Source organism: Acidovorax sp. GW823-FHT05D11 (assembly GCF_058795695.1).
In genome coordinates this window covers 57672-113062 of sequence record NZ_CM179502.1, presented here as the reverse complement: position 1 = coordinate 113062, position 55391 = coordinate 57672, and the positions used below count along the sequence as shown (strand labels likewise).

Below are 55391 nucleotides of genomic sequence, written 5' to 3'. Positions count from 1 at the left end.
GTGCTGGCCCATGCCCTGCCCCGCCTGGCGCGCGGCGAGCCCGTGGGCCAGGTGGCGGCGGCCAGCGGCTACGCGAGCGAAAGCGCGTTCTCCGCGATGTTCAAGGCGGCGATGGGGCAGCCGCCCAGCGGGTTCATTGGCAAAAACATGGCCTAGCGCACGGCCGGAAAGCGCCAACAGCTATTAAATTTGTAGCAAACGGATGTCGCTGGATGGGACCATGCCCCTCAGCCCGGCGCGACCCGCTGCTGCACCAGGTCCATCGCAAAGCGGCCGTGGCCCACGGACCAGTCGGAATAGTCGTTCTCGTGCAGGAAGATGAACACATCGGCCGGCGCCACGCCCGCCAGGGTGTGCAGGTTGTGCGCGATGGCGGCGTACAGCGCGCGCTTCATCGCATCGCTGCGCCCGCGCCGCAGCGTGATCTCGAGCACCACCACGCGGTCGGAGCGGGCCACGCCGTTGAAGGTGCGGCTGCAGGCGAACTCCCCGGGCGCGTAGCCGGCCACCAGGTTGAACAGCTCGTCCGGCGGCATGCCGATACTGTCCACCAGCGCCTGGTGGACGCCTTGCACGATGGCCGTGCGCGTGGCGGCGGGGGTGTCTTGCGGAACATGGGTGCGGATGAAAGGCATGGCGGTGTTCTCGTATGTTCCCTGAAGTCAATTAAATAGGTAGAAGCGGGCAGCGCAGCCCTCAGGCGATCCACGCACTGCCGCCGATGGCATGGGCCATTGTTGCTATCGTTCTACCGCCTGCAAAGCGATGATTTCTCCGCAGCCTTGTGCACTAAACTCACAAAGATGAGCCCCCGCCTGCCCCCACTGGGCGCCCTGCGCGCCTTCGAGGCCGCCGCCCGCCTGGGCCGCATGACCGCGGCGGCTGACGAACTGTCGGTCACGCCCGGCGCCATCAGCCGGCAGGTGCGCCAGCTCGAGCAGCACCTGGGCGTGCCCCTGTTCGACGGCAGCAAGGCCCGCCCCACGCTCACCCCGGCGGCGCGCGTGCTGCAGCCCGTGCTGACCACCGCGTTCGCGCACATCGCCGAGGCCGTGCGCGAGATCGGCGACGGCAGCCGAGGCCCGCTGGACGTGGCCTGCTTCAGCACCTTCACCGTGAAATGGCTGATCCCCCGGCTGTTCGACTTCCAGGCGCGGCACCCGGGCATCGAGGTGCGCCTGCGCACCACCGCCGCCGACGCAGGCGCCGCCCCCGCGCGCTGCGACGTGTCCATCACCGCCGAGGAGCCCGGCGCGGCGCGGGACACCCCGGCCTGTACGCGGCTGTTCCCCGAGCACCTGGGCCCGGTGCTGAGCCCCGCGCTGGCCGGGCGCATGGCCCTGCGCCAGCCCGCCGACATGGCCGCTCCCGCCCTGCAGCCCCTGATGCTCCACACGCGCACGCGGCGCAACGCCTGGGCCATGTGGGCGGCCGCCACGGGAGCGCCGGTGCCTGCCGCCCCACCCGCGGGCCCCGAGTTCGAACACTACTACTTCACCCTGGAGGCCGCCGTGCGCGGCCTGGGCGTGGCGGTGGCCCCCTGGCACCTCGTGCTGGACGACGTGCGGGCCGGCCGGCTGGTGGCGCCGCTGGGCTTCGCGGCCTCGGGCTACGACTACGTGCTGCGCCGCCGCGCCGGCGCCCACCCCCGGATCGATGTGTTCTGCGCCTGGCTGCAGGCGCAGGCCGAGGCCACCGCAATGCCCCCGGGCCCGCAGGCGCCCTGAGATCGCCCTACGATGGGCATTCCTTGCCTTCGCCGCCCCGCCGCCATGCCCGACTCCGCCATCCACAGCTACCAACCCCGCCAGGGCCACGGCCTGCCGCACGACCCGTTCAATGCCATCGTCGGCCCCCGCCCCATCGGCTGGATCTCCACGCAGAGCGCGGCCGGAGCCACCAACCTCGCGCCCTACAGCTTCTTCAACGCGTTCAACTACGTGCCCCCCATCGTGGGCTTCGCGAGCATCGGCTTCAAGGACACGGTGCGCAACGTGCAGGAGACCGGCGAGTTCGTGTGGAACTTGGCCACGCGCGACCTGGCCGAGGCCATGAACCAGAGCTGCGCCAACGCGCCGCCCGAGGTCAGCGAGTTCACGCTCGCCGGCCTCACGCCCCGGCCGTCCACGCAGGTGCGCCCACCCCGCGTGGCCGAAAGCCCCGTCACCTTCGAATGCCGCAGCACGCAGATCCTGCAGCTGCAGGGCGCAGACGGCGTGCAGGTGCCCACCTGGCTGGTGCTGGGCGAGGTGGTGGCCGTGCACATCGACCAGCGGCTGCTCAAGGACGGCGTGTACGACACCGCCAACGCCGGCCACATCCTGCGCGCGGGGGGCCCGGCCGACTACTTCACGGTGGGGCCGGAGCAGTTGTTCAAGATGTACCGGCCACGGTAGGCCGCGCCCCCTGCGCTACGGCGGCTCCAGCGGCAGGGCCACGCTCACCTCGAACCACGGGATGGCGCCCCAGCCGCCGCGGCGCGTGACCAGCGTTTCGCCCGAGTGCATGGACACGCGGTAGGCCAAGCCCTGCGGCCCCGGCAGGCTGCCCGCGCCCTCGCGCCCCCGGTGGCGGCTGCGGGGCTCCCAGCCACAGCACACGAAGTGCAGCCGCGCCATGCCGGTGTGGCGTGCCAGGTAGCGCTCCACGGCCGCCGCCTGCGCGCCCGGTACCCGATAGGTCGCGGTCAGCGCGCGCAGCTGGTGCAGATGGCCTTCGGCACAGCCGGTCCATTCAAGCCCCGGCGGCTTGTGCCGCTGCACGGCCAGGAAGTCAGCGCACGAGGCCGTCTGGCCGAACGCGGCGGGCGCGAGGAGGAGGAAGAGGAAGAGAAGGCTCAGACACGGCACCGCGACGGGCGCGCAGCCCCGGGGCCACCACCACTCCATGCGCCGCGCCCCTGGCTGGCATGCAGGCGGCGGCAGGTGGCGCTGCGCCATGGCCTGTTACCGCGACAAGGGCGCGCACAGGCCTGCGGCCGGGTCCCGTGCCCATTGTTCTGCCCAGGCCCACACCTGCTGCACGCCATCCGCCCCGGCGGCGCGGCGCTGCAGGCCATGGTCCGCGTCGGGCAGGCTGCGCGCGCAATAGGGCTCGGTGCGCAAGGCGGCGAGTTCGGCAAACCGTTCGTATGCGGCGGGGGGCACCAGGGCATCCTCGCCGCCCCACACCTGCACCACGGGCCAGGGGCTTTGCACCAGCGGCAGGGTCAGCGGCCAGCTCCACAGGTCGCGCCAGTAACCCAGGCTGCGGCCCTGCGCCACGGCGGTGTCGGGCCGGCTCCCGGCCACCACGCGGGCCAGTTCCTCCCAGTCTTCCTGCGCACCCAGGCGCTGCGCCTGCAGCCTGCCGGCCTCCTGCGGGTCCAGCCCGCTGGCCGACAGCAGCACCAGGCCCGCCAGCTGCGGCACCTCGGGGGCGAGGGCGGGCAAGAGTTCGGCCCCTTCGGAGATGCCCACCAGCAGCTGCGGCAGCGCGGGCGCGCCGTCGCGCGCGCGCTGCCGCGCATCCGCGACCAGGGCCGCACGCGCGTGGGCCAGCCAGGTGGAGAGGCGGTCCTGCTGCACAAATTCGCGCGCGCAGTCGCCGGGGGCCGTGCGCGCCTGCGGGTCCACGCCGGGCTTGTGCAGCACCAGCACCTGCGCGTGCAGCAGGCCGGCGAAATAGCGGTCGGCAATCGGGCCCATGCCCGCGCAGCCGGAGCCGGGGATGACGATCACGCGGTAGCGCAGCGGTGCCGTGCGCTCGCTGCGCGCGAGGGCCTGGAGCGTCGCGCCATCGGCGCCCGGCAGGGGCCGCGGTGCAAACGGCTCCGACGGCGGCGGGGCCTGGGTCGGCGCCGCCGGGGCCTGCGGAGGCGCCTGGGGCGCGTCCGCGGACGCTTCGGGCCCGTACACATTCACCAGCGATCCGGACACGGCCGCCGCATAGAACGGCGGTGGCGACGCGGCGCAGCCGCCGAGCACCACGGCCCCGGCCGTGGCCACGAAAAAGGCCAGCGCAGGGCTGGCCAGGGACCGCCCAGGTGCGGCACAAGAAAAAAAGCGTTGGACGTTGAGCACAGCCGAAGTCTGGCACGACTGCGGCGACCCGGAACGCTGCGCCTGCCACTGGCGCGCCGCCAGGCGCCTGAGGCCGCAAAATGCTAGCAAATCAATAGCATATCGCGCTTATCCATCAACCGGAACGGGGCAATCCAGTCAAAACCGGCACGCCCCGGTCCAGGGATGCCCTTACTTCAGGATGAGGACCTGCTCGGGCTGCTGGGGCTGCGGCACGGGCATGGGCTGGCCGCCCTGCTGGTACACCGGCGGCGGGCGCACGCCGCGCGCCAGGTGGGCGTCGGTGTAGCCCAGCTGCATGGCCATCTGCTGGTACACGTCCTGCGCGAGCGACAGCGAGGTCTCGCGGATCACCTTGGCGCGGTTGGGCGGGGCGATGTCGCCACGGATCGACAGGATCTTGGTGTCGTTGCCTTCGCCCTGGGCGGAGAACGCGGCCTTGATCTCGTAGGTCTTGGTGTTGATGAGCGAGAAGTCGGCCAGGAGCTGCAGGCCGTACTGGCGCGTGGCGCTGGTGGTGCCCTGCAGGGGCGAGAGCGCATCGGTGAAGTCGATGCTGGAGACCACGCCGAACAGCACGTAGTCGGCGCCGTTGAACTCGCCCTTCTTGATCCGGCTGATCACGTCGTTGACCTGGGGCTGCACCTGGGGCGTGGCCATCTTGCCACCCTGCACCTGGTTGAGCACCTGCTCTGCCTTGGAGGGCTGGGGCTTGCCCGCGTCGAAGCCCTTGCCCTGGATCAGACGGAAGTAGGTGCCCTGCAGGATGGCACCCTTGATGTCGTTGGTGTAGCCGCCGAGCTCGCGCTGCTCGATGTAGCTGTAGCGGCCGGCCACGTAGGTGCCGCTGGCCTGCTCGGACGCCTGCATGTGGTGGCTGCCCGAGTGCGAGCCGCCCCCGCCGTAGGGCCCGGCGCTGTAGCCGCCGCTGTGGCTGCCGCCCGCGCTCATCTGGCTGCTGCGCTGGTAGGTGCCGGCCAGGAAATATTCGGACACGCGCTGGGCGTAGGCCAGGTCCGTCACGGCGATCTTGGGCGCGGCGCCCGGCTGCTGCGCCTGGGCGGCGGTGCCCCACGCCATGGTGGTGGCGGCGATCACGGCCAGGGCCGTGTGGAGGGTGATTCTGCGTTGCATGGTGTGCTCCTTGTGAGCTGACGGAAATTCATGAATGGGTCGAGCGATGCGGGCCGGAGCACCTTCATCCTTCGAAACTGGCGCGGCCCAGGCCAGCCGCCGCCGTGCAAGGGCCGCCCCGCCGCACTGGCGGCGTCCCCCTTCCCGCGCGCAGCGCGAGAGAAAGGGGGAAGCGGCGCAGCCGCTCAGGGGGTTGCCTACTTCTTATCGCTTGCTTGTCTTGCGGATCTCTTTTTCATCCTGCCACTCGATCGTGCCTTCCTGCACATCGAACAGCTTGAGCGTGAACTTGTAGTAAACGTCCTTGGTCGCGTTGTTCTGCTTGACGATGCTGGTGAGCTCGCCTTCCATGCTGTACTTGGCGGCCGTCATCTGGCCGACCTTGGCGGTGGTGCCCTGCTTGTACAGGCCGCTCTGGTTCTGGCGCTGCAGCTCGTCCACACCGGCCTGCATCTCGTTGATGGAGCGCACGAAGCGCACCTTGCCCGACTTGACCAGCGCCGTCTGGATCGAGTTCATCACGTTGGTGGTGTCGATGTACTCGCTGGTCTTGTTCTTGACGGTGGAGATCGTCACCGTGGGACGGCCCTGGAAGATGCCGGTTTCGAGCAGGCCGCCGGTCATCTTCTCGGCGATCATCTGCAGGTCGGTGGAGCCGAATTCGTTGGTCACCAGCTCGACGGCCTTGGCGTCGCCGTAGTTGACCTGGCGGTCAAAACGCACGGTGGGCGAGGACAGGTTCTGGCAGGCCGAGAGGGCCAGGGTGCTGGCCGCGAAGGCCAGGATGAGCGTGGTGCGCTGAATGGTGTTGCGTTGCATGTTGTTTTCTCCGGTCGGCACTGTGGTGTTCAGCGCGGTTCTACGTTCATTTCCAGGCGCAGGTCGACGGCGGCGCTGGTCGGCGCCACGCTCTTGACGGTTTGCTGGCCCAGGCCGAGCACGCTCATCTGCTTCCACGATTCGCCGTCGCCCACCTGGTTGCCCACGTTGTCCAGCCACTTGAAGCGATAGAACACGGTGCGGTCGGTGCGGCCCATGTTGGCCATGTCGGCCTGCACGACGAGGATGTCGTTCTTGCGCACGATGCGCATCTCGCGCACGGCGATGCTGTTGGCCTCGCCGCGCAGCGCCACCTTGGAGGCCACGGCCAGCGGCGTGGCCGGGTCGTGCAGCTGGGCGCGGGCCGCGGTGGCCAGGGTCAGGGTGAGGGCCGCGCACGCGATGGCGGGTGCGGCGGCGGCAAGGGCAAAACGGGTTCTCATGCCAGAGGCTCCTTGGAAATGGGACATGTGCGGTTTCAGTTCTTGGCGGCGGGCGCGGGCGTGGCCGAGGTGGACTTGACCACCGACTTGGGCACCGAGCGCGTCCGGCTGGTGGTGGTGGTGGTCGTGCGCACGGTGGTGGCAGGCTCTGCCGCGGCGGGCTGCGGCGCGGCGGCCACGGTGGGCAACTGGCCCAGCATGGCCACATCGCCGGTCAGCACGCTGTTGTCGTACATGCGCAGGGGCACCAGGGCGTACTGGCCGTCGATCTTGATGGGCTGGGGCAGCTGGCGGCCGTTCACGCTCACCACATGCTCGCCCGGTGGCAGGTAGCCACGGGCCACGTACACGCGGCCGGGCAGCATGCGCCACATGCGGTCGTCCGCCTGCTCGGTGGCCACCGAGGCCGCCGCGCCGATGATGCCGCCAATCAGGCCGCCACGCTTTTGCAGTTCGTTCTGCAGCACGCCCTTGGCCACGGCGCGGGTGAAGCCGCGCAGCACCATGCCGGGCATTTCGTCCTTGAGCGCACGGCGCGCCATCACGTTCACGTCCACCACCTTTTCGAGCTTGAGGTCGGTGCCCGCGGCGGAGATGGTGGTCAGCAGCGCGTCCTTGGACGGCTCGATCACGGGGTAGGAAATACTGGCCGTGACCATGCCCCGGCCCGTGGGCACCGGAAGCGTGAAGGCCTTGGGCTTGCGCGCGGGGGCGTCACCGGCTTCCACGATGAAGAGCACGTCGGTCATGCGCTGGCGGCGTTTCCAGGTGAAGCCGGTGCGGGTGTCCAGGCCGCGCAGGCCTTCTTCGAGCACGCCGGTTTCGGGCTTGAGCTCGATGGCCTTGCGGTAGCCGGGCGCGGCCAGGCCGGGCTCGTTGAGCATTTCGTACAGGAAGCCGGCGAGGTAGTGCGAAAGGGCGTTCTGGTAGCCGTTCTTGAGGGCCAGCACCTCGGGGTCGTTGAGCGTCTCGACGGGGTAGCCGTTGAGTTCCTTGCCCCCCGAGGTGGCGCCCTTGGACTTGGCTTCTTCTTCCGCCGCCAGGGTTTCCTTGGCACGGAACTCGGCAATGATGGCCTCGCGCTCGTGGGTGCGCTTGATGTCCACGCGGGCGTTCTCGAAGTCGCCCACGGCCATGCGGTTGAGCGCCAGGCGCGTGGTCACCCACACCTTTTCATAGTCCTGGCCTTCATAGACCTTCAGGCGTTCGCTGATCAGCGCGGCGCCCACGGTGCCCATGAGCTTGCTGGGGTTGGTCTTGGCGGTTTCTTCCCATTCCTTGACCTTGATGTCGGCCAGCAGGAAGGCGTTGGTGCTGTCGGGGTAGCGGCGGTCCATGCGCAGCAGCTCGCCGCGTTCCATGTTGAACAGGAGCGCGGTCTTTTCTTCCTCGGTCTTGGCGGTGCTCTCGAGCTGGGCGATGGCCGCGGGAATGCCGCCGCTGCGCCCGGCGTTCTGCATGTCGGTCGCCAGCTTGTCATGGCTCTGCATGGTGGCGCAGCCCGTGAGGGCGGCGCTCAGGGCCAGCACCCACAGAAGGCGCGGGCGGAAACGGGATGGGTGGGCGGTCATGGATGCTCCTTGCAGATCGGTCGGTTGCGCACCAGAAAACCCCGGCACTGCCCACGCGCAAGGCCGCGCCACGCCAGGCGCGCACCGGTCAGGGAGATGCGCCGCGACGGCGGAAAGCGCCTGCAGGATGGGAGATCCGGACAAGGAAGGTGCTGGCTGCGCGTGCGCCCCCTCCCGGCGCTTTCACGTGCTGCTGGCAGCCCCCTCTGGCTGTGAGTTTCTTGGTAGTTTTGTATGGGGTTGTAGCCAGGGACGCAATGTAGCAAAAGCTTGTATCTTTTCTGTAACCGCGCCGAACGGCTCAAATCGCCATGGAACAGTGGCATCTCATGCCTCCACGCGGTTGAGCGGCATGCGGTAGAGCCACACCACGCGGCCCCCCGGCGCGCGCAGCTGCACGCTGGGCAGCACGCCGGGGATCGCGAATTCCAGGCTCACCAGCCACGCGCCGGGCGCCAGCTCGGCCTGGGCCTTGGCGGCGGCGCGGGCCATGCTCTCGGGCCGCTGGAACAGGTACACCATGCGGTAGGGGCTCCAATCCTCGGCCCACATGTCGGCGCGCCGCACCCGGGCCCAGGGGCACCGCAGGGCGCACAGCAGGCGCAGGGGCCAGCTCCATTCGATGCCCTCCAGTTGCGCGGCCGGGTAGGCATGGCGCAGTGCCTTCAGGCCATCGCCCACGCCGCTGCCCGCATCCAGCACCCGCGCCCCCAGCGGCAGCGGGGCCTGCGAGGCCAGGGACTGCAGCGCATGGTGGGGCGTGGGAAACAGCGGCGCATCGCGCCAGGCGTTGAGCGGGTAGACCAGCAGCAGCAACGCCAGCGGCACCAGCCACGCCCAGGTGGGCAGGCTGGCCGCGCCCAGCAGCGCCAGCGACAGCGGAAAGCCCGCCGCGATCAGCCCGCGCCGCCACCAGCTGCCGCCCAGCACGCTGGCCGCCGTCCCGATCAGGCAGGCGGCCAGCAAGGCCGCCACCGGTGGGACCGCGCGCTGCAGGGCCACAAAAATGAGCCACGCGCACGCCCACGCCAGCAACGCGGGCAGGGGCCAGGGCATGCGCAGGGCCAGCATGGGTTCGTGCTCAGCGGCCAAAAATGCCGCGCAGCAGGTTGACGGGGTTGACCACGTTGCCCGCATCCGTGCCACCCTCGCCCGCTGGCTGCTGGCCTGCCGGCGCGCCGCCCATGCCGCTGGAATAGGCGCCGCCCGAGGGTGCGCCGGGTGCCGTGCCCATGCTGCCGCCGCGCCGCCCCTGCATCTCTTCGCCCAGCATGGCCATGGTGTGCGACTTGACGCGCACGCGCACGGCCCACTCGGGCTCCCAGGCTGCCTTGGGGTCGGCCGGGCGCGGGGGGTGCACGATGTGGCTTTCGCCGCCGTAGGCCATCATGCGCAGCATGGGCGTGGCATCGCGCCCGCCGCCCGCGAAGATGCCCTGCGGGATGGCGCACTGCGTGGTTTCGGGCGAGAGCAGCACACGCTCCTTGAGCCAGCGGTCGATGGTGGCGGGCGACAGGTAGTCGAACAGGCCCATGCCCGTGTCGGGCGTCTCGGCGCTGGACCACATCACGAGGTCGTCCCCGTTCTGCGACATGGCGTGCAGGTAGTAGGCGCGCGCATTGCGCACAGGCTGCCAGCTGGTGCCCATGCTGTCCTGTGGCTTGCCGGTGGTGCGCAGGTCGATGGCGGGCATCAGGTCTTGCGCCGCGCCCAGCGTGAACTTCATCGACGCGGGCACACCGTCGCCGCGCACCTGGTGCTCGCCCACCAGCGAGGCGTCACGCGACAGGCTCACCTGGTTGCGTTCATTGGGGTACAGCGCGTAGGCCGGGCCCACGCGCGGCCCCCGGTCGGGCACGGCGCGGCCGGCGAAGGCCTGGGCATAGTCGGTCGGCTTGGCGCGCGCCAGGTCGATCACGCGCGGCTGGCCCGCGCGCACCGCGCTCCCGCAGCCCCAGTACAGCAGGATGCGGCCCTTGGGCTGGTGCTGCTGGTATTCCTGGGGCACCTCGCCCGGCTCGGTCTGGGTGGGCTGTGCGCGCGGGGGGACCAGCGGCAGGGATTCGCCCATGCGCATGCCCGCCGGAATGGCCTGGCTGGCCTCGACGCCGGGGCGCAGGGTGTTGTGCAAGGCGATGTCGATGACACGCGGCGGCATGATGGACATGGCGCGGGCGTTGCCGTAGGCCGTGTTGCCACCGCCCGCCCTGCCCTGCGCGCCGCCGCCCATGAGGCCGCCGAGCATGCCGCCCCCGCCGGGCAGGCTGTCCATCTCGGGCATGCCAGCCATGGTGCCGGTGGACACGTCCATCCACAGCTGGACCTTGGGGGGTTTGGTGTTTTGGGCCTGGGCGCCCAGGCTGGCGATGCACAGGCCAACGGCCAGGCAGGCGGGGGTCAGGACGAAGCGCAAAGGGGTCATGGGGGTCTGCTCCAGGAGATGCATGGATCACCCGGCAAACCATCGTGGGCCGCAGGGCGGCTGTATCGCCGCCCTGTGAAGAGGCCTTGCGGTCAACCCGGGTGTGTTGAACGCAGCGCAGTGTAGGCCCCGCACAGACGCATTTTGCCTGCGCAAGTTACGTGTGGAAACCGCTTGTGTGCGCTATTTCACACATCCCCGGCACAAGAAGGCTAGGCCTGACCCCGCAGGCGGTCGATCAGCCCGTTCAAGGCCTCCAGCGAGCCGAACTGGATCGCCAGCTCGCCCATGTCCTCCACCCGGCCGTGGCGCTTGACGCGTTTTTTCACGCGCACCTCGACCTCGGCCATGAGCAGGTCCGAGAGTTCTTCCTCCACGCGCTTCAAGTCGCGCGACTTTTCCTTCTGGGGCTTTTGCGGCACCAGGCTGAACTCGGCGCCGATCTTCTTGACCAGCGCCTCGGCCTCGCGCACCGACAGTTTCTTGGCCGCGATCTGGTTGCCCGCCGTGATCTGCGCGGCGCGGTCCAGCGACAGCAGCGCGCGCGCATGGCCCATGTCGATGTCGCCGGCCATCAGCATGGTCTGCACGGGCTCGGCCAGGTTCAACAGGCGCAGCAGGTTGCTGGCGGCGCTGCGCGAGCGACCCACGGCCTGCGCGGCCAGCTCGTGCGTGAGGCCGAATTCCTTGACCAGGCGCTGCAGGCCATGGGCTTCTTCCAGCGGGTTGAGGTCCTCGCGCTGGATGTTCTCGATGAGCGCCATGGCGGCCGCCGACTCGTCGGGCACGTCGCGCACCAGCACCGGCACCTCGGCCAGGCCCGCCAGGCGCGAGGCCCGAAAGCGCCGCTCGCCCGCGATGATTTCGTACTTGCCCGCGTTGTCTCCGCTCGCAAGACGCCGCACCAGGATGGGCTGCATGATGCCCTGGGCCTTGATGGATTCGGCCAGCTCATACAGCGCGCCTTCGTCCATGCGCGTGCGGGGCTGGTACACGCCGGGCACCAGTTCGGACAGCGGCAGGCTGCTGGGCAGCCCGGCTTCGGCCGCCTGGGCCTGTTCCACTTTTTCTTCGACCTTGGGGCCCAGCAGGGCTTCGAGGCCGCGTCCCAGGCCCTTGGGTTTTTTGGTGACCATGAAATGCTTCTCGCGAAAAGGAAGGGGGGAAAGATTCTTCAGCGGTCGATGATGACCAGCGTGCCATGGCTGCCCGGTGCCACCGCGTGGGGCACTCCAGCGGGCACGATGAACACCTCACCCGCGTTCACCTCGGTGACCTGCCCCTGCAGGGCGAGGCGCATGCAGCCGTCGAGCACCAGCAGCGCCTCGTCAAAGTCGTGCGACTCGTCGGAGTAGGCGGCGTCGTCCATGCGCAGCACCTTGACGTTGGCGCCGGCGGCCTGGCCCACGACCGTGGAGCTCCAGGCGCGGGGAAGTTGGTCGGCGATGGCGGGCAGGTTGATTTTGGTCATGGATCGGATCACTGAGAAATTCGGTAGCTGACGGCTACACGGCGCACCACGCGCCACAAGGCCCAGCGGCTCATGCCGGGTTGGCCAGCTGCAGCAGCCAGCCATGCCCCTCATCCCAATCGCCCAGGCCCGATTCGGCATTGATGTGGCCGCGCTCGCCGTAGTCGATGAAGTGCGCGCCCCAGGCCTGCGCCAAACCTTCGGCGCGCTCCAGGCTGCAATACGGATCGTTGCGGCTGCCCACCAGCACGGCCGGGAACGGCAGGGGTTTGCGTGCAATGGGCGCCCAGCCGTGGATCTGCGCGGCCAGGTCGGGGCGTTCCACATCGCCCGGCGCCACCAGCAGCGCGCCCACCACGCGGTGCGCGTTGGCCGAATGCGCAGCCCACCACGCGGTAAGGATGCAGCCCAGGCTGTGCGCCACCAGCACCACGGGGCCATCGGCATCGACCACGGTGTCCTCCAGCCGCGCCGACCAGTCGCCGCGCAGCGGGCGCATCCAGTCGTGCTGCTCCACGCGGTGGTAGCCGTGGCGGGCCTCCCACAGGCTTTGCCAATGATCAGGGCCGGAGTTCTGCCAGCCGGGCAGCAGCAGGAGGTTGGAAGCCTTCATTACTATCAATTCAATAGCTATCAGCGCTTGTCCATCAAGCGTTAGGGGCCATTTTTGCCATGGAAGATGCTGCCGCCGGCATGGTGTGCACGCGCTCGACCATCTCCTGCGCAAACTCCACAAAGGCCTGGCTGCCCTTGGCGGCCGGGTCGAACACCACACCAGGCAGGCCATAGCTGGGCGCCTCGGCCAGGCGCACGTTGCGCGGGATCACGCTGTTGAACACCTTGTCGCCGAAATGGCCCTTGAGCTGGTCGCTCACCTGCTGCTGCAGGGTGATGCGCGGGTCGAACATCACCCGCAGCAGGCCGATGATCTGCAGGTCGGCATTGAGGTTGGCGTGCACCTGCTTGATGGTGTTGACCAGGTCGGTCAGGCCTTCGAGCGCGAAGTATTCGCACTGCATGGGCACGATCACGCCGTGGGCGCTGCACAGGCCGTTGAGCGTGAGCATGGACAGCGACGGCGGGCAGTCGATGAGCACGAAGTCGTAGTCGCCATCGGCCTCTGCCAACGCGGCCTTCAGGCGCTTTTCGCGGTGCTCCAGCGCCACCAGTTCCACCTCGGCGCCCGCCAGCTCGCGGTTGGCGCCCAGCACCCAGTAGCCACATTTTTCCGACAGCACGGCGGCCTCTTTGACCGAGGCGGATTCGAGCAGCACGTCGTACACCGTGAGGTCCAGGCTGCGCTTGTCCACGCCCGAGCCCATGGTGGCATTGCCCTGCGGGTCCAGGTCCACCATCAGCACGCGCTGGCCGATCTTGGCCAGCCCGGCAGCAAGGTTCACGGTGGTGGTGGTCTTGCCAACACCACCCTTCTGATTGGCAACGCAGAAAATTTTGGCCATGTGGGTGTTGCAGTCCGTGTTGTTGTCGTTGTTTTACTTGGAGATGGCCAGCTTGATGCCAAAGCCGATCAGAAAGACACCCGCCACTTTTTCCAGCACGCGGCCGATGCGCGGGTTGGCGCGCATGCGCGCGGCCAGGTGGTGCGTGAGCAGCACGGCGACCAGCCCGTAGAGGAACGTCAGCACCGCCACGGTGGCCGCCATCACGCCGAAGGTCAGAAAACCCTGGTGGCGCGCGGGATCGACGAACAGCGGGAAGAACGCCATGTAGAACACGATGGCCTTGGGGTTGAGCAGGGTGATGAGCCCGGCCTGCTTGAAATAGTGGCGCGGCTGGATGTTGAGGATGGGTTGTGCCTCCGGCTTGGCCGTGAGCATCTTGAAGCCCAGCCAGGCCAGGTAGGCGGCCCCCAGCCACTGCACCGCATGGAACGCCGTGGGGTACGTGGCCAGCAAGGCCGCCACCCCGGCCACCGCCGCCCACATCAGCACCTGGTCGCCCGCGATCACGCCCATGGTGGCGGCCATGCCGCCGCGCACGCCGCCCTTGCTGGTGGAGGTGATGAGCGCCAGATTCCCGGGGCCCGGAATGAGCAGGAACAACACGATGGCGGCGACAAAGGCGCCGTAGTCTGCGATGCCGAACATGATCTCTCCCGGTGTGCTGGATCTGGAGGGGGTGCCGCGACATGCGGCGCACCCACGATGAGCAGCCGAGTTTAAGCGACCACCCCGCCCTGCTCCCTCATCCGCATGCCAGCGGCTGGCAAACCCGTCCCAAAAAACCTCAGGCGGGCTTCAACCAGATGATGCAGCGCTCGGCCTCCAGGCCCGGGACGGTCAGTGGTTCCACGTGAAACACCGACGCACCGGCGGGCAGGGCTGCGATCTCGTCCTCTGGGTGCTTGCCCTTCATGGCCAGCCACACGCCGTGGGGCGCGGCCAGCGCACCCTGCGACCAGGTCACGAAGTCGGGCAGCGAAGCAAACGCACGGCAGCTGATGATGTCGAACGGCGTCGTCAATGTCTCCACGCGCGCATGCACCCCATGCAGGTTGCGCAGCTTCAAGGACACCGCCGCTTGCTGGATGAATGCCGCCTTCTTGCCCACCGTGTCCACGCAGCTCACATCCACCGCCGGGCAGCAGATGGCGAACACCACACCGGGCAGCCCGCCGCCCGAGCCGACATCCAGCAGGCGCACCGAGCCCGCTGCCGGGGCCTGTTGCTCCAGGGTGGCGACGTGCCGGCGCAGCGGTGCCACCGCCGCCAGGCTGTCGAGCAAATGGTGCGTCATCATCTCCTGCGGGTCGCGCACCGAGGTCAGGTTGTAGACCTTGTTCCACTTCTGCAGCAGGGCCAGAAATTCCATCAGTTGGCTGACCTGGTCATCGCCCAGGCCCAGGCCCAGGGCATCTGCACCCGCCTGCAACTGGCTGCGCAATGCGTCGTTGTGGGGTACGGTCATCGTCATGCCGCCACTTCGCCTTCAGCCTTGGACGGGGCGACGGCAAATTCCTTGAAGCCACCCTTCTTCAGATGCACCATCAACAGCGAGATCGCCGCCGGCGTGATGCCCGTGATGCGCGATGCGTGGCCCAGGGTCTCGGGCCGGTGGCGGCTGAGCACCTGGCGCGCCTCGATGCTCAGGGCCGTGACCTGCATGTAGTCCAGGTCGGGCGGCAGGCGCAGTTTCTCGAAGTGCGCGGCGCGTTCCACCTCGCCCTTCTGGCGGTCGATGTAGCCCGAATACTTGGCCGCAATCTCCACCTGCTCCACCACGGGCTCGCTCAAGGTCCCCAGTGTTTCACGTGAAACCTCGCTGGAGGCGTACTTGCCGCCGTCCATGGACACCAGGCTGGCGTAGTTCACATCCGGGCGGCGCAACAGCTCGAACAGGTTGTATTCGTGCTCGATGCTCTTGCCCAGCACGCGCTCCGACTCGGCCGCGGGCAGGTTGCGCGGGTTCACCCAGGTGGCTTTCAGACGCTCTGTTTCACGTGAAACCGCATCGCGCTTGCGGCTGAACGCATCCCAGCGCGCGTCGTCCACCAGGCCCATGCGGCGCCCTGCTTCGGTCAGGCGCATGTCGGCGTTGTCCTCGCGCAGCTGCAGACGGAACTCGGCCCGGCTGGTGAACATGCGGTAGGGCTCGGTCACGCCCTTGGTGATGAGGTCGTCCACCAGCACGCCCAGGTAGGCCTCGTCGCGGCCGGGCAGCCAGGCGGCTTCGCCCCGGCACTGCAGCGCGGCATTGATGCCGGCGAACAGGCCCTGCGCCGCCGCCTCTTCGTAGCCCGTGGTGCCGTTGATCTGCCCGGCGAAGAACAGGCCCTGGATCTGCCGCGTCTCGAAGCTGCTCTTGAGCGAGCGCGGGTCGAAGTAGTCGTATTCGATGGCGTAGCCAGGGCGCAGGATGTGCGCGTTCTCCAGGCCGGGCATGCTGCGCACCAGGTCGTACTGGATGTCGAACGGCAGGCTGGTGCTGATGCCGTTGGGGTAGTACTCGTGTGTGGTCAGGCCTTCGGGTTCCAGGAAAATCTGGTGGCTGTCCTTGTCGGCAAAGCGGTTGATCTTGTCCTCCACGCTCGGGCAGTAGCGCGGGCCCACGCCCTCGATCTTGCCGGTGAACATGGGGCTGCGGTCGAAGCCGCTGCGGATGATCTCGTGCGTGCGCTCGTTGGTGTGGGTGATCCAGCAGGGCACCTGCTGGGGATGCATCTGCGCGTTGCCCATGAAGCTGAACACGGGCACGGTGCCCTCGTTCACGCCGCCGAGCATGCCGTCGCCGGGCTGCTCGGTGCACTTCGAAAAATCGATGCTGCGCCCGTCGATGCGTGGTGGCGTGCCGGTCTTCAGGCGCCCCTGGGGCAGCTTCAGCTCCTTGAGGCGCGCCGACAGCGACACCGCAGGCGGGTCCCCGGCCCGGCCGGCCGCGTAGTTGTTCAGCCCCACATGGATCTTGCCGTCCAGGAACGTCCCGGCCGTGAGCACCACCGTCCGGCTGCGAAAGCGGATGCCCACCTGCGTGACGGCGCCCACCACCCGGTCGCCCTCCACCATCAGATCGTCCACCGCCTGCTGGAACAGCCACAGATTGGGCTGGTTCTCCAGCATGCGGCGGATGGCGGCCTTGTAGAGGATGCGGTCGGCCTGGGCGCGCGTGGCACGCACGGCGGGGCCCTTGCTGCTGTTGAGAATGCGGAACTGGATGCCGCCCTCGTCCGTGGCCAGCGCCATGGCGCCGCCCAGCGCGTCCACCTCCTTCACCAGGTGGCCCTTGCCGATGCCGCCGATGCTGGGGTTGCAGCTCATCTGCCCCAGCGTCTCGATGTTGTGCGTGAGCAGCAGCGTCTTGCTGCCCATGCGCGCGGCGGCCAGCGCGGCCTCGGTGCCCGCATGGCCACCGCCGACAACGATCACATCAAATTCCTGGGGATACAACATGGGGGACACTCCGGGGCCTGGCGGGCCCGATAATCAAAACACCCGGTAGCACAGGGGGCACCCTACCCAAGGCGCCGCACACCGGCCCTGCTGGTGGTGGGCGCGCCCGGCGCCCCAGCAGGCAACCCGCGATTTTCCCACTTTGCGCAGGCCGTGTCTGTTTCCAACCCCCTCACCCTCTTCCTAACCCAGGTGCTCGGCCCACCACCGACAGCCGTAGAGACATGGTGGACCAGCGCTCAGTGCCTGCACCTGCAACGCGGCCAGCCATTGCTGCGGGCAGGCGAACACTGGCGGCACCTGTGGTGGGTGGAGCGCGGCGCCCTGCGGCTGTTTTACCTGGACCGCGACGGGGCCGAATCCAACAAGAACTTCTTTCTGGACGGCGCCCTGTGCTGGCCCATCACCCCCACACTGCGCCAGCAGCCGGTGATGTTTCACGTGGAACCATTGGAAGACAGCGTGGTGTGGGCGCTGCCCTTGCCCACCGATTCCAGCCGCCCCCTGCCCGGCGCGGGCTGGGCACCGTGGGCCGCGCTGGAGCACCGGGTGCTCTGCGCCCTGCTCGACGGCAAGATGCAGCGCGAGCAGGAATTTCTGCAGCTCAGCGCCCGCCAGCGCTACGCCCGTTTGCTGGAGCAGCATCCGCAATGGGCCGAGCGCATCGCCCTCAAGCACCTGGCGTCGTACCTGGGCGTGACCGATGTCTCGCTGTCGCGCCTGCGCAGCGAGATGGGGCTTAGAGCGGCTAACAAAACTCAGCGTAGCGGCCCTGGCTAGGCGTTCCGTCGCAGGCAGTACAAGCGGTACGACAAGACGGAACAACGACGCCAGGGGAGTTTTGTGAGCCGCTCTTATCAAAGGATAAGGCACTGGGGGCGGCTTACCGGCAGAGTGCGGGCACCACCCCCACCAGCCCGCCCATGACCACCGCCCAGCACCCCAGCAACGCGCCGCCCCCGCTCTCCCTGATCCCCCACGCCCTCGCCGTGGTGTGGCTCGGCCTCATGGCAGGGTTCTTCGGCACCTACAGCGCCAACGTCAACCTGGCCCTGCTGCAGATGGACGGCGCCATCTACGCCACCGTGCAATCGGCCTTCAACCGCAACGTGCGGCACGCGCTGTTCTTTGTGCTGTTCTTTGGCCCGCCGCTGTGGTGCGCGCTGGCCCTGGCCACGGCCTGGCGTGAACACCGCGCGCCATGGTGGCGCCTGCTGGCCGGGGTGGGCGTGGCCTACCTGCTGGGCATCGTGTTCTTCACCCAGCAGGTCAACCTGCCGCTCAACCACACCACCGAAGCCTGGAACCCCCAGGCCCTGCCCGCCGGCTGGGCCCAGGTGCGCGACCGGTGGAACGCCGCCAACCTGTGGCGCGCGCTGCTCAGCCTGGGTTGTTTCATGGCGGCGCTGGGGTCGCTGGTGGGGCGGCTTGCGGGTCGCCGCACGTAGCCGCGCTGGCGCAGCGCCACGCACCGGCCTCCCGGCTTGCAGGAATCCTGCCACGCGCCTGTGCTCCAATCGCAGGCACCATGCCCCACACACCTTCCCTCCTGATCTTCGCCGGCAGCACGCGCCAGCAATCCTTCAACCGCAAACTGGCCCACGCCACCGCCGCCATCGCACGCGACGCGGGCGCCACGGTCACGCTGCTGGAGCTGTCGGACTTCGACATCCCGCTGTACAACGCCGACCTCGAAGCCCAGGGCACACCGGCGGACGTGATCCGGCTCAAGGAGATCCTGTGGCAGCACCCCGCCTGGGTCATCTGCTCGCCCGAGTACAACGGCAGCTACACCGCCCTGCTCAAGAACACCATCGACTGGGCCTCCAGCCCCGCCAAGGGCCACCCGGACTGGCAAGACGGCGGCAAGAGTTTTCGCGGCAAGGTGGTGGGCATGCTCAGCGCCTCGCCCGGCGCCCTGGGCGGCCTGCGCTCGCAAAGCCACCTGGCGCCCCTGCTCATCAACGCCGAATGCTGGCTGGCACCCAAGGCGTTTGCGCTGGGCTCGGCCGGCAGCGCATTCGACGACGGCGGCGCTCTCATCCAGCAAGCCCACCGCGACCGCGTGCGCGCCGTGGTCGACCAGGTGCTGTGGGCATCCAGCTGCCTGCACGGCGATGCTGCCGCTGGCCAGTGAACGCCAAAATTTGAATCAAATTGGCCTCTAGCGCTTTATTCATAAGCGCTAGCAGCTATATAAATAATAGCATCCACCCATGAACTGCCGCCCCGGCTGCGGCGCCTGCTGCACCGCCCCCTCCATCAGCTCGCCCATCCCGGGCATGCCCCAGGGCAAACCGGCGGGGGTGCGGTGCATTCAGCTGGGGGACGGTGCGCGCTGCCTCATTTTTGGGCAACCCGAGCGGCCGGCGGTGTGCGGGGGGCTGATGCCGTCGGCCGAGATGTGTGGCACCAGCACGGAGCAGGCCATGGGTTTCCTGGCGCGGCTGGAGCGGCTGACGGAGCCCGGGAGCGTGGGCGAACCGGCGGGGTGACCGGCGGTCCTCCCGATGGGTCCGCGCCCGCTACTTCATCGAGTGCAGCCCGACCTTGTTGCCCTCGGTGTCCATGAAGTGGGCAAAGAAGCCGAAGTCATTGCCAATCTCCGTCTTGGACACCACCACCGCCCCGCCCGCTGGCTCCACGCGCGCCAGCAGGGGGGCCAGGTCCTCGCCGCCATTGAGGTACACCATCGTCCCGTTCTGCGAGGGTACGCTGCTCTCCGCCTGCACGAGGGCACCGCCCACGGCGGCGGGGTCGGAGGACAACATCCCCATTTTGGTCGGGCCCATTTCCATGGGCGCGATGGTGATGCCCAGCACCGTCTCGTAGAAAGTCCTGGCGCGGGTGAAGTCGGTCACGGGGATCTCGAACCAGTTCAATGCATGGGCCATGCTGCGCTCCTTGGGTTGCGGGATGAAAACCCGCACTGTGAACCATCGCGCAGCCCGACGCAATGACGGCCCGGCCAGGGCGCCGCAGGCCTTTCCGCGGGCCGTCCCTTCCCCGTCACGGGCCCCGCGCGGGGGTTGCCTGCGCACGCCCGGTTGCGTACAACACGGTCATTCCCGCAGCCTTCGGTTCTGCTCAAAAATGCCTCCAGCGCTTTACCGACAAGCGCCAATAGCTATCAAAATAAAAGCAACCAAGGCCGCCCTGTCACACCACCGCTGCCTCCAACGTCTGTGCAGGACCACGGAACAGTCTTCCCACACGCTCCTGCCTGCCGCACGCCACCCGACACCGCCATGACCACGAACCCCGCACCCACCGCCACCGACCCCTTCACCACCCTGCGCCCCCGCCTGTTCGGCATTGCCTACCGCATGCTGGGCGTGCGCGCCGATGCCGAGGACGTACTGCAGGACGCCTGGCTGCGCTGGAGCCGCCAGGATGTGGCCGTGCTGCAATCGGCCGAGGCCTGGCTGGTGACGGTGGTCACGCGGCTGGCCATCGACCGGCTGCGCGCGCTGAAGGCCGAGCGCGAGGCCTACGTGGGCTGGTGGCTGCCCGAGCCGCTGGTGGAGCTGCACCACCACCACGGCGACGCACCGCACCACCACGACACCCCCGAGGCGGCCGCCGAGCTGGCGGGCGAGCTGTCGGTGGCATTCATGTACGTGCTGGAGCGCCTGGGGCCGGAGGAGCGCGCGGCCTTTTTGCTGCGCCAGGTGTTCGACTACGACTACCCCGAGATCGCCGCGCAGCTGGGCAAGAGCGAGGCCAGCTGCCGCCAGATGGTGCACCGCGCCAGCGAGCGCGTGCAGCAGGCGCGCACCCGGTTCGAGGTGCCGCAGGCCGTGCACCACCAGCTGCTGCAGCGCTTCATGCGGGCCGCCCAAAGCGGCGACCGCAACGCCATCGAGGCGCTGCTCAGCGAAGACGCGCAGCTGATTGGCGACGGCGGCGGCAAGGTGCCATCCTTTCCCAAGCCGCTGGTGGGGCCGTTCCGCATCGCCAACCTGTACTGGGCGCAGTTCCGCCGCCTGGGCGCGCTGGTGGTCTACCGCATGGCGCTCCTCAACGGCGAACCCGGCCTGCTGCGCTACGTGGACGGCCGCATCGAATCGGCGCAGGCGTTCGTGACGGACGGCGAGCGCATCGTGGCCATCTATGCCGTGCGCAACCCGGACAAGTTGGCGGGCATCCCGGACACGCTGGGGTGACGTGCTGAGGTTTTTTCGGGGCACCGTGTCACAGCGGCAGACCCGGCCACGTCTAACCAGTATGAAAGGCAGCAGCAGCAGCAACACCACCGCAGCCTTCATGCCCAACGTTTTCAACCCCAGGCCATTGCCACTTACACCCAAGGATCTGCCATGCCATCGACCACCCAGCACACCGCCCGCCTGCCCTATCACAAGCTGTCTTCCAAGGCCTTCATGGGCCTGGTGAGCCTGTCGGAAACCCTCAAGAAGGGACCACTGGGCGCGCGCCTGGCCGAACTCGTCTTCCTGCGCGTCTCACAGATCAACGGCTGCGCGTACTGCATGGACATGCACTGGACCTACCTGGTCAAGGACGGCATGGAGCCGCGCCACCTGAACGCCGTGGCCGGCTGGCGCGAGGCGCCGTTCTTCGGCGAGCGTGAACGCGCCGCCCTGCGCTGGGCCGAGATCATCACCGCCACGCCCCACAGCGATGCGAGCGACGAGGAATTCGCGAAGCTGCAGGCGGTGTTCAACGAGACCGAAATCTCCGAACTGGGCTTTGCGATCGCCGTGATCAACGCCTGGAACCTGGTGAACGCCGGGATGCGCGCCCCGATCCCGGAAGCGGGCTGAAGCGTCCTCCCACGCGCCGCAGGGGCGGGCCTGGCGCGCGGGAGAGGGTTTCGGCCCCCACAACCCCTCTCCCGTGCGCAACTGCGGATTGACGCCGCAGTCCCGGTCGCTCAAACTCAAGTGTTTCCATGGGTAACTGGTGTCGCAAAGATGCCTTACCGGCGTTCCCGTGCGCTTCCACCCGCTTTTGAGACCACCGCCATGAACTTCCTGCACCGAACCGCGATGGCCCTGATGGCGAGCCTCGTCGGCGCCACCTGCGCCGCGCAGGCTCCCGCTGCGTCCATCACCACGACACGCCAGAGCGAGCGCATCACCTGGACCGCCAACGCACCCCACGGCGCGGGCAAGTTGCGGCTGGCACGCCCCGACGGCACCGTCACCGACATGGCGTTCCCACGCGCCCCGATCGTGCTCGAGCCCCAGCGGGCGGGCCTGGCCGACGGACGCTATTTCTATGAGCTGAGCCTGGATCCCCCGCTCGTCATGGACCCCGCGCTGGCCCAGGCCACCCTGCACCAGCGCATCGTTTCCGGCTCCTTTGTCGTGGCCCAGGGCCAGCTGGTGGTCGGCGGCGCCGAGTCCAGCGCGCCCGTACCGCGCCCCAAGTCGGCGGCCACCACGTTCTCCACCAAGGACCAGTTGCTTGCCGACGACCTGATCGTGCAGGGCAGCGTGTGCGCGGGCCTCGACTGCGTCAACAACGAGAACTTCGGTTTTGACACGGTGCGGCTCAAGGGAGCCAATCCCATCATCCATTTCCAGGACACGAGCAATAGCCCGTTTCCCACCAACGACTGGCGGATCAAGGCCAACGACACCGCCTCGGGCGGCGCCTCCTACCTCGCCATCGAGGATGCGACCTCCGGCAACCAGGTCTTCACCGTCAGCGCCGGGGCCCCCACCAACAGCCTCTACGTCAGCTCCGGCGGCGACCTGGGCCTGCGCACCGCCACGCCGGTGCTGGACGTGCACGCCCTGACGGGCGACACGCCCGGGGTCCGCCTGGAACAGACCTCGGCGGGCGGCTTCACGGCGCAGACCTGGGACATCGCTTCCAACGAGGCCAACTTCTTCGTGCGCGACCTCACAGGCGGCTCGCGCCTGCCGTTGCGCATCCGCCCTGGAGCGCCCACCAGCAGCCTGGACATTGCCGCATCGGGCAACGTCGGCCTGGGCACCGCATCGCCGTCCGCCGCGCTGCATGTGCTGCGCAACGACGGCACCGCCCAGGTCCTGGTGCAGGAGACCAACAGCACAGCCGCCCCGCGCACCCTGCTGAACCTGGCCAACAACGGCCCCGCCACGCTGCGCTTCACCACGGCACCGGCCACCGGCTGGGACATGACCTCCGGCACGGCCCTCACCCTGGCCACGCAGGGCGCGGGCACACCGCAGTTCACGCTGGCCGCCAACGGCAACCTGGCCATCACCGGCACGCTGAGCACCGGCTCCAGCCGCACGCTCAAGACGGGCATCGAACCCGTCAACGGCACCACCCTGCTGGAAAAAGTGCTGAGCCTGCCGCTCTACCACTGGCGCTACAAGTCCAGCCCCGCGCAGGAGCGCCACGTCGGCCCCATGGCCGAGGACTTCCGCAAGATCTTCCAGCTCGGGCAGGACGACAGGAGCCTGGCCCCCGGCGACCTCGCGGGCGTGACCCTGGGCGCCGTGCAGGCGCTGGCCCGCAAGGTGACCGAACGCGAAGCCGACATCGCCGCGATCAGGGCCCGCATCTCCCTGCTGGAAGCGCAGATGGCGGCCCCCGCCAAGCCCGCGCGCTAAGAGGGTGCCAGCCATGCCACACCACCCCAACGCCTTCCTGGACAGGCCGCAGCCGCGCGCCACGGCCTTGCTGATGATGGCCACCGCGCTCGCAGCGTTGCTGCTGTGCCAGAGCGTGCAGGCACAACCACTAGGCGACGCCGCGATCACGTCCCGCCTGCAGGCCCAGCGGCTGGAATGGACCCCCGCCGCGCCCCATGGCCGCGCCGTGCTGCGCATCGCGCGCGACGGCGGCATGCCCCAGGACTTCGTGCTGCGCAGCCCGCTGGTGTTCTCGCTGCAGGACACCCCCCTGCCCGACGGGCACTACACCTACGAGCTGACGCTCGCCCCCACCACCAGCGCCGTGCGGCACGACGACGCCACGGCGGCCCTGGTCCCGTCCGCACCCTCGGGCGCCGGCGGCGCCATGCTCAGCGGCAGCGTGTCCGTGGCGGGCGGCGCTTTCGTGTTGCCACCGCAGGTGCCGCCCCGGGGCGAGGTCGGCGCGGCAGACAGCGGCAGCGACAGCGCCACTACGCCTTCCACCCGCTCCACCCTGGCCAGCGCAAGCACGCGCATGGTGGCCAAGGACCAGCTGGTCAGCGACGACCACATCATCCAGGGCAGCGTCTGCGCGGGATTTGACTGCGCCATCAACGAGGGCTTTGGCGACGACACCCTGCGGCTGAAGGAAAACAACCTGCGCATCGGGTTTCAGGACACCCGCGTTGCACCGTTTCCCAGCAATGACTGGACGCTGGTCACCAATGACAGTGCCAGCGGTGGGGCCAGCTTCATGGGCATCGAGGATGTCACGGGTGCCAAGTTCCCCGTGCGCTGGCTGGCCGGAGCGCCGGCCAACAGCCTGTACGTGAGCCCGCAGGGTCGCGTGGGGATACGCACGGCCGTGCCCGTGCTGGACCTGCATGTGGTGTCCACCGACACGCCGGGGTTGCGGCAGGAGCAGAGCAACGTCAGCGGCTTCACGGCCCAGACCTGGGACATTGCCGGCAACGAGGCCAATTTCTTCGTGCGCGACGTCACGGGCGGCTCGCGCCTGCCCCTGCGCATCCGCCCCGGGGCTCCACACTCCAGCCTCGACATCGCCGGCAATGGCAACGTCGGCATGGGGACTCCGCGTCCCATGGCATCCCTGACCCTGCGGCGCGCCGACGGCTCCGGCAGCCTGCTGGTCGACAACACGGCGGGCGCTGCCTTGGCCCCGCGCGTGCAGATGGAACTGCAGAACAACGGCGCCATCGCCGCGCGCCTTGCGCACGGCACCGGCACGGCATACTGGACCCAGCATGCCACCGCCACCGCCGTGGGCCTGGCCCCCAGCGGCAGCGGCAGCAACGCGCTGTCGGTGCAGTCGAATGGCGGCCTGATGGTGGCCGGCACGCTCAGCCAGGGCTCCAGCCGCACGCTCAAGCACGACATCACCGCTGCACCGGTTCACGCGATCCTGGGCGAGGTGGCGCAACTGCCGCTGTATGCGTGGCGCTACCTGAGCGACCTCAACGCCAGCCTGCACCTGGGCCCCATGGCCGAAGACGTGCACCACCGCTTCAAGGTGGGCGAAAGCCCCCGTACGCTCGCGCCCAGCGATGTCGCCGGCCTCGCGGCCGCCACGGTCCAGGCCCTGCACCAGAAGCTGGCCGCCAAGGATGAGGAACTCATGGCCCTGGCGGAACGCCTTTCGGCCCTGGAGCAGCAGCTTGCGCGCAAGCGCGGAGGCGCGCGATGATGGCCCGTGCAGCGCGGGCTGCAGCCACCTGGTGCCGGCACCTCCTCGCGGGAGCGGGCGCCGCCGGCCTGCTGCTGTGGGGTGCAGCAGCAGGCGCCCAGAGCATCAACGTCACACCTTCCACCATTCCCGTGCCGGTGCAGGGCGTGCCCTACAGCGTGACCTTCGTGGGCAGCAATGGTGTGGCGCCGTACCAGTTCCTGGTCAGCACCGGCATGCTGCCCGCCGGCCTGAGCCTGTCGGCCGGGGGCGCCCTCACGGGCACCCCCACCACCGCAGCGGCGTACAGCTTCACCATCACGGTGTCCGACTTCCTGGGCCGCGAGCTGGACCTGACAGGCACGGGCGCCGTGACCAGTGCGCTGGTCATCACCCCGCCACCCATGCTGGTGCCTGGCACGCCGTACAGCGGGCAGATCACGGTGGCGGGTGGAACCGGCCCCTACACGTTCGCGGTGAGTTCCGGCAGCCTGCCGCCCGGCATGTCCCTGAGCGCCAGCGGCGTGCTGAGCGGAACCCCCACCACCCCCGGCAGCTATTCGCTGGTGGTCGTGGTCACGGATTCCAACGGCCTGTCGTCGACGCTCACGTTGAACATCACCGTGGCCGGAGCGGCCCAGATTCCCGTGGATGCCCCCTGGGCGCTGGCCATCGCGGCGCTGGGACTCGGTTGGCTGGGGCGGCGCCAGATCCGGCGGCAGCAACACCTGCGCTGACGATGCTGCACGGAAAAAGGCCCCGCATGCGGGGCCTTTGCCTTCCTGAAGGGAAAACGCGCACGCAAAGCGATCCATGGGGGCCGTGTGTAGCCTGCCTGACAGTCCCGCGCCCCGCATCGTTCTACATTGGGGTCTCCCACCATCCCCAACGCGGAGACAAGCCCATGCTCAACATCCCTTCCCTGCAAGACAGCGTCAGCCCCGAAGAATGGCAGCTGCGCTGCGACCTGGCGGCCTGCTACCGGCTCGTGGCGCTGTACGGCTGGAGCGACCTGGTCTTCACGCACATCAGCGCCAAGCTGCCCGAGTCGGTGTCCGGTCCGGAGCACCACTTCCTCATCAACCCCTACGGCCTCATGTTCGACGAGATCACCGCGTCGAGCCTCATCAAGGTGGACATGCAGTGCAACAAGCTGCACGACTCGCCCTTTCCCGTGAACCCGGCGGGCTTCGTGATCCACAGCGCCGTGCACGAGGCCCGGCCCGAGGCGGGGTGCGTGCTGCACACCCACACGCGCGCCGGCGTGGCCGTGAGCGCGCAACAGGGCGGCGTGCTGCCCATCAGCCAGCAGAGCACCTTCGTGCTGGGCTCGCTGGCGTACCACGAGTACGAGGGCGTGGCCTTTCGCGACGAGGAAAAGCCGCGCCTGCAGGCCGACCTGGGCGAGGCCAACTTCCTCATGCTGCGCAACCACGGCCTGCTCACCGTGGGCAGGACGATCGCCGATGCCTTCCTGTCGATGTACACCTTCGAGAACACCTGCCGCATCCAGATCGACGCGCAGGCCGGCGGCGCGCTGACCTCGGTGAACCCGCAGATCGTGAGCGGCGTGGCCCAGGCCATGCGGGTGCAGACAGGCGGGCTGGGCGGTGCGTTTGCATGGCCCGCGCTGCTGCGCAAGGTGCAGCGCGACATGCCCGGCCACGACGTCTGAGGCGCCGTGGCGCGAGGGGGCGCGGGGCCGTGCCCCCGTGCCAGCAGAAAGACGGTGCAGCGCATAGCATCGGAGGGTTCCCACTTTTCACGAGGATCCGTCCATGAAGCTCTACTACTCCCCCGGCGCCTGCTCGCTCTCCCCGCACATCGCACTGCACGAGGCCGGCCTGGCCTACACGCCCGTGCTGGCCAGCACCAAGACGCACAAGCTGCAGGACGGCTCCGACTACTACGGCATCAACCCGCTGGGCTATGTGCCGATGCTGGAACTGGACGACGGCACGCGGCTGCGCGAAGGCCCCGCCATCGTGCAATACATCGCCGACCAGGTGCCCCTCAAGATGCTGGCCCCCCAGAACGGCACGCTGCAGCGCTACCGCCTGCAGGAATGGCTCACCTTCATCGGCATGGAACTGCACCGCGGCTTCACCCCGCTCTTCGATCCCGCCACGCCCGAGGAATACAAGGTGATGGCGCGCGACAGGCTGCTGCAGCGCCTGCAGTGGGTGGACGGCCAGCTCGCCGGCAAGCAGTACGTCATGGGCGACCACTTCACCGTGGCCGACGGCTACCTGTTCACCGTGCAAGGCTGGCACAAGCCCACCGGCATCGATATCTCCAGCCTGGCCAACCTGCAGGCCTACGCCGCCCGCGTGGCGGCCCGCCCCGCCGTGCAGGCCGCCATGAAGGTGGAAGGCCTGCTGAAATAGGGACACCCCCCTGAGGCGCTGCGCGCCTTCCCCCCGCTCTCGCTACGCGGGCAGGGGGACAACGCCCTCGCTGCGGGGCGGCCCCTGCCCGGCGTTCCTGGCCTAGGCCGCGCCAGTATCGATTGGGAGCGCGTAGCGCGGCGCACGGCCAAAACTCCAGATGCGCTAGAGCGGCTTCTGCCGCCACGCCACCAGCGCCCCCAACCACAGCGCGCAGGCCGAGAACACCAGCCCGCGCGCGAGGCCTCCCGGGCCATCGGCGATCCAGCCCACCACCGTGGGCCCCACGATCTGCCCGGCGGCGAACACAATGGTGAAGGCGCTGATGCCGCTGGCCCACAGCACCTGTGGCAGGTTGTGCCGCACCAGGGCGGTGGTCGATGCCACCACCGACAGGAACACGCCGCCAAACAGCAGGCCCGAGGCCAGCACCACCGGCCAGGCCGACGTCAGCGCGGGCAGCACGGTGGCCACGCCCAGCAGCCCGTTGAGCAGGCCCAGCGCCTGGCCGCCACGGCTGCGGTCCAGCAGCCCCGCCCAGATGCGCGACGACAGCACCACCGCCAGCCCCAGCAGCGCATAGAACCAGGTCACCGCCGTGCCGCTGGCGCCTTGCTCGCGCAGCAGCGCCACGACGAAGGTCATGTAGCCGATGTAGCCCACGCCGAACAGGCCGTAGCCCAGCAGCGCGGGCGCCAGCGCACGCCAGCGCACCCGGGCGGGCGGCGGCACCACATTGAAGGCCCGGGGGGCATCCGCGGGCACCGCCAGCCCGCGCAGCACACGCGCGGGCCACCACAGGGCCGCCGTCGCGGCCATGCAGGCCAGCGCCAGCGCCCACCAGGCCCACGTCCAGGCATGCGGGGACGGCGCCGCCGCCAGCACGGCGGGCACGAGCACGGCCGACAGGCTGATGCCCCAGCCCGTGCCCCCGTAGTACAGCCCCAGCAGCAGGCCGCTGCGCCCCGGCTCCTGCGCCCCCAGGCGCGCGGCGAGCAGGCCGCCGGCAATGAACACGAGCGCGCTCGCCACGCCGGCCAGCAGGCGCTGCAGCAGGAGCGGCACCGCCTCGGTGAAAAAACCGCAGAGCCCCATGAACACGGTGGCCAGCACCGCGCCGGCCAACAGCACGGCCCCGGGTGCGGCACGCCGCAGCAGCCAGGGCGTGGCCAGCGCGCCGACCAGGTAGCCCAGCGCATTCACGGTGTTCATCGCGCCCGCGAGGGTGTAGGACCAGCCCAGGTCCTCCCGCATGGGCGGCAGCAGCAGCGCGTACGCAAAGCGCGTGATGCCGAGCGACACCGCCGCCCCCATCGACAGCGCCACGGCCAGCCACAGCGCGGGCACGGGGCGGGGGGAAGGATGGCGGGGCGGCATGGCGTTTGATTCTGCCCCAGGCCGCGCCAGCGCGCCGCGGCCCCCCGCACACCGCCGGCCAGCCCCGGATAGCACAAAACCAGAGCCCTTGTTGACGCATGTGCGCTGCACGTTTTGCGCTGCAGCATTAACCTTCCGGGGTTGATCGATTGTGTGCAACCCGTTTTTGAAAGCCCCGCATGCCTTTTCTGTCCGACCCCGTCCAAGCCGGTGACCTGCAGCTGGCCAACCGCATCGCCATGGCACCGCTCACGCGCAACCGCTCGCCCAACGCCGTGCCCACCGACCTCGTGGCCACCTACTACACGCAGCGCGCCAGCGCCGGCCTGCTGATTTCCGAGGCCACCGCCATCAGCCACCAGGGACAGGGCTACGCCGACGTGCCCGGCCTGTATGCGCCCGAGCAGATCGCCGGCTGGAAGAAGGTCACTTCGTCCGTGCACGCGGCGGGCGGCAAGATCGTGGTGCAACTGTGGCATGTGGGCCGTGTCTCGCACACCGACCTGCAGCCGGGCCATGCCGCGCCCGTGGCCCCGTCGGCGATCCAGGCCAAGACCAAGACCGTGCTCATCAAGGACGGCGTGCCCACGTTCACCCAGACCTCGGAGCCCCGCGCGCTCGAGATCGCCGAGATCCCCGGCATCGTGGCCGACTACCGCCGTGCCGCCCGCGCTGCCATCGAGGCCGGCTTCGATGGCGTGGAGGTGCACGCCGCCAACGGCTACCTGATCGACCAGTTCCTCAAGACCAGCGCCAACCACCGCACCGACGCCTATGGCGGCAGCATCGAGAACCGCGCCCGGCTGCTGGTCGAAGTGGTCACCGCCATCACGCAGGAAATCGGTGCCGGCCGCACAGGCATCCGCCTGTCGCCCGTGACGCCCGCCAACGACGTGGTGGACGCGGACCCGCAGCCCCTGTTTGACTACGTGGTGCGCCAGCTCGGCCCGCTGGGCCTTTCCTACATCCACGTGATCGAGGGTGCGACCGGCGGCCCGCGCGAACTGCCCGACCGCCCCTTCGACTACGCGGCCCTGAAGGCGGCCTACCGCGCGGCCGGCGGCCAGGGCGCGTGGATGGTGAACAACGCCTATGACAAGGCGCTGGCGGAAACCGCGCTCGCGAACGGCGCGGACATCGTGGCCTTTGGCCGGCCGTTCATCGCCAACCCCGACCTCGTGCAGCGCCTGGAGCGCGGCGCGCCCCTGAACGAGGTCAACCGCGCCACGCTGTACGGCGGCGGCGCCGAGGGCTACACCGACTACCCCGCCCTGTCGGCCTGAGGCGGGCGCGCGCCGTCAGCCCAGCCCGATCGGGCTGGGCGCCCGCATCACGATGCGCGTGAACAGGCGATCGTAGGCGGGGTCCCGCGCCTGGCCGGGCGCCAGCGGGTTGGTATTGCCGGCAAACGCCGCATCGATCGCGGCCCAGTCGCCAGGCTGCAGGCATGCCTGGGCCGCTGGCAAGACCACGGTTTCCTCCAGGCGCATGTGCTCCAGGTAGAAAGCGACATAGCGCCGCAGGGCCTCGGAAAAGGTGTCGCGGCGCGCCTCGCCCATCAGCTCCCAGCCCAGCAGCAGATGCTGCAGCTCGCGCACGGCGGCCTCGCCGCCCGCGTGTTCGCGCTCCAGTTGCGCGATGGCGCCGGCCGCCTCCGGCGAACGCTCGGCCACCTTCGGGAACAGCCATTGCGATTCCTTCGGGTGGTGCTGGCGTTCGGGGAATTCGTCGATGTAGAACAGCATGGCCCGCATCACGTCGAAGAACGCGGCGGGCTCGTCGCCCGGCCCCTGGTCCAGCATCAGGCGCAAGGAATGCAGCACGGCCGCAAGCGACGCATGCTCTTCGTGGATGGTCCGCAGGCTGATCGACGGCATGGCAGTGCTCCCCAGGTCACAAGGCCTCCAGATTGCCATGCAGGCGCCCGCCCGCGCATGACGCAGGTCAACAAACCGTCGGGGACCGGGTGCGCATCGCGCGGCCGGTGCGCCTGCGGCCGCCGCACGCCGGGCATGAAAAAGCCCTGCATGCGCATCCGCCCGCAGGGCCCATTCCGGGTGTGATGGCGCGCGGGCGCCACCGGTTCAATCCATCATCAGCGCGCGAGCAGTGCCCTGGAAGGCTCCCCGGCGAGCGCCTGGTGCTGCGGCGCCTCCACGGGTGCGTGGTGGGCGGCGTGGAGCATGGCGTCGGCCAGGCGGAACTGCTGCACCACCTGCGACAGGCGCGCGGCCTGTTCGCGCATGGACTCGGCCGCCGCCGCGGACTCCTCCACCAGCGCCGCGTTCTGCTGCGTCATGCGGTCGATCTCGCCCACCGACTGGTTCACCTGGCCGATGCCGGCCGACTGCTCCGACGCCGCCGCCGTGATCTCGCCGATGATGTCGCCCACGCGCTGCACGCTGGCCACGATTTCCTTCATGGCCGTGCCCGCATCCTCCACGTGGCGCACGCCCCCGTCCACGGCCGTCACGCTGCTGTGGATCAGGCCCTTGATGTCGCTGGCCGCCGCCGCCGAGCGCTGGGCCAGGCTGCGCACCTCGCTGGCCACCACGGCAAAGCCCCGCCCCTGCTCACCGGCGCGCGCGGCTTCCACGGCGGCGTTCAGCGCGAGGATGTTGGTCTGGAAGGCGATGGAATCGATCAGGCCGATGATGTCGCCGATCTTGCGGCTGGAGGCCGAAATCTCCTGCATGCTGGAGACGGCCTGCTGCACCACCGAGCCGCCGCGCGTCGCGGTGCTGGAGGCCGATGCCGCCAGCTGGTTGGCCATCTGCGACGACGACGCGGTCTGCTGCACCGTCGAGGTGAGCTGCGAGAGCGAAGCCACCGCTTCCTGGGCATTGCTCGCCGTCTGCTCCGTGCGTTGCGAGAGGTCCTGGTTGCCCATGGCGATCTCCTGGCTGGCCGTGGCGATGTTGCCGCTGGCGTCCCGCACCTGCGCCACGAGCGCGCCCAGGCCCTGCTGCATGTCGCGCAGCGCGCGCTGCAGGTCGGCCACTTCGTCCTTGCCTTCGGCGGCAATGTTCTGGGACAGGTCCCCCCCGGCAATGGCCTGCGCCATGCGGCGCGCCTCTTCAAGCGGGTGGCAGATCGAGTTCATGTTCATCAGCGTGGTGGGCACCACCACCACCACGGTGATCACCACGGCCAGGACGAAGAGCCACTTGGTCTCGCTGGACACCCGGCCCTGCTGTTCGACCGACTTGGCCACTTCGGCCCGCAGCACGGTATCGAGCTCTCCCACCAGCTTGTCGGCCTGGTCGAACTCGGCCACGGCCTTGCCGCTCATGCGGTTGGCAATCGTGGCGGTGTCGTAGCCGCTGGCTTCCAGCTGCCGGGCCACATGGGCAAACAGCTCGCGGTAGCTGTCCAGCCTGGCGATGATGTTGCGCACCACCACGTTGTCCGCGTCGTCCTCGCCCTCCAGGAACTTCGCGGCGATCTTCTTGGCCTTGTCCTGGCTGGCCAGCCACTTGTCGTGCGCGGCCTTCACGGCTTCCGGCTTCTCGTAGCCAATGATCATGTCCTTCTCGTACTGGCGGACGGAGCCCATCTCGCCGCGCAGCTCCGCCATGTAGCCCACCTTGGCGAAGGAGTTGTCCATGAAGTTCTGGCTCATGTCATGGATGCGGAACATGCCCAGCATGCCCGCGCCGCCCAGCAGGCCCAGCAGGCCCAGCACCACCGCGATGGCCCCCAGCATGCGCATTCGGATGGTGAACTGCCGCATGAACGAGAAGAGATTCATGATGTGTCGTCCTTTTATGGGTATGGAGGGGCCGCGCCTGCATTCGAAGCCGCCGGCCTGCAACAAAGCGTTGCAGTTTGCCAGACATCGATGACCGCACTGTACGTATTTATCACATGCGCCAGCGCTTCAGTAAGAGGGCATTCGCCATCACGCTGACCGAGCTCAAGGCCATGGCCGCCCCTGCCACCACGGGGCTCAGGTAGCCCATCGCCGCCAGAGGAATCCCGGCCACGTTGTACGCGAACGCCCAGAACAGGTTCTGGCGGATCTTCATCACCGTGCGGTGGGAGATGTCGAGCGCCGCGGCCACCAGCATCGGGTCGCCCCGCATCAGCGTGATGCCCGCCGCATGCATGGCCACGTCCGTGCCGTTGCCCATGGCCATGCCCACATCGGCCGCCGCCAGCGCCGGGGCGTCGTTCACGCCGTCGCCCACCATCGCGACAATACGGCCCCCGCGCCGCGCCGCTGCGCCGGGTCGCTGCCCTCCGGGAGGGACTTCTTCGCTACCCCGTTGCAACGCAGCCACCCTGGCGGCCTTGTCACCCGGCAATACCTCGGCCATCACCTCACCCGCGTCGGGGTCCAGCCCCAGGCGCCGGGCCATGGCCTCGGCCGCTCCCCGGTTGTCGCCCGAGATCATCACGGTGCGGATGCCACGCGCCTTCAGCGCCGCCAGCGCCGCGCGCGCGCCGGGCTTGGGCTCGTCGCCAAAGGCCATCAAGGCACGCAAGACATAGCGTGCGCCGCTCGCCCCTTCGGTCGCACGCTGGGCCACGGCCGACACGGTGGCGCCCTCGTCCTGCAGCGCCCGGGCGCGCGCCGCCAGGGGGCCCATCTCCACGCCCAGCTCCTGCATCCAGCGCAGGCTGCCCACCAGGTAGCGCTGCCCGGCCACATCGCCCTCGGTGCCGCGACCGGGCACGGCGCGCACATCCTGCACCGCCGCCACGCGGACCTGCCGCTCGCCCGCGGCCGCCACCACGGCGCGTGCAAGCGGGTGTTCGCTGCCGCTTTGCACCGCCACCACCGCGGCCATCACGGCCGCGTCGTCCAGGCCGGGCACCACCTCGAACGCCGTCAGCCGGGGCTGGCCCACGGTCAGCGTGCCCGTCTTGTCGAAGGCCACCGTGTCCACCTTGTGGGCCAGCTCCAGCGCCTGCGCGTCCTTGATCAAAATGCCGTTCCTGGCCGCCACCCCCGTGCCCGCCATGATGGCCGCCGGCGTGGCCAGGCCCAGCGCACAGGGGCAGGCGATCACCATCACGGCCACGGCGTGGATCAGCGCGGCCTCGATGCCCACGCCCATCCACAGCCAGCCCAGCAGCGTGGCCAGCGCCACCACCAGCACCACGGGCACGAACACGGCCGACACCTGGTCCACCAGCCGCTGGATGGGCGCCTTGGCCGCCTGGGCGTCTTCCACCAGCCGGATGATCTGGGACAGCACCGTCTCGGCCCCCACCGCGGTCACGGCCATCACGATGCGGCCGTCGCCGTTGATCGATCCCCCCGTCAGCGCCGCGCCCACATCGCGGGCCACCGGCAGGGGCTCGCCGGTCAGCATGGATTCGTCCACCTGCGTGTGGCCCTCGTGCACCGTGCCATCCACCGGGATGCGCTCGCCCGGCCGCACCACCAGCTGGTCGCCCACCAGCACCTCGGCCACGGGAACGTCCACCTCGCCCTCCCTGCCCAGGAGGTGCACCAGGTCCGGCCGCAGGGCATGCAGCGCGCGGATGGCGGCCGTGGTCTGGCGCTTGGCGCGCGCCTCCAGCCACTTGCCCAGCAGCACCAGCGTGACCACCACGGCAGAGGCTTCGAAGTACAGGTGCGGCGCATGGCCTTCATGGGCCGTGAGCCACAGCCACACCGACAGGCCCCAGCCCGCGCTGGTGCCCAGGGCCACCAGCAGGTCCATGTTGCCCGCCAGGGCCTTCACCGCATGCCAGCCCGCCTTGTAGAAGCGCGCGCCCAGGACGAACTGCACCGGCGTGGCCAGCGCGAACTGCACCCAGGCCGGGAGCATCCAGTGCAGGCCGAACAGCTCCCCCAGCATGGGCAGCACCAGCGGGGCCGACAGCAGCAGGCCGATGCCCACCGGCAGAAAGCCCGCCCAGGGCGACAGATTCTCGGGCGCCTCGGCCGGCCCCGCGGCGCGCGGCTCATAGCCCGCATTGCGCACGGCGCGGCGCAGCAGCGCCTCCATGGCCTCGGCGTCGGCGGTGGCCGCGCCCGGTGCCCAGGCCACGCGGGCCGACTCGGTGGCGAGGTTCACGGTGGCATCCTGCACGCCGGGCACCTTGCGCAGCGCCCGCTCCACGCGCGCCACGCAGCTGGCACAGGTCATGCCGCCGATGCCCAGATCCAGGGGCGGGAAAGCCATGGGCGTGGCGGAAAGACCGGCGGGAGAGGGAAGGTGTTGTATGGCCATGGGGAGCACGGTACACCTTGACATGATGGCAAGGTCAAGCACCTCGGCAGGCCCCGGCCCGGCACGCTGCCGATCACCCGCCGCCGACAGCCCACACGGCGCCTTGTCCGATACGCAGCCCCACGGGCTGGTGATCGAATGGCCGCATGACGACACGCTCCACGCCCCACGCTCCTCCCCCCGCCGCGGCTGCGGCGCCGCAGCCGCGCACTGGCCAGGCCCCCGCGCCCCTGGACCACGCGGCCTTCCGCGAGCGGTTCCTGCAGGACTTCCAGGACCCGCGCTTCGCCAGCGAGGCGGCCGACGCCATCGACCGCATCGAGGCCATCGCCTGGCGCAACTACGACGAGGGCCGCAAGGCGCCGCGCACCCGCAAGGCCGGCCCGGGCCATGCCGACCCCGGCTACGAACTCTCGCTGGACTGGCTGGACGCCAAGGCCAGGATCGACGCCGCGCGCACCCGCTGGGCCGACCCGGCCTCGCCGCCGCGCGCCCTGCTCGTGTGCGGCTCGGCCCGCAACGATGGCACCTGCCCCGGCGAAATCTCCAAGAGCTGGCGCCTGCTGCACACGGCGCGCGAGGCCCTGGCGGACGCCGGGGTCGAGGTGGACACGCTGGACCTGAGCCGCGTCACCTCGGACTACGGGCGCCACATCCACCCCTGCAAGGGCTGTGTCTCCACCGCCATGCCGCTGTGCCACTTTCCGTGCAGCTGCTACCCCAACCACGCCATGCGCCAGACCGGCGACTGGATGAACGAGATCTACGAGCGCTGGACCGCCGCGCACGGCGTGATGATCCTCACCCCCGTGTACTGGTACCAGGCACCGAGCCCCCTCAAGCTCATGATCGACCGCCTGGTGTGCGCCGACGGCGGCAACCCTGACCCCACCAGCACCCACGGCAAGAAGGCCGCCGAAGCCAAGGCGCTGGAACTGGCGGGCTGGGACTACCCCAAGCACCTGGCCGGGCGCGCCTATGCGCTGGCAGTGCATGGCGACGTGGCGGGCATTGAGAGCACGCGCCGGGGCCTGTCGGACTGGCTGGACTGGATGGGCTTCATCGACGCCGGCCCCGCCGCGCGGCTGGACCGCTACATCGGCTACTACGAAAGCTACGCCGACAGCCATGCCGCGCTGGACCGGGACACCGCCGTGCAGGACGAGGTGCGCGGCGCCGCCCAGGCGCTGGCCGTGGCCATCACCGCGCTGCGCGCCGGCCGCCTGGTGCAGCCCGACGCAGGCGTGCGCAGGCCACGGCCCAAATAGGATTCGATCAAAATCCCGCCGTGGCGCTTGTCCATATTGCGCAAGCAGCTATATTTTCAATAGCAAACAGAGGGGAATCCCCCGGGGGGCTTGACCTTGCCATGATGTGAAGGTTTACGCTGCAGGTGTTCAAGCACTTTATCGGCACAGGAGCCCGCCATGACATCCACTTCCCCGATCTCTTCCCCGTCGCCTTCTCCTTCTTCTTCTTCCACGCAGCTCTTCACCGTGCAGGGCATGACCTGCGGCCACTGCGAGCGTGCCGTCACGCAGGCCGTGCGAGGGGTGGACCCGGATGCCACCGTGCGCATCGACCGCGGCACGGGGCGCGTGGAAGTGGGCAACACCGACGCGGACCGCGCGGCCCTGGCCAGCGCCATCGCCGAAGAAGGCTACGCGGTCGCGCCATGACGGCCACCCCCGGCGCACCGGCCCGCCACCGCGCAGAGCCCGCGCTGCCGGGCCGGCCGCTGTCCATCGGAGAAGCGGCGCGCAGCGCGGGCATCTCCGCCCGCATGGTGCGCCACTACGAGTCGCTGGGCCTGCTGTCCGCCGTGGCCCGCACCGACAGCGGCTACCGCCAGTACACCGAGGCGGACGTGCACACGCTGCACTTCATCCGCCGCAGCCGCGACCTGGGCTTCTCGATGGAGGAGATCGCCGAGCTGCTCGCCCTGTGGCACGACCGCAGCCGCGCCAGCAGCCAGGTCAAGCGCATCGCCCAGGCGCACATCGACGACCTGAGCGAGCGCATTGCCGCCATGCAGGCCATGCAGCGCACGCTGAAAACGCTGGTGTCGTGCTGCCAGGGCAATGACCGGCCGGACTGCCCGATCCTCGACGACCTGGCGGCAGCGCCCGGCACACCGCCCGCCCCCAGGCCCGCGCGCCCGGATTGAGGCACAGCCCTCGCGGCGAGGCGCTCGTTCAGGCCTTGGACGCCCGGGCGGCGGGCGCAGCCCTGCCCTTGGCCACGGCAGGGGTGCCGGCCTTGCGCGCCGCACGCTTCGCAGCCGGCGGCGGGGGTACGTCCGCGCGGCGCAGCACCCCCTGGCACAGCGTTTCGATGCACTGCCCCGCCACCTGCTCGGCCGTGTACTCGCCGCCGGGCTGGTACCAGCGCCCGATCCAGCTGAGCGCGCCCGCGATCACGAAGGCCGTCATCTTCGGGTCGCAAGGCTGCAGCGATCCTTCCTCCACCCCCTCGGCCACGAGGCGGCGGAATTCCTGGTCGATGGCGGACTTCAGGCGGCGCAGCTCCTTGCGGCTCTCCGGCGGCAGCTGCTCGTCGCCCACGCGGATCAGGCACTTGCCGAAGTCCATGGTGACGATGCGCGCATACACCTGCATGCAGGTCATGAGCTGGTCGATGGCCTTGCCCCCGGCCGCGCGCGAGGCATCGATGCCCTCGAGCATCATTTCGAGGCCCTTGCTCACGCACTGCAGCAGGATCTCGTCCTTGTTCTTCACGTAGTAGTACAGCGTGGGCTTGGTCACGTTCAGCCGCGCGGCGATGTCGTCGAGCGAGGTGGCATGAAACCCGCGTTCGTTGAACAGCTGCGCGGCCGCCTGCAGCACGGCATTGCGCTTGGCCTCGCGCTGCTGTTCGCGGTGGGACGCGGGCGCCCAGGGAGACGCAGGCGGGCGGTCGGCACTGCGGGGGGGCGACACGGTGGGGCTGGGCATGGCGGGCTGGTTCCTCGGGAAAGTACGGATGCTGGTTTGGCGCGGGGCCTTCCAGAATCTACTCACGAGTAAACAGTTTACGCACAAGTAGGAAATTTCTGCAGGCCCGCAGGAATTTTCTGGTCAGCACAAACCCGCATTAGAAAGCCAATGGAGACACACCCACCCGGCATTCCCCCCGCCAGCGCGCCGCCCCTGCTGCAGGTCGATGGTGTCACGCTGGCCTTCGGCGGGGTCAAGGCGCTCACCGGCGTGGGCTTTGGCGTGCAGGCCGGCTCCATCACCGCCGTGATCGGGCCCAACGGTGCGGGCAAGACCTCGCTGTTCAACACCATCTCGGGCTTCTACCGCCCGGGCAGCGGCGCCATCCGTTTCAAGGGCCAGGACATCACGCGGGTGCCGGCACCGCAGCGCGCCCGGCTGGGCCTGGGGCGCAGCTTCCAGAACATCGCGCTGTTTCGCGGCATGACGGTGCTCGACAACATCAAGCTCGGGCGGCATGCGCACCTCAAGACCAATGTGCTCGACGCGCTGCTCTACGTGGGCCGCGCGCGCCGCGAAGAGGCCGCCCTGCGTGCCGACATCGAGGAGCGCATCATCGACTTCCTGGAGATCGACCACATCCGCCATGCGCCCGTCTCGGCCCTGCCCTACGGCCTGCAAAAGCGCGTGGAGATGGCCCGTGCCCTGGCCATGCAGCCCGAGGTACTGATGCTCGACGAGCCCGTGGCCGGCATGAACCGCGAGGAGACCGAGGACATGGCGCGCTTCATCCTCGACGTGCGCGCCGAGTGGGGTGTCACCGTGCTCATGGTCGAGCACGACATGGGCATGGTGATGGACCTGTCGGACCACGTGGTGGTGCTCAACTTCGGCCAGGTCATCGCCCAGGGCACGCCGGGGGAGGTGCAGGCCAACCCCGAGGTGATCCGCGCCTACCTGGGCTCGGGCGACGTGGGCGACCTGCGTGCCCGGTTCCAGGCCGCTGCCACCGCCGCGCCAATGCAGGGGGCCCCGGCATGATGGACTGGGCCTACCTCTTCGAAATCAGCCTCACCGGCATTGCCGGCGGCGGGCTCTACGCGCTCGCGGCGCTGGCCTTCGTCATGGTCTACAAGGCCACGCGCGTGGTGAACATCGCGATCGGCGAGATGCTCATGGTCGGCGCCTACCTGTTCTTCACCTTCGCCGCCACCTTCGCGCTGCCGCTGTGGCTGGCCATTCCGGCGGCGGTGCTCGGCTCGGGCCTGCTGGGCGCCGTGATCGAGCGCACCATGATCCGCCCGCTGCTGGGCGAGCCGCCGATTTCCGTCTTCATGGTCACCGTGGGCCTGGCCTCGGTGCTCGTGGGCCTGGTGGAAATGATCTGGACGGCCGACCAGCGCCGCCTGCCCGAGTTCATGCCCACCAAGCCCATCATGATCGGCGAGGCCTTTCTCGCGCCCAAGGTGTTCTGGGGCGCGGTGATCGCCGTGGCCTTCATCGCCGCGGTGCTGCTGGTGTTCCGCTTCTGGCGCGGCGGCGTGGCCCTGCGCGCCACGGCCAGCGACCAGGCCGCCGCCTACTCGGTGGGCATCAACGTGCCGCGCGTGTTCTCGCTGGCCTGGGTGGTCTCGGCCATGATCGCCGCGGTCTCCGGGATCATCGTCGGCTCCATCGGCGGCATCTCGTCGAGCATGGGCGTGTTCGGCCTGTCGGTGCTGGTGGTGGTCATCGTGGGCGGGCTCGACAGCGTGCTCGGCGCCCTCGTCGGCGGCCTGCTCATCGGCCTCATCGAAGCGCTGGCTGGCGCCTACCTGGGCGGCGAGTACAAGCTGCTGGCCACCTTCATCGTGCTCGTGGCCGTGCTGCTGGTGCGGCCCTATGGCCTGTTCGGCACGCACGAAATAGAACGTCTGTAAGGCACGCCATGCGCATCGGAACCCTCAAGGAATCCTACGTCGCCGACGCGGCGCTGTTCGACTCGCGCACGCAGAAGGTGTGGCTCGCCGTGGTCGCCGCACTGCTGCTGCTCTTCCCCTTCATGGCCAGCGACTATTGGCTCTACCTGGCCTGCCTGGTCAGCATCAACGTGGCCAGCGCCACGGGGCTGAACATCCTCACCGGCTACACCGGACTGGTGAGCCTGGGGCAGGCCGCCTTCATGGGCCTGGGGGCCTACACCGTGGCCGTGCTGGAGACACGCGCGGGCACGCCCTTTCTGCTCAACCTGCTGGCCGGCGGCTTCGTGGCCATGCTGGGCGGCATCGTCGTAGGCATCCCCTCGCTGCGCGTCAAAGGCCTGTACCTGGCCATCGCCACCATCGCGGCCTCCTTCATCGCGCACTTCATCTTCGCCAACTGGAAGTTCACGGGCGGCACCGGCGGCCTCAGCGTGCCGCCGGCCAAGCTGTTCGGCCTGCCGCTCGACACCTCGTTCCGCCTGTACTGGGTGATCGTGCCGGTCACCGTGCTCATGCTGCTGGGCGCGGCCAACCTGTTTCGTACGCGCGTGGGCCGCGCCTTCATCGCCATCCGCGACCGCGACATCTCGGCCGAGGTGCTGGGCATACCGCTGCTGCGCTACAAGCTGCTGTCGTTCGGGCTGTCCTCGTTCTACGCGGGCGTGGCAGGCGGCCTGTGGGCCTACTTCTTTCGCGTGGTCACACCCGAGAGCTTTCCGCTGCTGATGTCCATCTTCTTCCTGGCGGCCATCATCGTCGGCGGCATGGGCTCCATCCTGGGCGGCATCCTGGGCGCGGTGTTCATGACCATGGTGCCCGAGCTGCTCAAGCTGGTGGTCGCCCTGCTGCCCGGCGGCAACGAGCTCACGGTGTTCCTCTCGCCCGTACGCACCGTGATCTTTGGCCTGCTGATCATCGGATTTCTGGTGTTCGAGCCACAGGGGCTCGCAGAAGTGTGGCGGCGCATTCGCCGCTTTTTCCATCTGTGGCCGTTCCGCAATTGAGAGAGCCGCCACAGCCCATAAAACCATGAAGGAGACAAGCACCATGCCCACCACCAACGCATCCCCCATGTCACAGCGCCGCCGCACCCTGCTGCTCGCTGCGGGCGCCACGCTGGCCGCACCGCTCACCGCCACCGCGCAGGCCAGCGGCGAGGACATCGTCATCGGCGGCTCCATCCCGCTCACCGGCGTGTTCGCGTTCGCGGGCGTGGGCATCAACGCCGGCATCGGCGACTACGTGAAGATGGTCAACGACGCGGGTGGCATCAAGGGCCGCAAGCTCAAGTACGTGCCCGAGGACACGGGCTACAAGGTCGACGTCTCAGTGGCCGCGTACAAGAAGATCACCAGCCAGAACAAGGTGAACCTCTACTACGGCGACTCCACGGGCTTTGCCAAGACCATCAACCCCGAGCTCGACCGCGCGGGCACCACGCTGATGGCCGGTGCCTCGTTCGCCAGCGAGCTCAACGATCCGAAGAAGTACCCGAACCAGTTCCTCGTGGGCCCGGACTACACCGAGATGTTCGGCATCCTGCTCAAGCACATCGCCAAGGAAAAGCCCGGTGCCAAGGTGGCCTTCGTGTACTCGGACTCCGAATTCGGCCGCGACCCGATCGACAAGAGCGAGGCCACCGCCAAGGCGCTCGGCCTGTCGGTGCCCGTCAAGATCATGACGCCCGCGGGCAGCGTGGACGTCTCGGGCGAGGTCATCAAGCTGCGCCGCGCCGCGCCCGACTACACCATCTTCCACGGCTACATCCTCGCGCCCATCCCCGAGTTCATCACCCAGGGCAAGCAGCAAGGCATGACCAGCAAGTGGATGGGCACCTTCTGGACCATGGACAGCTCCACCGTGATGAAGATGGGCGAGGCCGCCGACGGCTTCATGGGTGTGATGCCCTACCGCTACTACTACGACACCGAGAAGGCGCCCATGCTGGAGAAGATCCGCGCGCTGCGCCCCGAGTACCAGAGCACGGCCTACATCCAGGGCTTTCTCGCCGCCATGCTGTTCACCGAATCGGCCAGGCGCTGCCTGGACGCGGGCAAGCCCCTCGACGGCAAGAACCTCAAGGCCGCGCTCAACAGCATCAAGGACTTCGACACTGGTGGCCTGATCGGCGTGCCGATCACCATCAGCGGCAACTCCATCCCCGTGGGGCGCGTGTACCGCGCGGACATGAAGGCACAGAAGATGGTCGCGGCCTCCGACTGGATCAAACTGTGACCAGCCTGCCATGACCCCGCTCGCCACGCCGGACCACGTCCTCGAAGTCAACAACATCGAGGTCATCTACAACAAGGTCGTGCAGGCCCTGCGCGGCCTGTCGCTGGCCGTGCCGCGCGGGCAAATCGTGGCGCTCTTGGGCAGCAACGGCGCGGGCAAGTCCACCACGCTCAAGGCCATCTCGGGCCTGCTGGCGCTCGAAGACGGCACGGTGGAGTCGGGCAGCATCCGCTTCAACGGCCAGCCCACCGCGGGCTTGGCACCGCAGCAGCTGGTGCGCAATGGGCTCTCGCACGTGATGGAGGGGCGCCGCGTGTTCGAGGACCTCACGGTCGAAGAGAACCTGGTGGCCGCGACCTATGCGCTCACGGGCCGCGCCGATGCCAGGCCCGACTTCGACACCGTCTACAGCTACTTCCCGCGCCTGCACGAGCGCCGCAAGGGCCTGGCCGGGTATCTCTCGGGCGGCGAGCAGCAGATGCTGGCCATCGGCCGCGCCCTCATCGCCCAGCCCCAGCTGATCCTGCTCGACGAGCCCTCGCTGGGCCTGTCGCCCAAGCTGGTGGAAGACATCTTCACCATCATCGCGCGCATCAACGCCGAGCGCGGCACCTCCATGCTGCTGGTGGAGCAGAACGCCACCGTGGCGCTCGCGGTCGCCCACCAGGGCTACATCATGGAGAACGGCAAGATCGTGATCGACGGCTCGGCCGAGCGCCTGGCCAACGACCCCGACGTGCGCGAGTTCTACCTGGGCATGGGGGGTGGCGGGGAAGCCAAGAGCTTCAAGGACATCAAGCACTACAAGCGCAGGAAGCGTTGGCTGTCATGACCCTCCCGAACCTCACCCTGCCCCAGATGCTGCGCGAGCGCGCACGCACCGAGCCAGCGCGCGTGGCCATCAGGCAAAAGGACTTCGGCATCTGGAAGCCCTTCACCTGGGCCCGCTACCACGAGCGCGCCTGCCACTTCGGCCTGGGCCTGCGCGCGCTCGGCCTGCCGGCGGGCGGGCATGTGGGCGTGATTTCCGAGAACCGCACGGAATGGGTGCTCGCGCAGATGGGCGCGGGCCTGGTCGGTGCGGTCACCGTGGGCGTCTACCCCACCAGCCCCAGCAACGAGGTGGCCTACGTGGTCGGCCATGCCGACATCGAGGTCATGGTCTGCGAAGACCAGGAGCAGACCGACAAGCTGCTCGCCGCCCTGCCCGAGCTGCCGCGCCTGAAAAAGATCATCGTCATCGAGACCAAGGGCCTGCGCAGTTTCGCGCCCGAGGTGCGCGCGCTGATCGCCACCTTCGCCGAGGTCGAGGCGCTGGGCGTCGCATCCGGCCAGCAGGCGCTGGTGGACGAGGCCCTGGCGCGCCAGACGCTCGACGACGTGGGCCTGATGATCTACACCTCGGGCTCCACCGGCAAGCCCAAGGGCGCGATGATCAGCTACCGCAACATCCGCGGCGTGGTGCCCGGCATCGTCGACCGGCTGCAGCTCGATGCGGCCACCACGCACCTGTCCTACCTGCCGCTGTGCCATGTGGCCGAGCAGATGCTCACCAGCTTCGTGCCGGTGTACATCGGCTCGCAGGTGAACTTCGGCGAGTCCATCCGCACCGTGCAGGAAGACCTGCGCGAGGTGGCGCCCACCATGTTCCTGGGCGTGCCGCGCATCTGGGAGAAGATGCACGCCGCCATCCACATCAAGCTGCAGGAGACCGGGGGCCTGCGCCGCCGGCTGTTCCACCATGCGGTCGCCGCCTGCCAGCCGCTGGCCGAGAAGCCGCGCAGCGCCTGGAGCCTGGGCGAGCGCCTGGCCTTCGCCGCCAGCTACTGGCTGGTGTTCCGCGCGCTGCAGAACTTCGTCGGCCTGCGCCAGGCGCGCGTGGCCCTCACCGGGGCCGCGCCCATACCGCCCGACGTGGTGCGCTTCTTTCGCGTGCTCGGCCTGCCGCTGGTGGAGGTCTACGGCCTGACCGAATCCACCGGCATGGTCACGGGCCACCGGCTGGACAACGTGGTGGTCGGCACCGTGGGCGTGCCCATCCTGGGCGTGGAGCACCGCATGGCCGACAACGGCGAGCTGCAGCTGCGCGGCGACATGGTGTTCGCGGGCTACTACAAGAACCCCGAGGCCACGGCCGCGAGCATCATCGATGGCTGGCTGCACACCGGCGACGTGGTGCGCGAGGAGCAGGGCCAGATCAAGATCGTGGACCGGCTCAAGGACATCATGATCACCGCCGGCGGCAAGAACCTCACGCCCTCGGAGATCGAGAACACCATGAAGGGCAGCCCCTTCATCAAGGAATGCATCATCGTCGCCGAGGGCCGCAAGTTCGTGGGTGCGCTGGTGATGATCGACTACGAGACCGTGGGCAAGTGGGCCGAGGCCCGGCGCCTGGCGTTCACGCATTTCCGCTCGCTGGTGGAAATGCCCGAGGTGCGCGAGCTCATCGACGCCGAGATCCGCCGGGGCAACGAGCGCCTGGCCCAGGTCTCGCAGATCCGCCAGTTCCACCTGCTCACCAAGGAACTGGACCACGACGACGGCGAGGTCACCGCCACCATGAAGGTGCGCCGCTCCAGCATCTACAAGACCTACGCTGCCGAGATCGAGGCGCTGTACCGGTAGAGAGAAGAAAAAAGGCAGGTCGCGCAGGGCCGTTGTGGGTTTCGTTTGCCATCCTGCTCTCAGCAATGCTATCAATATAGAAGCGTCTTGCGCTTATTGAGCAAGCGCTGGAAGGTATTTTGACCATGAACTCGTCTACCACCGTGCAAGCACCGCCCGCACAACCCCCCCTGCTGCTCGAACGGGACGGCCCCATCGCCACCCTGCGCTTCAACCGCCCCGAGGCACTCAACGCCATCGATGTGCCCATGGCGCAGGCCTTTCTCGCCAGCGTGCAAGCCATTGCCGCCGACCCCACGGTGCGCGCCGTGGTGCTGCGCGGCAACGGCAAGGGCTTCATGGCTGGGGGTGATCTGGCCACGCTGCGGGCCACGCCCGTGCAGGGCGCCATCGACATCCTCACGCCGCTGAACCAGGCCCTGCCGCTGCTGGCGCAGATGAACGCCCCCGTCATCGCCCAGGTGCACGGCGTGGCCGCGGGCGCGGGCCTGAGCCTGCTGCTGATGGCCGACTATGTGCTCGTGGCAGAGGGCACGCGCTTCAACCTGGCCTACATCAACCTGGGCACCAGCTGCGACGTGGGTGCCTCCTGGGCGCTGCCGCGCCTGGTGGGCATGCGCCAGGCGCTGGAGATCGCGCTGCTGGGCGAGGCCTTCACCGCCGAGGATGCGCTGCGCCTCGGCCTGGTCAACCGCGTGGTGCCCGCTGCAGAGCTCGACGCCGCCACCACCGCCATCGCCGAGCGCCTGGCCGCAGGCCCCACCCTGGCCTACGGCGCCATGAAGCGCCTGATGCGCGAGTCGATGGACCGTACCCTGCCCGAGCAACTGGCCGCCGAGGCGCGGGCCTTCGTGCACTGCGCGGGCACACAGGACTTCCAGGCCGGGGTGGACGCCTTCCACGCGCGCCAGGCACCGCAGTTCACGGGCCGCTGACCTTCCTTTTTCCATCCCGCCTTCCACCTCCCCTTCGCCGAAACTTCCCATGAGCCTTCAAGACGTCTACGTCCTCTCCACCGCCCGCACCGCCATCGGCACCTTTGGCGGCAGCCTCAAGGACGTGCCCAACACCGGTCTCGCCACCACTGCCGTGAGGGCCGCCATCGCGCGCAGTGGCCTGCCCGCCGACGCCATCGGCCATGTGGTGATGGGCAACGTGATCCCCACCGACACCAAGGACGCCTACCTGGCCCGCGTGGCCGCCATCGACGCCGGCTGCCCCATCGAGACGCCGGCCTTCAACGTCAACCGCCTGTGCGGCTCGGGCCTGCAGGCCATCATCTCGGCGGCCCAGGCCATCGGTTACGGGGATTGCGACATCGCCATCGGCGGCGGCAGCGAGTCCATGAGCCGCGGCCCCTACTTCGACACCGCCGCGCGCTACGGCGCGCGCATGGGCGACGCCAAGAGCATCGACTACATGCTCGGCATCCTGCACGACCCGTGGCAGAAGATGCACATGGGCATCACCGCCGAGAACGTGGCCGAGCGCTACCGCATCAGCCGCGAGATGCAGGACCAACTCGCAGTGCAGAGCCAGCAGCGCGCGGCGCATGCCATCGCGGCCGGCTACTTCCGCGAGCAGATCGTGCCGGTGGAGATCGCCACGCGCAAGGGCACGGTGGTCTTCGACACCGACGAGCATGTGCGCGGCAGCACCACGCTCGAAGTGCTGGCCGGCATGAAGCCCGCGTTCAGGAAGGACGGTTTGGTCACCGCGGGCAATGCCTCGGGCATCAACGACGGCGCCGCCGCCGTGGTGCTGGCCTCGGGCGCACGCGTGTCGGCCCTGGGCCTCACACCCCTGGCCCGCCTCGTGGGCTACGCCCATGCGGGCGTCGAGCCGGCCTACATGGGCATCGGCCCGGTGCCGGCCACGCGCAAGGTCCTGCAGCGCACCGGCCTCACCGTGCAGGACATGGACGTGATCGAGGCCAACGAGGCCTTCGCCGCCCAGGCCTGTGCGGTGATCCAGGAGCTGGGCCTGGACCCGTCCAAGGTCAATCCCAACGGCTCGGGCATTTCGCTGGGCCACCCGGTGGGCGCCACGGGCGCCATCATCACCACCAAGGCCATCGCCGAGCTGCACCGCACCGGCGGCCGCTATGCGCTGGTGACCATGTGCATCGGCGGCGGCCAGGGCATCGCGGCGGTGTTCGAGCGGGTGTGAGGGCGGCGCCGTCCCCGCGCTGCCGCCATTCAGGAGTTTTGCCTCCAGCGCTTTCCCATCCACCATCGATTACTACCAAATAAATAGCAACTGAGTCCCGTGGATCCTGTGAATGCGCTTCGCACTTGTGTGGCGCGGCGCCTGGGCAAGGAGCGGGCCCGGCGCAGTCCCGGGGGCCACTTCGGCTTCCGAGGCCTGTGCCGATCGCATCAGTATGATCGCGCTGGACAGCGCTCTCCAGCCGGAGCGCCCCGCCTTTCTCTCCAAAAATCCCCATGAAAAAACTCTTTCGCATTGCGGCACTGCTTTTCTCCCTGATTCCTTTTGCCAGCAGCGCCGTCGCGGCCCGCCCGGTGTCCAGCATCATCGTGATGCCTTGGGACCTCAGCCAGAACAAGAATCTTCCTGGCGAACTCAAGTCCAAGGGATTCAGCCACGCCACGGTGTACCTGAACTGGTCCGACATCGAGCGCAGCAAGGGCCTGTACGAGTTCAGCCACTACCACGGCCACATGGATGCCCTTGTCGACGGCGGGCTGTCGCTCCTGCTGGTCATCGACATGGGGGGACGGCCCTACAAGGACGAGAGCGGCAAGCTGGTGCCCAACATGTCCACGGTCCCGCAATGGATCACCGCCGCGCATCCCGATGCCGTCATGCGGAATTTCTCGGGCGACCCGAGCTGGCAACCGGATTTCACGGACGACAGGATCAGAAAGCCCGCGCACGCTTTCATCGCGCAAACGGTCGATCATTTTTCCAGGCGCTACCCCGCAAAGGTGCTCGGCTATGCCCTCGGCCTCCAGGAGGAACACGAAATAAAGTATGGGCAGATGGGCTACCAGTGGCGGGACTACAAGGAGTCCACACAGAATGACTTCGCCAGGAAGCACAACAACGCCCGTCAGCCTGTCATCAACTACAACAACAACATCGCCGCAGGGGTGCCCAAAGCGGAACCTCTTTTGCATGCCCACAAGGAGTTCCGGGAAAACCGGCTCCAGGAAGCCACCTGCGCATACACCAAGGTGATCCGGGACAAGGGGGCGCAGGCGATCGGATATTTCGCCGAGACATTCACGTCGCATGACGCCATCTATGCCACCGGCATCGTTGAAAAACTGGCTGGGTGCATCGACATAGCCGTCATCGATTTCAACTTCTACGATGGCTACAGCCTGGTGCCGGATGCAGACGTCCTGCCCACGCTTGCCAACTACATGGGCTCGCTGGGCTACAGGAAAATCATGGTGGGTGCCTACGGTGAGCGATGGGAGGCCGAAAAAAGATCGCGGGAACTGATGCCTGTCATCCAACGCTCCGTCACCCAATCGCTGACGCAGGCCAATGTGATGGGCTACGAGATCGGAGGGTTCGCGCACCAGGCAGGCGGCGGCTCCCTCTCCGCCCTTGACATGGACAAGCTCAATGCCCCATCTGGCCACACTGCGGCAACCAGCACGGCCCCCCGGATCAAGATTGGCATCCTGGGCTCCACGACCAACTTTCACGTCTGGCACGGGGAAAGAAGTGCAGGCAGAAACACCCACCGTGATGCGCTGTTCGCGTCCTACAAGATCCTGAGCAGCGAGCCCGGGATGGATGTCCATGTCATCGGCGAAAAGAACCTTCTGCAGGACGATCCCCTCATCCAGCGCCTGGATGCCATCCTCGTTCCGCACCAGGCAGCCCTGCCACAGAGCGTCAAATCCAAGCTGACCACTTACTGGAAAAACGGCGGGTCGCTCATCCAGGACATGCGTCTGGGTGAGTTCGACGAAAACGGCAAACCCACCTTTGACTGGATGCATGAGGTGTTTGGGATTGCCAATATCGAGTGGAAGAAAAAGGGCGGTGTCTTCCTGATTGATGGCAAGGTCTATCGGCTCAAACCCTCAAGGCGCATGTACGTCAGCTATGCGTCGATAACCCCACGCCCGGGCTACAAGGTGCTGGCCACGGAACTGCTGCAGCGGGATCAGGGGATCATGGTGCGGGGGGAACGTACGCTGGCGTTCGGCTTCATGCCGCAATTGATCGAGGACGACACGAGGGAAGCCTGGGGAAAGTTGTTCGTGCGGGAAATCGTGAACATCGTGCCCCCACGGCCCTCGCGAAAGTGACATTGGCGATGCCCCGTACAGTGATCTGACCTGCAAGACAACCGCAGTTTTTGCTCGGGGCCCACACCACCGGCTCGAATACCGGGCGGTCTGGTCAGCGGTGGTTGCTCTGTCCTGCAGCGACCTTTCCGTCATTTCCGATTACCACGTGCTGCGGGTGCAGCGCAGAGCCGTTCCGGTATTTGACACCCTCAAGCCAGGCCAGCCCTGCGTGGACGCGGCCTCAAGCGGGCTTCCATACAGCAGTGAAAGGCAATAAAACAAGTGCCCGGCATTGCTGTCATCGACCCACGCACCTTGCCCTGTCCTTCTATCTCTGGCTTGACTCCAGAATGGTAGGCCTCACTTGCCTGCGATTCGGCACTTGGTGAAATCCGGCCAGCATGAACTCCCCCGGCCGTGGGCGCCTGCAGCCTGCCCCAGCCATCAAAACGGCGCAGAGTCGGGATCCGTGTCCACTGGCACCTGCGCAGGCCCTGTCACAACTGCACCGGTGCGGGCGGCGGACGAGGGCGCTGCCACGGTAGCTGCCGCCGAAACCTCCGCCACCCCACTCTCCGCCTCGCCCCCCAGCGCCTCGATCAGGTCCGGAATCAGCTTGACCAGCTCGCCCGTGGCGATCGCCACGTCGGTGTCAAAGCCACCGTCATCGGCCTTGGTGCCTTCGAACACCGTGTCCAGGAACGAGACCTTCTTGATCTGCAGCCCCTCGGTGAGCATGAAGCTCACGCGGTCGTCCCAGGTGAGTGCGAGCTTGGTGGGCAGCTTGCCGGCGTCGATGTGGGCCTGCACCTCTTCGATGTCCAGCGGGTGGCGGGCATAGCGCACCACGGCCTTTTCCTCGGTGGCGCTCTTGAGCTCGCATTCGCGGTCCACGGTGAAGCCCACGGGCGGCTCTTGTTCCTTGAGCCAGTGGGACATGGCCGCTTGCGGGCTGGTCTGGGTGTTGATGAGCGACACCGACAGGCCGGGCAGCGATTCGACCAGCAGCGTGACGACTTCGTCCGCACGGCCCTGGCTGGAGGTGTCCAGCACCAGCAGGCGCGATGCCGTATCGATCCACACCCACATGGAACCCTGCTTGGTGAACGCCATGGGCAGCAGGTCCAGCTTGGCCTCGTCCTTGAGTTCCTTGCTTTCCTTCTTGCCAGGCTTGCGGCCGGTTTCCTGCTCGATGCGTTCTGCCTTTTCCTTCACGCGGCGTGCCAGCACGCTGCCGGGCAGCACCTTGGACTCGACCATGAAGCGCAGGATCCACTGGCCCCCGACCGACTCGGCCAGCGGGCCGTGCTGTTCGCCACGCGGCGGCACCCAGCCCAGGGACTTTTCCTGCGTGGCGCCGCATTCGATGAAGGGCGCCTTGGCCAGGGCCTCTTCCACTTGTGTCAATTCGACCTGCCATTGCGGCGCAATGCGGTACACGATCATGTTCTTGAACACGGAAAACCTTTTCTTTTCTGGGACGGAATGCGCCATTGTCGGTGGTTCTGCGGGAGAGGTTTCCTGCCGTCCATCCCTGGCGGTCCGCGCACCCGCGAGCGGATGAACAGGCACGATCACAGCCGGCAGACGCCGTGGAACGGGCCTTGCCGTGCCACTGGCGCCGTCCCCCTTCACGAGACATGCGCGGGGTGTTTCTTTTGGAAACTTTACACAGCCTCACCCAACCGGTATGGCGGCGATACATGTGGGGCGGACACTGGCCCTCAATCGCCGGAACGGTCGTCCTGGCGAGTTCCCAACCCTGTGAAAGGACTCACACCATGGTTTTCAGATTCCAACACCGCCTGGCCGCCACCGCTGTTCTCGCTGCACTGGCCCTGCCGGTCCTGGCCCAGCAACCTCCAGCCGCCCCGCCTGCAGCGGGTGCCAACGCAACCACCGAAGGCCGCCACAAGGCAGGGGGTGACCGCCACGAGCACCATGCGCGCCACCAGGCCCAAATGGCCAAGCGCATGGCCGCCCTGAAGGACCAGCTCAAGCTGAGCGCCGCCCAGGAACCCGCCTGGACGGCCTTCAGCACCGCGATGCAGCCCGGGGAACGCACTGCCCGCCTGGACCGCAAGGACATGGACAAGCTCACCACGCCCGAACGCATCGACCGCATGCGGGCCCTGCGCGCCCAGCACGCCGCCGAGGCCGACCGCCGGGGCGAGGCCACCAAGACCTTCTACGCCGCCCTGACGCCAGACCAGCAGAAAACCTTCGATGCGCAGGCGCACCGCGGCCACCAGCGCATGCGCGACCACCACCACGGCGGCGGCGGCATGCGCGGCGGCGAGGGCCATCCATCGCCCGCCGCACCGGCGAAGTAACGCCCCACCCAACCCCCACCGCCCCCGCACGCCCTGCGGGGCGGCGGCCCTGGGGACGGGTCTCCGGCGTGCAGCCGGCGCTGCCTTTTACTTTTTCTTCCCGTGCTCCCCAAGCCCGGGGTCCTGACTGGACCCCGGGCTTTGTGCTTTGCGGCCACGCAGGCGGTCGCCTTGGACGGCGTTTGTGGATAACCCTGGGGGCAGTTGCGGCACAACTTGCTGGTTATCCACAGAAGAAGGCGCTGCGCCGAAGTTGTTGTCTGTGAGCCCCGGACTTTGCGCAGCCCGCCGCACAGAGTTTGCGGCCACGCAACCCCGCGCCAGCATTGGAAAAAAACCCCTTGTCCACAAAAAATGGGGTGCTCTACTACTACTGCTATTTATATATAGAACCATAAAAGAATAACCAGAACCTCTTTTTCGTGCCCCCCAACGCCCGTGGAGCCGAGCCCCCGGCACCACTCCACACGGCGGCTCGCGATGAAGCGGCCGGCGCCGAAAAGGCCGACGCGGAGCGGACAGGGCTCCGCGCCAGCCCGCAGGTTCCTTACCGCCACCGCCTGGGGGCCTTTATATTTCTCATTTGCTATCAATTGAGTAGCTGTTGGCGCTTCCTCCATCAGCGCTTCATGCCATTTCAATGCCAATCCTCTCTGTGGGAATGTTCAGTGCGTAAAACTGGGGATAGTTTTGGCACAACCGCCTGGTTATCCACAGAAAAAGGCCGTGGCCGTGTTTTGTCCCCTTTCGCGCGACAGCGGAAAGAGGGATCGGTGCACAGGGTTGGGCGGCGTGCAAGTGCGCGCCACGGCGAGGGAAAAGGCAGTTGTCCACATCCTGGGCCGCCTTCTACTACTACGACTATGTATTTATAGAAAACATAAGAAGAAGACAGGGGAGAACTTCCCGCGCCGGGCATGCGGTGCCGCGGCAACACCTTGTGGGGCCTTGCGGACGGACCGGTGCACGCAAAGGAGGGCGAACGCAGGGACGCGGCGATCCGCCGCGGGTGGGGACTGAATCCCGAAGACGGGCCGGCGGAAGCTCGCTACGCGGCGCAGGACCGCAGGAAGGCCCCCAGAACGTCCGCGGAGAGGGGTCGGCTGAAGAGGTAGCCCTGGTAGTGCAGGCAGCCCGCGCGGGCCAGCAGCTCGCGTTGCTCGGGGGTTTCCACCCCTTCGGCGATGACTTCCAGGCCCAGGCTGCGCGACAGGCCGATGATGGTGTCCACGATGGCCGCGTCGTTGGGGTCGGTCAGCAGGTCGCGCACAAAGCTCTGGTCGATCTTGAGCTGGTCCAGCGGCATGCGCTTCAGATAGCTCAGGCTGGAATAGCCGGTGCCGAAGTCGTCCAGCGAGAAGCCCACGCCATAGGAGCGCAGCGCGGCCATCGTGGCGATGGTGGTTTCCATGTCTTCCACCAGCAGGCTTTCGGTCAGCTCCAGCTTGAGCAGATGCGCCGGCGCGCCGGTGATGGCCAGCACGCGGGCCACGTCGTCCACGAAGCTGGCGTGGCGGAACTGGCGCGAGCTCACGTTCACCGCCATGGTCAGGTGGGCCAGGGCCGGGTCGTCCTGCCAGCTGGCCAGCAGCTTGCAGGCCGTGTGCAGCACCCAGCGGCCCAGGGGCAGGATGAGGCCCGTCTCCTCGGCCAGCGGGATGAACTGCGCGGGCGGCACCATGCCGCGCTGCGGGTGGGCCCAGCGCACGAGCGCCTCCACCCCCACGCAGCGGCCGGACAGGTGCATCTGCGGCTGGAAGTGCAGCAGGAATTCCTCCTGCGCGAGCGCGGCGCGCAGGTCGGTCTCCAGCCCGGCGCGGGCGGTCACCACGGCCTGCATGTCGGGGTCGAAGAAGCGCAGCGTGTTGCGCCCCGCCGTCTTGGCCTGGTACATGGCCAGGTCCGCCTGCTTGAGCAGCTCGCCCACGCTGGTCTGCTCGCCCGTGAACGGCGCGATGCCGATGCTGGGCGTGCTGCGGTACTGGTACCCTGCCAGCGCGTAGGGCACAGCCAGCATGGTGAGGATCTTCTCGCCCACGCTGCGCGCGTGCAGGGCCAGTTCGTGTGGCCTGGGGCTGAGCTCCTCGAGCATCACCACGAACTCGTCGCCGCCCAGCCGGGCCACCGTGTCCACGCTGCGCACGCAGGTGTTCAGGCGCTGCGCCACCTGTTGCAGCAGCAGGTCGCCCTGGTCGTGGCCCAGGGTGTCGTTCAGGGTCTTGAAGTTGTCCAGGTCGATGAACAGCAGCGCACCGCCCTGCAGGCGCCGGTGGGCGTTGGCCAGCGCATGGCCCATGCGGTCCATCAGCAGCATGCGGTTGGGCAGGCCGGTGAGCGCGTCGTAGAACGCCAGGCGCTGGATCTCGCGCTCGTTGGCCTTGCGCTGGCGGATGTCGGTGTTGATGGCCAGGATGGACTGCGGCTGGCCGTTGTCGCCGCGCACCAGGGTCCAGCGGCCCTCGACCTCGATGGTGCTGCCGTCGCGGTGGCGCTGCACGATCTCGCCCGTCCACTCGCCCTGCTCCAGCACCGTGCGCGTGGCGTGGCGGAAATGGGTGGGGTCGTCGTAGAGCAGCGTTTCGATGGACTGGCCCAGCGCCTGCAGCTGCGACCAGCCATACAGGCGCTCGGCGCTTTTGTTCCAGAAGATGATGCGGTGCTCCAGGTCGCGCACCAGGATCGCGTCCTGCGCCTTGTCAAGCAGCGAGGCCTGGTGGCGGATGCGGGCATCCGCCAGCTGCCGGTCGATCTCGGACGACGCGCGCGCGGCAAAGATCTGCAGCGTGGAGGTGATGAAGTCCGTCTCGGCGATGGGCTGGCGGAACAGCACGAACACGATGCCCACCACCTCGCCATCGGCATTGCACAGCTGCTGGCCCGCATAGCCCTGCGCGCCCACATGGCGCAGCATGGGCGCCTCGGGGTGCAGCTGCTGCACCTTCTCGGTCACCACATACGCGCGCTGCGACAGCAGCATGAGGCTGGGCGTGCCTTCCAGGGTGTATTCGTCGTTGGGCAGCATCTGGCCATCGAGCACCGCCGCGAGCGTGACCACCCGCGGGGCCTGCCCTTCCACCGGTGGCAGCAGCCGCACCACGCAGCCGCCCTGGGCCCCCAGCGCATCGGCCATGTTGCGCACCAGCTGCACGAAAAACTCCGTGCCCGTGCTCGCCGACACGGCGGCCGCCACCTTGAGCACCGAGGCCTGCAGCCGCTGCTGCGCCTTCTGCGCGCGCAGGCTGGTGATGCCAAAGGCCAGGTCGTTGGAGAGCTCCTGCAGCAGGGCCGCCTCTTCGGGGCTGATCTGCAGGATGTCCGGCGCGTACAGGTACAGCAGGCCGAAGGTGCGGTCGCGGTCGCGCAGCGGCAGGCAGATCACGCCGTGAAAGCCGTTGTCCAGCATGCGCTCGGTCCAGTCGGCAAAATCGCCCTCGGCGCGGATGTCCTGCACGATCACCGGCTTGCCCGAGCGCACGGCCATGCCCGCGGGACCCCGGCCGTAGCGGTCGTCGGCCGACCAGGACAGGTGCAGGTTCTCCAGGTAGTTCTGGTTGTGGCCCGCGTGGGCCACGGGCTGGATGGACTTGCGTTCGTCGTCCAGCGCGAAGCCCACCCATCCCATGCGGTAGCCGCCGATGTCCACGGCGATGTGGCAGATCGCCTGCAGCAGCGCGGTCTCGGACGTGGCGCGCACGAGGGTTTCGTTGCAGGCGCTCAAGAGGCGCTGCGCACGGCCCATGCGCGCCAGCTCGCGCTCGGTGCGCAGGCGCTCGGTCACGTCGGTGGCCAGCACCTGGCGCGCGGGGCGGCCGTTGAAGCTGATGCTGCCCGCCGTGATTTCCACGTCCATGAACGTGCCGTCCTTCTTGACGTGGCGGCTGATGACCGGCTTGTTGCGCTGGTCCATCGCAATCGCGTTGATGGTGGCCCGGATGCTGGCGCGGCGCTCCGCCGGCCACAGGTCCGT

At 68.5% G+C, this 55391-nt stretch carries 52 protein-coding genes (2 of these 52 cut by a window edge); 28 read left to right on the top strand and 24 right to left on the bottom strand.

Annotated features, from left to right (window positions below):
* Positions 1–156: the final stretch of an AraC family transcriptional regulator gene (locus tag AC3RCE_RS00535; RefSeq protein WP_492254286.1), read on the top strand. Its footprint begins 666 nt before the window's first position; only the last 156 of its 822 coding nucleotides appear in the window; its start codon lies beyond the left edge, outside the window; it ends in the stop codon at positions 154–156.
* Positions 157–227: 71 nt separating this feature from the next.
* Here the strand turns inward: AC3RCE_RS00535 and AC3RCE_RS00530 are convergent, their stop codons facing one another.
* Positions 228–635 carry a tautomerase family protein gene (locus AC3RCE_RS00530; RefSeq protein WP_218296435.1) on the bottom strand — a complete coding sequence of 136 codons (408 nt, stop codon included), beginning with the start codon at positions 633–635 and terminating at the stop codon, positions 228–230.
* Between the two features lie 168 nt (positions 636–803).
* Between AC3RCE_RS00530 and AC3RCE_RS00525 the strand changes: the two genes are divergently transcribed.
* Both AC3RCE_RS00525 and AC3RCE_RS00520 read left to right on the top strand, forming a co-directional pair.
* Entirely contained in the window at positions 804–1727 is a 924-nt protein-coding gene (locus AC3RCE_RS00525) for a LysR substrate-binding domain-containing protein (RefSeq protein WP_492254285.1), read from the top strand.
* Positions 1728–1739: 12 nt separating this feature from the next.
* Positions 1740–2396: a flavin reductase family protein gene (locus AC3RCE_RS00520; RefSeq protein ID WP_370627745.1), complete on the top strand. Its 657-nt coding sequence runs from the start codon at positions 1740–1742 to the stop codon at positions 2394–2396.
* A gap of 15 nt (positions 2397–2411) precedes the next feature.
* Here AC3RCE_RS00520 and AC3RCE_RS00515 read toward each other — a convergent pair whose 3' ends face one another.
* The 15 genes from AC3RCE_RS00515 to mnmG form a co-directional block, all read right to left on the bottom strand.
* Positions 2412–2939, bottom strand: a complete 528-nt coding sequence (locus tag AC3RCE_RS00515) for a DUF4952 domain-containing protein (RefSeq protein ID WP_492254284.1) — start codon at positions 2937–2939, stop codon at positions 2412–2414.
* Positions 2940–2945: 6 nt separating this feature from the next.
* Positions 2946–4061 carry an alpha/beta fold hydrolase gene (locus tag AC3RCE_RS00510; protein WP_492254283.1) on the bottom strand — a complete coding sequence of 372 codons (1116 nt, stop codon included), beginning with the start codon at positions 4059–4061 and terminating at the stop codon, positions 2946–2948.
* Between the two features lie 171 nt (positions 4062–4232).
* On the bottom strand, positions 4233–5195 hold the full coding sequence (locus AC3RCE_RS00505) for a hypothetical protein (RefSeq protein ID WP_218296431.1): 963 nt from the start codon (positions 5193–5195) through the stop codon (positions 4233–4235).
* Between the two features lie 204 nt (positions 5196–5399).
* Positions 5400–6014, bottom strand: a complete 615-nt coding sequence (gene lpoB, locus AC3RCE_RS00500) for a penicillin-binding protein activator LpoB (protein WP_218296430.1) — start codon at positions 6012–6014, stop codon at positions 5400–5402.
* A 29-nt stretch (positions 6015–6043) separates the two neighbouring features.
* Positions 6044–6457, bottom strand: coding sequence for a YcfL family putative periplasmic lipoprotein (locus AC3RCE_RS00495; RefSeq protein WP_218296429.1), 414 nt, complete (start codon positions 6455–6457; stop codon positions 6044–6046).
* A 35-nt stretch (positions 6458–6492) separates the two neighbouring features.
* Entirely contained in the window at positions 6493–8028 is a 1536-nt protein-coding gene (locus tag AC3RCE_RS00490) for a COG3014 family protein (protein ID WP_218296428.1), read from the bottom strand.
* Between the two features lie 327 nt (positions 8029–8355).
* Positions 8356–9099 (bottom strand): class I SAM-dependent methyltransferase, encoded by a 744-nt coding sequence (locus AC3RCE_RS00485; RefSeq protein WP_218296427.1) that lies wholly within the window; start codon positions 9097–9099, stop codon positions 8356–8358.
* 10 nt (positions 9100–9109) lie between these two features.
* Positions 9110–10450 carry a hypothetical protein gene (locus AC3RCE_RS00480; protein WP_492254282.1) on the bottom strand — a complete coding sequence of 447 codons (1341 nt, stop codon included), beginning with the start codon at positions 10448–10450 and terminating at the stop codon, positions 9110–9112.
* A gap of 212 nt (positions 10451–10662) precedes the next feature.
* Complete coding sequence (locus AC3RCE_RS00475) at positions 10663–11586, bottom strand: ParB/RepB/Spo0J family partition protein (protein ID WP_218339274.1); 924 nt, start codon at positions 11584–11586, stop codon at positions 10663–10665.
* 38 nt (positions 11587–11624) lie between these two features.
* On the bottom strand, positions 11625–11921 hold the full coding sequence (locus tag AC3RCE_RS00470; RefSeq protein WP_218296424.1) for a cupin domain-containing protein: 297 nt from the start codon (positions 11919–11921) through the stop codon (positions 11625–11627).
* 70 nt (positions 11922–11991) lie between these two features.
* Positions 11992–12534 carry an RBBP9/YdeN family alpha/beta hydrolase gene (locus tag AC3RCE_RS00465; protein WP_492254281.1) on the bottom strand — a complete coding sequence of 181 codons (543 nt, stop codon included), beginning with the start codon at positions 12532–12534 and terminating at the stop codon, positions 11992–11994.
* Positions 12535–12568: 34 nt separating this feature from the next.
* Entirely contained in the window at positions 12569–13381 is an 813-nt protein-coding gene (locus AC3RCE_RS00460; RefSeq protein ID WP_492254280.1) for a ParA family protein, read from the bottom strand.
* A gap of 33 nt (positions 13382–13414) precedes the next feature.
* Positions 13415–14029 carry a LysE family transporter gene (locus AC3RCE_RS00455; RefSeq protein WP_492254279.1) on the bottom strand — a complete coding sequence of 205 codons (615 nt, stop codon included), beginning with the start codon at positions 14027–14029 and terminating at the stop codon, positions 13415–13417.
* Positions 14030–14168: 139 nt separating this feature from the next.
* A complete protein-coding gene (gene rsmG, locus AC3RCE_RS00450) occupies positions 14169–14849 on the bottom strand; it encodes a 16S rRNA (guanine(527)-N(7))-methyltransferase RsmG (protein ID WP_492255445.1) in 681 nt (226 codons plus the stop codon).
* A gap of 2 nt (positions 14850–14851) precedes the next feature.
* Positions 14852–16828 carry a tRNA uridine-5-carboxymethylaminomethyl(34) synthesis enzyme MnmG gene (gene mnmG, locus AC3RCE_RS00445; RefSeq protein WP_492254278.1) on the bottom strand — a complete coding sequence of 659 codons (1977 nt, stop codon included), beginning with the start codon at positions 16826–16828 and terminating at the stop codon, positions 14852–14854.
* A 153-nt stretch (positions 16829–16981) separates the two neighbouring features.
* Here mnmG and AC3RCE_RS00440 point away from each other — a divergent pair, with 153 nt between their 5' ends.
* From AC3RCE_RS00440 to AC3RCE_RS00425, 4 genes are all read left to right on the top strand, one after another.
* The gene (locus tag AC3RCE_RS00440) at positions 16982–17608 is read left to right on the top strand and encodes a Crp/Fnr family transcriptional regulator (protein WP_492254277.1); all 627 of its coding nucleotides are present in this window, start codon (positions 16982–16984) and stop codon (positions 17606–17608) included.
* A 143-nt stretch (positions 17609–17751) separates the two neighbouring features.
* Positions 17752–18276 carry an anthrone oxygenase family protein gene (locus AC3RCE_RS00435; protein WP_218296419.1) on the top strand — a complete coding sequence of 175 codons (525 nt, stop codon included), beginning with the start codon at positions 17752–17754 and terminating at the stop codon, positions 18274–18276.
* Positions 18277–18356: 80 nt separating this feature from the next.
* Positions 18357–18965, top strand: a complete 609-nt coding sequence (locus AC3RCE_RS00430; RefSeq protein WP_492254276.1) for an NADPH-dependent FMN reductase — start codon at positions 18357–18359, stop codon at positions 18963–18965.
* A 79-nt stretch (positions 18966–19044) separates the two neighbouring features.
* Entirely contained in the window at positions 19045–19323 is a 279-nt protein-coding gene (locus AC3RCE_RS00425; RefSeq protein ID WP_218296417.1) for a YkgJ family cysteine cluster protein, read from the top strand.
* Between the two features lie 30 nt (positions 19324–19353).
* On the opposite strand, the gene AC3RCE_RS00420 is transcribed toward AC3RCE_RS00425, so the two are convergent.
* Positions 19354–19722, bottom strand: a complete 369-nt coding sequence (locus tag AC3RCE_RS00420) for a VOC family protein (RefSeq protein WP_492254275.1) — start codon at positions 19720–19722, stop codon at positions 19354–19356.
* A gap of 354 nt (positions 19723–20076) precedes the next feature.
* Here AC3RCE_RS00420 and AC3RCE_RS00415 point away from each other — a divergent pair, with 354 nt between their 5' ends.
* The 7 genes from AC3RCE_RS00415 to gstA all read left to right on the top strand — a co-directional run bounded on the left by AC3RCE_RS00415 (position 20077) and on the right by gstA (position 27492).
* Positions 20077–20994, top strand: a complete 918-nt coding sequence (locus tag AC3RCE_RS00415) for an RNA polymerase sigma-70 factor (protein ID WP_369640967.1) — start codon at positions 20077–20079, stop codon at positions 20992–20994.
* A 153-nt stretch (positions 20995–21147) separates the two neighbouring features.
* Entirely contained in the window at positions 21148–21612 is a 465-nt protein-coding gene (locus tag AC3RCE_RS00410; RefSeq protein WP_218296414.1) for a carboxymuconolactone decarboxylase family protein, read from the top strand.
* Between the two features lie 201 nt (positions 21613–21813).
* Positions 21814–23397, top strand: a complete 1584-nt coding sequence (locus AC3RCE_RS00405; RefSeq protein WP_492246141.1) for a tail fiber domain-containing protein — start codon at positions 21814–21816, stop codon at positions 23395–23397.
* A gap of 13 nt (positions 23398–23410) precedes the next feature.
* Positions 23411–25126 carry a tail fiber domain-containing protein gene (locus AC3RCE_RS00400; RefSeq protein WP_492254274.1) on the top strand — a complete coding sequence of 572 codons (1716 nt, stop codon included), beginning with the start codon at positions 23411–23413 and terminating at the stop codon, positions 25124–25126.
* Positions 25123–25842 carry an Ig domain-containing protein gene (locus AC3RCE_RS00395; RefSeq protein WP_492254273.1) on the top strand — a complete coding sequence of 240 codons (720 nt, stop codon included), beginning with the start codon at positions 25123–25125 and terminating at the stop codon, positions 25840–25842. The genes AC3RCE_RS00400 and AC3RCE_RS00395 overlap by 4 nt, the downstream gene beginning before the upstream one ends.
* 167 nt (positions 25843–26009) lie before the next feature.
* Positions 26010–26780, top strand: coding sequence for a class II aldolase/adducin family protein (locus AC3RCE_RS00390; protein ID WP_218296410.1), 771 nt, complete (start codon positions 26010–26012; stop codon positions 26778–26780).
* Between the two features lie 103 nt (positions 26781–26883).
* Positions 26884–27492 carry a glutathione transferase GstA gene (gene gstA / locus AC3RCE_RS00385; protein ID WP_492254272.1) on the top strand — a complete coding sequence of 203 codons (609 nt, stop codon included), beginning with the start codon at positions 26884–26886 and terminating at the stop codon, positions 27490–27492.
* A 165-nt stretch (positions 27493–27657) separates the two neighbouring features.
* Here gstA and AC3RCE_RS00380 read toward each other — a convergent pair whose 3' ends face one another.
* On the bottom strand, positions 27658–28869 hold the full coding sequence (locus AC3RCE_RS00380; RefSeq protein WP_492246137.1) for a YbfB/YjiJ family MFS transporter: 1212 nt from the start codon (positions 28867–28869) through the stop codon (positions 27658–27660).
* A gap of 179 nt (positions 28870–29048) precedes the next feature.
* Between AC3RCE_RS00380 and AC3RCE_RS00375 the strand changes: the two genes are divergently transcribed.
* Positions 29049–30152 (top strand): alkene reductase, encoded by a 1104-nt coding sequence (locus AC3RCE_RS00375; RefSeq protein ID WP_218296407.1) that lies wholly within the window; start codon positions 29049–29051, stop codon positions 30150–30152.
* A gap of 15 nt (positions 30153–30167) precedes the next feature.
* Here AC3RCE_RS00375 and AC3RCE_RS00370 read toward each other — a convergent pair whose 3' ends face one another.
* The 3 genes from AC3RCE_RS00370 to AC3RCE_RS00360 all read right to left on the bottom strand — a co-directional run bounded on the left by AC3RCE_RS00370 (position 30168) and on the right by AC3RCE_RS00360 (position 35009).
* Positions 30168–30746, bottom strand: coding sequence for a hemerythrin domain-containing protein (locus tag AC3RCE_RS00370; protein WP_218296406.1), 579 nt, complete (start codon positions 30744–30746; stop codon positions 30168–30170).
* 218 nt (positions 30747–30964) lie between these two features.
* On the bottom strand, positions 30965–32620 hold the full coding sequence (locus AC3RCE_RS00365; protein WP_218339292.1) for a methyl-accepting chemotaxis protein: 1656 nt from the start codon (positions 32618–32620) through the stop codon (positions 30965–30967).
* Between the two features lie 112 nt (positions 32621–32732).
* Complete coding sequence (locus tag AC3RCE_RS00360; protein ID WP_492254271.1) at positions 32733–35009, bottom strand: heavy metal translocating P-type ATPase; 2277 nt, start codon at positions 35007–35009, stop codon at positions 32733–32735.
* Between the two features lie 194 nt (positions 35010–35203).
* On the opposite strand from AC3RCE_RS00360, the gene AC3RCE_RS00355 reads away from it, so the two are divergent.
* The 3 genes from AC3RCE_RS00355 to cueR all read left to right on the top strand — a co-directional run bounded on the left by AC3RCE_RS00355 (position 35204) and on the right by cueR (position 37224).
* On the top strand, positions 35204–36325 hold the full coding sequence (locus AC3RCE_RS00355) for a flavodoxin family protein (RefSeq protein ID WP_492254270.1): 1122 nt from the start codon (positions 35204–35206) through the stop codon (positions 36323–36325).
* A gap of 237 nt (positions 36326–36562) precedes the next feature.
* Positions 36563–36736, top strand: a complete 174-nt coding sequence (locus AC3RCE_RS00350) for a heavy-metal-associated domain-containing protein (RefSeq protein WP_492246188.1) — start codon at positions 36563–36565, stop codon at positions 36734–36736.
* Positions 36733–37224: a Cu(I)-responsive transcriptional regulator gene (gene cueR / locus AC3RCE_RS00345; protein WP_304505091.1), complete on the top strand. Its 492-nt coding sequence runs from the start codon at positions 36733–36735 to the stop codon at positions 37222–37224. The genes AC3RCE_RS00350 and cueR overlap by 4 nt, the downstream gene beginning before the upstream one ends.
* 28 nt (positions 37225–37252) lie before the next feature.
* Here cueR and AC3RCE_RS00340 read toward each other — a convergent pair whose 3' ends face one another.
* Positions 37253–38011 carry a TetR/AcrR family transcriptional regulator gene (locus tag AC3RCE_RS00340; protein WP_218339295.1) on the bottom strand — a complete coding sequence of 253 codons (759 nt, stop codon included), beginning with the start codon at positions 38009–38011 and terminating at the stop codon, positions 37253–37255.
* A gap of 150 nt (positions 38012–38161) precedes the next feature.
* On the opposite strand from AC3RCE_RS00340, the gene AC3RCE_RS00335 reads away from it, so the two are divergent.
* The 9 genes from AC3RCE_RS00335 (at position 38162) to AC3RCE_RS00295 (ending at position 49109) form a co-directional block, all read left to right on the top strand.
* Positions 38162–39034: an ABC transporter ATP-binding protein gene (locus AC3RCE_RS00335; RefSeq protein ID WP_218296400.1), complete on the top strand. Its 873-nt coding sequence runs from the start codon at positions 38162–38164 to the stop codon at positions 39032–39034.
* Entirely contained in the window at positions 39031–39912 is an 882-nt protein-coding gene (locus AC3RCE_RS00330) for a branched-chain amino acid ABC transporter permease (RefSeq protein WP_492254269.1), read from the top strand. The genes AC3RCE_RS00335 and AC3RCE_RS00330 overlap by 4 nt, the downstream gene beginning before the upstream one ends.
* Positions 39913–39920: 8 nt before the next feature.
* Positions 39921–40958, top strand: a complete 1038-nt coding sequence (locus tag AC3RCE_RS00325) for a branched-chain amino acid ABC transporter permease (protein ID WP_492254268.1) — start codon at positions 39921–39923, stop codon at positions 40956–40958.
* A 43-nt stretch (positions 40959–41001) separates the two neighbouring features.
* Positions 41002–42189, top strand: a complete 1188-nt coding sequence (locus AC3RCE_RS00320) for an ABC transporter substrate-binding protein (RefSeq protein WP_492254267.1) — start codon at positions 41002–41004, stop codon at positions 42187–42189.
* Between the two features lie 10 nt (positions 42190–42199).
* Positions 42200–43021: an ABC transporter ATP-binding protein gene (locus AC3RCE_RS00315; protein ID WP_218296396.1), complete on the top strand. Its 822-nt coding sequence runs from the start codon at positions 42200–42202 to the stop codon at positions 43019–43021.
* Positions 43018–44817, top strand: coding sequence for an AMP-dependent synthetase/ligase (locus tag AC3RCE_RS00310; protein WP_218296395.1), 1800 nt, complete (start codon positions 43018–43020; stop codon positions 44815–44817). Before AC3RCE_RS00315 ends, AC3RCE_RS00310 begins: the two co-directional genes overlap by 4 nt.
* A 125-nt stretch (positions 44818–44942) precedes the next feature.
* Positions 44943–45752, top strand: coding sequence for an enoyl-CoA hydratase/isomerase family protein (locus AC3RCE_RS00305; protein ID WP_218296394.1), 810 nt, complete (start codon positions 44943–44945; stop codon positions 45750–45752).
* A gap of 49 nt (positions 45753–45801) precedes the next feature.
* Positions 45802–46986, top strand: a complete 1185-nt coding sequence (locus AC3RCE_RS00300; RefSeq protein ID WP_492254266.1) for an acetyl-CoA C-acyltransferase family protein — start codon at positions 45802–45804, stop codon at positions 46984–46986.
* A gap of 275 nt (positions 46987–47261) precedes the next feature.
* A complete protein-coding gene (locus AC3RCE_RS00295; protein WP_218296392.1) occupies positions 47262–49109 on the top strand; it encodes a type 1 glutamine amidotransferase family protein in 1848 nt (615 codons plus the stop codon).
* A gap of 426 nt (positions 49110–49535) precedes the next feature.
* Here the strand turns inward: AC3RCE_RS00295 and AC3RCE_RS00290 are convergent, their stop codons facing one another.
* Entirely contained in the window at positions 49536–50549 is a 1014-nt protein-coding gene (locus AC3RCE_RS00290) for a recombination-associated protein RdgC (protein ID WP_218296391.1), read from the bottom strand.
* A gap of 323 nt (positions 50550–50872) precedes the next feature.
* Between AC3RCE_RS00290 and AC3RCE_RS00285 the strand changes: the two genes are divergently transcribed.
* Positions 50873–51424: a Spy/CpxP family protein refolding chaperone gene (locus AC3RCE_RS00285; protein ID WP_218296390.1), complete on the top strand. Its 552-nt coding sequence runs from the start codon at positions 50873–50875 to the stop codon at positions 51422–51424.
* 1048 nt (positions 51425–52472) lie between these two features.
* Here AC3RCE_RS00285 and AC3RCE_RS00280 read toward each other — a convergent pair.
* Positions 52473–55391, bottom strand: the 3' portion of a protein-coding gene (locus tag AC3RCE_RS00280) for an EAL domain-containing protein (RefSeq protein WP_218296389.1). The gene runs 1956 nt beyond the window's last position; the window shows 2919 of its 4875 coding nt (coding positions 1957–4875); the start codon falls outside the window, past its right edge — the gene reads right to left on this strand; it ends in the stop codon at positions 52473–52475.

What these genes read in the sequence shown, in the direction of transcription:
- AC3RCE_RS00530 (WP_218296435.1), bottom strand. Translation starts at nt 635, where the DNA reads ATGCCTTTCATCCGCACCCATGTTCCGCAAGACACCCCCGCCGCCACG.
- AC3RCE_RS00525 (WP_492254285.1), top strand. Translation starts at nt 804, where the DNA reads ATGAGCCCCCGCCTGCCCCCACTGGGCGCCCTGCGCGCCTTCGAGGCC.
- AC3RCE_RS00520 (WP_370627745.1), top strand. Translation starts at nt 1,740, where the DNA reads ATGGGCATTCCTTGCCTTCGCCGCCCCGCCGCCATGCCCGACTCCGCC.
- AC3RCE_RS00515 (WP_492254284.1), bottom strand. Translation starts at nt 2,939, where the DNA reads ATGGCGCAGCGCCACCTGCCGCCGCCTGCATGCCAGCCAGGGGCGCGG.
- AC3RCE_RS00505 (WP_218296431.1), bottom strand. Translation starts at nt 5,195, where the DNA reads ATGCAACGCAGAATCACCCTCCACACGGCCCTGGCCGTGATCGCCGCC.
- lpoB (WP_218296430.1), bottom strand. Translation starts at nt 6,014, where the DNA reads ATGCAACGCAACACCATTCAGCGCACCACGCTCATCCTGGCCTTCGCG.
- AC3RCE_RS00495 (WP_218296429.1), bottom strand. Translation starts at nt 6,457, where the DNA reads ATGAGAACCCGTTTTGCCCTTGCCGCCGCCGCACCCGCCATCGCGTGC.
- AC3RCE_RS00490 (WP_218296428.1), bottom strand. Translation starts at nt 8,028, where the DNA reads ATGACCGCCCACCCATCCCGTTTCCGCCCGCGCCTTCTGTGGGTGCTG.
- AC3RCE_RS00485 (WP_218296427.1), bottom strand. Translation starts at nt 9,099, where the DNA reads ATGCTGGCCCTGCGCATGCCCTGGCCCCTGCCCGCGTTGCTGGCGTGG.
- AC3RCE_RS00480 (WP_492254282.1), bottom strand. Translation starts at nt 10,450, where the DNA reads ATGACCCCTTTGCGCTTCGTCCTGACCCCCGCCTGCCTGGCCGTTGGC.
- AC3RCE_RS00475 (WP_218339274.1), bottom strand. Translation starts at nt 11,586, where the DNA reads ATGGTCACCAAAAAACCCAAGGGCCTGGGACGCGGCCTCGAAGCCCTG.
- AC3RCE_RS00470 (WP_218296424.1), bottom strand. Translation starts at nt 11,921, where the DNA reads ATGACCAAAATCAACCTGCCCGCCATCGCCGACCAACTTCCCCGCGCC.
- AC3RCE_RS00465 (WP_492254281.1), bottom strand. Translation starts at nt 12,534, where the DNA reads ATGAAGGCTTCCAACCTCCTGCTGCTGCCCGGCTGGCAGAACTCCGGC.
- AC3RCE_RS00460 (WP_492254280.1), bottom strand. Translation starts at nt 13,381, where the DNA reads ATGGCCAAAATTTTCTGCGTTGCCAATCAGAAGGGTGGTGTTGGCAAG.
- AC3RCE_RS00455 (WP_492254279.1), bottom strand. Translation starts at nt 14,029, where the DNA reads ATGTTCGGCATCGCAGACTACGGCGCCTTTGTCGCCGCCATCGTGTTG.
- rsmG (WP_492255445.1), bottom strand. Translation starts at nt 14,849, where the DNA reads ATGACCGTACCCCACAACGACGCATTGCGCAGCCAGTTGCAGGCGGGT.
- mnmG (WP_492254278.1), bottom strand. Translation starts at nt 16,828, where the DNA reads ATGTTGTATCCCCAGGAATTTGATGTGATCGTTGTCGGCGGTGGCCAT.
- AC3RCE_RS00435 (WP_218296419.1), top strand. Translation starts at nt 17,752, where the DNA reads ATGACCACCGCCCAGCACCCCAGCAACGCGCCGCCCCCGCTCTCCCTG.
- AC3RCE_RS00430 (WP_492254276.1), top strand. Translation starts at nt 18,357, where the DNA reads ATGCCCCACACACCTTCCCTCCTGATCTTCGCCGGCAGCACGCGCCAG.
- AC3RCE_RS00425 (WP_218296417.1), top strand. Translation starts at nt 19,045, where the DNA reads ATGAACTGCCGCCCCGGCTGCGGCGCCTGCTGCACCGCCCCCTCCATC.
- AC3RCE_RS00420 (WP_492254275.1), bottom strand. Translation starts at nt 19,722, where the DNA reads ATGGCCCATGCATTGAACTGGTTCGAGATCCCCGTGACCGACTTCACC.
- AC3RCE_RS00415 (WP_369640967.1), top strand. Translation starts at nt 20,077, where the DNA reads ATGACCACGAACCCCGCACCCACCGCCACCGACCCCTTCACCACCCTG.
- AC3RCE_RS00410 (WP_218296414.1), top strand. Translation starts at nt 21,148, where the DNA reads ATGCCATCGACCACCCAGCACACCGCCCGCCTGCCCTATCACAAGCTG.
- AC3RCE_RS00405 (WP_492246141.1), top strand. Translation starts at nt 21,814, where the DNA reads ATGAACTTCCTGCACCGAACCGCGATGGCCCTGATGGCGAGCCTCGTC.
- AC3RCE_RS00400 (WP_492254274.1), top strand. Translation starts at nt 23,411, where the DNA reads ATGCCACACCACCCCAACGCCTTCCTGGACAGGCCGCAGCCGCGCGCC.
- AC3RCE_RS00395 (WP_492254273.1), top strand. Translation starts at nt 25,123, where the DNA reads ATGATGGCCCGTGCAGCGCGGGCTGCAGCCACCTGGTGCCGGCACCTC.
- AC3RCE_RS00390 (WP_218296410.1), top strand. Translation starts at nt 26,010, where the DNA reads ATGCTCAACATCCCTTCCCTGCAAGACAGCGTCAGCCCCGAAGAATGG.
- gstA (WP_492254272.1), top strand. Translation starts at nt 26,884, where the DNA reads ATGAAGCTCTACTACTCCCCCGGCGCCTGCTCGCTCTCCCCGCACATC.
- AC3RCE_RS00380 (WP_492246137.1), bottom strand. Translation starts at nt 28,869, where the DNA reads ATGCCGCCCCGCCATCCTTCCCCCCGCCCCGTGCCCGCGCTGTGGCTG.
- AC3RCE_RS00375 (WP_218296407.1), top strand. Translation starts at nt 29,049, where the DNA reads ATGCCTTTTCTGTCCGACCCCGTCCAAGCCGGTGACCTGCAGCTGGCC.
- AC3RCE_RS00370 (WP_218296406.1), bottom strand. Translation starts at nt 30,746, where the DNA reads ATGCCGTCGATCAGCCTGCGGACCATCCACGAAGAGCATGCGTCGCTT.
- AC3RCE_RS00365 (WP_218339292.1), bottom strand. Translation starts at nt 32,620, where the DNA reads ATGAATCTCTTCTCGTTCATGCGGCAGTTCACCATCCGAATGCGCATG.
- AC3RCE_RS00360 (WP_492254271.1), bottom strand. Translation starts at nt 35,009, where the DNA reads ATGGCTTTCCCGCCCCTGGATCTGGGCATCGGCGGCATGACCTGTGCC.
- AC3RCE_RS00355 (WP_492254270.1), top strand. Translation starts at nt 35,204, where the DNA reads ATGACGACACGCTCCACGCCCCACGCTCCTCCCCCCGCCGCGGCTGCG.
- AC3RCE_RS00350 (WP_492246188.1), top strand. Translation starts at nt 36,563, where the DNA reads ATGACCTGCGGCCACTGCGAGCGTGCCGTCACGCAGGCCGTGCGAGGG.
- cueR (WP_304505091.1), top strand. Translation starts at nt 36,733, where the DNA reads ATGACGGCCACCCCCGGCGCACCGGCCCGCCACCGCGCAGAGCCCGCG.
- AC3RCE_RS00340 (WP_218339295.1), bottom strand. Translation starts at nt 38,011, where the DNA reads ATGCCCAGCCCCACCGTGTCGCCCCCCCGCAGTGCCGACCGCCCGCCT.
- AC3RCE_RS00335 (WP_218296400.1), top strand. Translation starts at nt 38,162, where the DNA reads ATGGAGACACACCCACCCGGCATTCCCCCCGCCAGCGCGCCGCCCCTG.
- AC3RCE_RS00330 (WP_492254269.1), top strand. Translation starts at nt 39,031, where the DNA reads ATGATGGACTGGGCCTACCTCTTCGAAATCAGCCTCACCGGCATTGCC.
- AC3RCE_RS00325 (WP_492254268.1), top strand. Translation starts at nt 39,921, where the DNA reads ATGCGCATCGGAACCCTCAAGGAATCCTACGTCGCCGACGCGGCGCTG.
- AC3RCE_RS00320 (WP_492254267.1), top strand. Translation starts at nt 41,002, where the DNA reads ATGCCCACCACCAACGCATCCCCCATGTCACAGCGCCGCCGCACCCTG.
- AC3RCE_RS00315 (WP_218296396.1), top strand. Translation starts at nt 42,200, where the DNA reads ATGACCCCGCTCGCCACGCCGGACCACGTCCTCGAAGTCAACAACATC.
- AC3RCE_RS00310 (WP_218296395.1), top strand. Translation starts at nt 43,018, where the DNA reads ATGACCCTCCCGAACCTCACCCTGCCCCAGATGCTGCGCGAGCGCGCA.
- AC3RCE_RS00305 (WP_218296394.1), top strand. Translation starts at nt 44,943, where the DNA reads ATGAACTCGTCTACCACCGTGCAAGCACCGCCCGCACAACCCCCCCTG.
- AC3RCE_RS00300 (WP_492254266.1), top strand. Translation starts at nt 45,802, where the DNA reads ATGAGCCTTCAAGACGTCTACGTCCTCTCCACCGCCCGCACCGCCATC.
- AC3RCE_RS00295 (WP_218296392.1), top strand. Translation starts at nt 47,262, where the DNA reads ATGAAAAAACTCTTTCGCATTGCGGCACTGCTTTTCTCCCTGATTCCT.
- AC3RCE_RS00285 (WP_218296390.1), top strand. Translation starts at nt 50,873, where the DNA reads ATGGTTTTCAGATTCCAACACCGCCTGGCCGCCACCGCTGTTCTCGCT.